The sequence below is a fragment of the Bifidobacterium italicum genome (assembly GCF_002286915.1).
Lineage (GTDB): Bacteria > Actinomycetota > Actinomycetes > Actinomycetales > Bifidobacteriaceae > Bifidobacterium > Bifidobacterium italicum.
Genome location: NZ_MVOG01000023.1, coordinates 1 through 42,749 on the forward strand (window position 1 = coordinate 1; position 42,749 = coordinate 42,749).

Annotated in this window: 32 protein-coding genes, 2 tRNA genes and 1 pseudogene; 28 read left to right on the forward strand and 7 right to left on the reverse strand. The window is 64.0% G+C overall.

The annotated features are described in order from the left end of the window. Positions 1-151: 151 nt before the first annotated feature. The 5 genes from B1400_RS05930 to B1400_RS05950 all read left to right on the forward strand — a co-directional run bounded on the left by B1400_RS05930 (position 152) and on the right by B1400_RS05950 (position 5,236). Positions 152-790, forward strand: coding sequence for a Pr6Pr family membrane protein (locus B1400_RS05930; RefSeq protein ID WP_095613512.1), 639 nt, complete (start codon positions 152-154; stop codon positions 788-790). Positions 791-895: 105 nt separating this feature from the next. Next, positions 896-1,669, forward strand: a complete 774-nt coding sequence (gene rph / locus B1400_RS05935; protein WP_095613513.1) for a ribonuclease PH — start codon at positions 896-898, stop codon at positions 1,667-1,669. 107 nt (positions 1,670-1,776) lie between these two features. Further along, on the forward strand, positions 1,777-2,451 hold the full coding sequence (locus B1400_RS05940) for a non-canonical purine NTP pyrophosphatase (RefSeq protein ID WP_095613514.1): 675 nt from the start codon (positions 1,777-1,779) through the stop codon (positions 2,449-2,451). Between the two features lie 178 nt (positions 2,452-2,629). Next, positions 2,630-3,895 carry an aminoacyltransferase gene (locus B1400_RS05945; RefSeq protein WP_095613515.1) on the forward strand — a complete coding sequence of 422 codons (1,266 nt, stop codon included), beginning with the start codon at positions 2,630-2,632 and terminating at the stop codon, positions 3,893-3,895. Between the two features lie 42 nt (positions 3,896-3,937). Next, on the forward strand, positions 3,938-5,236 hold the full coding sequence (locus B1400_RS05950; protein ID WP_095613516.1) for a peptidoglycan bridge formation glycyltransferase FemA/FemB family protein: 1,299 nt from the start codon (positions 3,938-3,940) through the stop codon (positions 5,234-5,236). A gap of 292 nt (positions 5,237-5,528) precedes the next feature. Here B1400_RS05950 and B1400_RS05955 read toward each other — a convergent pair whose 3' ends face one another. The 3 genes from B1400_RS05955 to B1400_RS05965 all read right to left on the reverse strand — a co-directional run bounded on the left by B1400_RS05955 (position 5,529) and on the right by B1400_RS05965 (position 6,842). Then, entirely contained in the window at positions 5,529-6,539 is a 1,011-nt protein-coding gene (locus B1400_RS05955) for an AEC family transporter (RefSeq protein WP_095613517.1), read from the reverse strand. Positions 6,540-6,598: 59 nt separating this feature from the next. Beyond that, positions 6,599-6,679 (reverse strand) — tRNA-Leu (locus B1400_RS05960). An 87-nt stretch (positions 6,680-6,766) separates the two neighbouring features. After that, a tRNA-Thr gene (locus B1400_RS05965) sits at positions 6,767-6,842 on the reverse strand. A 182-nt stretch (positions 6,843-7,024) separates the two neighbouring features. Between B1400_RS05965 and B1400_RS05970 the strand changes: the two genes are divergently transcribed. The 7 genes from B1400_RS05970 to B1400_RS06000 all read left to right on the forward strand — a co-directional run bounded on the left by B1400_RS05970 (position 7,025) and on the right by B1400_RS06000 (position 16,227). Continuing rightward, positions 7,025-8,236, forward strand: coding sequence for a mannose-1-phosphate guanylyltransferase (locus tag B1400_RS05970; protein WP_095613518.1), 1,212 nt, complete (start codon positions 7,025-7,027; stop codon positions 8,234-8,236). A 276-nt stretch (positions 8,237-8,512) separates the two neighbouring features. After that, positions 8,513-10,210, forward strand: coding sequence for a glucose-6-phosphate isomerase (gene pgi, locus B1400_RS05975; protein ID WP_095613519.1), 1,698 nt, complete (start codon positions 8,513-8,515; stop codon positions 10,208-10,210). 639 nt (positions 10,211-10,849) lie between these two features. Next, entirely contained in the window at positions 10,850-11,215 is a 366-nt protein-coding gene (gene rplS, locus B1400_RS05980) for a 50S ribosomal protein L19 (RefSeq protein ID WP_026644690.1), read from the forward strand. Between the two features lie 271 nt (positions 11,216-11,486). Further along, a complete protein-coding gene (gene lepB, locus B1400_RS05985) occupies positions 11,487-12,194 on the forward strand; it encodes a signal peptidase I (protein WP_095613535.1) in 708 nt (235 codons plus the stop codon). 307 nt (positions 12,195-12,501) lie between these two features. After that, entirely contained in the window at positions 12,502-13,203 is a 702-nt protein-coding gene (locus tag B1400_RS05990; protein WP_095613520.1) for a ribonuclease HII, read from the forward strand. A gap of 400 nt (positions 13,204-13,603) precedes the next feature. Then, complete coding sequence (locus B1400_RS05995) at positions 13,604-14,491, forward strand: ABC transporter ATP-binding protein (protein WP_095613521.1); 888 nt, start codon at positions 13,604-13,606, stop codon at positions 14,489-14,491. Between the two features lie 77 nt (positions 14,492-14,568). Further along, positions 14,569-16,227: an FtsX-like permease family protein gene (locus tag B1400_RS06000; RefSeq protein ID WP_235607354.1), complete on the forward strand. Its 1,659-nt coding sequence runs from the start codon at positions 14,569-14,571 to the stop codon at positions 16,225-16,227. Positions 16,228-16,706: 479 nt separating this feature from the next. Here the strand turns inward: B1400_RS06000 and B1400_RS06005 are convergent, their stop codons facing one another. Next, the gene (locus tag B1400_RS06005; protein ID WP_095613522.1) at positions 16,707-17,651 is read right to left on the reverse strand and encodes an AEC family transporter; all 945 of its coding nucleotides are present in this window, start codon (positions 17,649-17,651) and stop codon (positions 16,707-16,709) included. Positions 17,652-18,358: 707 nt separating this feature from the next. After that, complete coding sequence (locus tag B1400_RS09950; RefSeq protein ID WP_235607355.1) at positions 18,359-18,562, reverse strand: hypothetical protein; 204 nt, start codon at positions 18,560-18,562, stop codon at positions 18,359-18,361. A gap of 7 nt (positions 18,563-18,569) precedes the next feature. Between B1400_RS09950 and dapE the strand changes: the two genes are divergently transcribed. Continuing rightward, positions 18,570-19,703, forward strand: a complete 1,134-nt coding sequence (dapE, locus tag B1400_RS06010) for a succinyl-diaminopimelate desuccinylase (protein ID WP_235607356.1) — start codon at positions 18,570-18,572, stop codon at positions 19,701-19,703. A 439-nt stretch (positions 19,704-20,142) separates the two neighbouring features. On the opposite strand, the gene B1400_RS09700 is transcribed toward dapE, so the two are convergent. Continuing rightward, the gene (locus tag B1400_RS09700) at positions 20,143-20,310 is read right to left on the reverse strand and encodes a hypothetical protein (RefSeq protein ID WP_157909648.1); all 168 of its coding nucleotides are present in this window, start codon (positions 20,308-20,310) and stop codon (positions 20,143-20,145) included. Positions 20,311-20,806: 496 nt separating this feature from the next. Here B1400_RS09700 and B1400_RS06015 point away from each other — a divergent pair, with 496 nt between their 5' ends. Both B1400_RS06015 and B1400_RS06020 read left to right on the forward strand, forming a co-directional pair. Continuing rightward, the gene (locus B1400_RS06015) at positions 20,807-23,338 is read left to right on the forward strand and encodes an Rne/Rng family ribonuclease (protein WP_407641076.1); all 2,532 of its coding nucleotides are present in this window, start codon (positions 20,807-20,809) and stop codon (positions 23,336-23,338) included. 586 nt (positions 23,339-23,924) lie between these two features. Continuing rightward, positions 23,925-24,872: a myosin/kinesin family protein gene (locus B1400_RS06020; RefSeq protein ID WP_095613525.1), complete on the forward strand. Its 948-nt coding sequence runs from the start codon at positions 23,925-23,927 to the stop codon at positions 24,870-24,872. Between the two features lie 268 nt (positions 24,873-25,140). Here the strand turns inward: B1400_RS06020 and B1400_RS06025 are convergent, their stop codons facing one another. Then, on the reverse strand, positions 25,141-25,344 hold the full coding sequence (locus B1400_RS06025; RefSeq protein WP_095613526.1) for a hypothetical protein: 204 nt from the start codon (positions 25,342-25,344) through the stop codon (positions 25,141-25,143). Between the two features lie 123 nt (positions 25,345-25,467). Here B1400_RS06025 and B1400_RS10160 point away from each other — a divergent pair, with 123 nt between their 5' ends. From B1400_RS10160 to B1400_RS06090, 13 genes and pseudogenes are all read left to right on the forward strand, one after another. Then, on the forward strand, positions 25,468-25,581 hold the full coding sequence (locus B1400_RS10160) for a type II toxin-antitoxin system RelE/ParE family toxin (protein WP_095613527.1): 114 nt from the start codon (positions 25,468-25,470) through the stop codon (positions 25,579-25,581). 5 nt (positions 25,582-25,586) lie between these two features. After that, complete coding sequence (locus B1400_RS06035) at positions 25,587-25,868, forward strand: helix-turn-helix transcriptional regulator (RefSeq protein ID WP_235607357.1); 282 nt, start codon at positions 25,587-25,589, stop codon at positions 25,866-25,868. A gap of 1,210 nt (positions 25,869-27,078) precedes the next feature. Continuing rightward, entirely contained in the window at positions 27,079-31,407 is a 4,329-nt protein-coding gene (locus B1400_RS06040; RefSeq protein WP_095613528.1) for a SpaA isopeptide-forming pilin-related protein, read from the forward strand. Between the two features lie 169 nt (positions 31,408-31,576). Continuing rightward, the gene (locus B1400_RS06045; RefSeq protein WP_095613529.1) at positions 31,577-33,262 is read left to right on the forward strand and encodes an isopeptide-forming domain-containing fimbrial protein; all 1,686 of its coding nucleotides are present in this window, start codon (positions 31,577-31,579) and stop codon (positions 33,260-33,262) included. Positions 33,263-33,398: 136 nt separating this feature from the next. After that, positions 33,399-34,328, forward strand: coding sequence for a class C sortase (locus B1400_RS06050; protein WP_235607358.1), 930 nt, complete (start codon positions 33,399-33,401; stop codon positions 34,326-34,328). A 74-nt stretch (positions 34,329-34,402) separates the two neighbouring features. Beyond that, complete coding sequence (locus B1400_RS06055) at positions 34,403-35,449, forward strand: Cna B-type domain-containing protein (RefSeq protein ID WP_157909649.1); 1,047 nt, start codon at positions 34,403-34,405, stop codon at positions 35,447-35,449. A gap of 300 nt (positions 35,450-35,749) precedes the next feature. Next, positions 35,750-36,016 carry a type II toxin-antitoxin system TacA family antitoxin gene (locus tag B1400_RS06060; protein WP_095613531.1) on the forward strand — a complete coding sequence of 89 codons (267 nt, stop codon included), beginning with the start codon at positions 35,750-35,752 and terminating at the stop codon, positions 36,014-36,016. Further along, positions 36,013-36,531 (forward strand): GNAT family N-acetyltransferase, encoded by a 519-nt coding sequence (locus B1400_RS06065; protein WP_095613532.1) that lies wholly within the window; start codon positions 36,013-36,015, stop codon positions 36,529-36,531. Before B1400_RS06060 ends, B1400_RS06065 begins: the two co-directional genes overlap by 4 nt. A gap of 666 nt (positions 36,532-37,197) precedes the next feature. Then, positions 37,198-37,506, forward strand: a complete 309-nt coding sequence (rplU, locus tag B1400_RS06070; RefSeq protein WP_024541052.1) for a 50S ribosomal protein L21 — start codon at positions 37,198-37,200, stop codon at positions 37,504-37,506. A 58-nt stretch (positions 37,507-37,564) separates the two neighbouring features. Beyond that, a complete protein-coding gene (gene rpmA / locus B1400_RS06075) occupies positions 37,565-37,816 on the forward strand; it encodes a 50S ribosomal protein L27 (protein WP_024541051.1) in 252 nt (83 codons plus the stop codon). 359 nt (positions 37,817-38,175) lie between these two features. Next, positions 38,176-39,906, forward strand: a complete 1,731-nt coding sequence (gene obgE, locus B1400_RS06080; RefSeq protein ID WP_095613533.1) for a GTPase ObgE — start codon at positions 38,176-38,178, stop codon at positions 39,904-39,906. Between the two features lie 185 nt (positions 39,907-40,091). Then, the gene (proB, locus tag B1400_RS06085; RefSeq protein ID WP_095613538.1) at positions 40,092-41,225 is read left to right on the forward strand and encodes a glutamate 5-kinase; all 1,134 of its coding nucleotides are present in this window, start codon (positions 40,092-40,094) and stop codon (positions 41,223-41,225) included. A gap of 307 nt (positions 41,226-41,532) precedes the next feature. Further along, positions 41,533-42,666 (forward strand): annotated as a pseudogene (locus tag B1400_RS06090) (pyridoxal phosphate-dependent aminotransferase); the annotation flags it as partial. Between the last annotated feature and the right edge of the window lie 83 nt (positions 42,667-42,749).

Consider the following 42,749-nt stretch of genomic DNA (forward strand, 5'->3'; position numbering starts at 1 on the left):
GCGCCGCGCGGGCGTCCGCTCGTGCCAACCCATGGCGCCTCATGCGGCGCCCGGCGCGCCGCGACCGGCGTCGTGGACGGCGCCCGAGGCGATGCATCCCCGTCGCGCGTCCGCGCGGCGTCGACCCCGCCGCAGCCGGTATGCTGGGGACATGCGTTTCATTGCGGGAATCTGGCGGCTGGCGATCGCCGCGCTGTGCATCATGGGCACGTCCGAGGCGTGGACGGTGCCGAACCGTTGGGTGTACTTCACGTTCCAGACCGGCGCGCTCATCGCCTTCGTCATGCTGTGGGCGGGCGCCGCGTCACTCGTGCACGGCGAGCAGCCGCCGGCGTGGCTCAAGGGGATGGCGACGACCTACGCCGTCGTCGTCGCGCTCGTCGCGTTCTTCATGCTGCCTCCCGACGACCCGCGCTATGTGCCGCAGATCTTCGGCATCATGACGAACACGATGCTGCACCGCATCGTGCCGATCATGGTCGTCGTCGATTTCCTCGTCTTCGACGTCCACCGCCGCTACAAGCCGACCTATCCGCTGCTGTGGCTCATCTACCCGCCGCTCTATCTGGTCTTCGTGCTCGCGCGCGCATGGTGGTGGCCGCAGGGCGTCGGCCCCGGCGCCGGCGGCAGCCCGTACCCGTACGAATTCCTCGACCTGCCGGCGATCGGCTGGGCGAACTTCGGCGTCGCATGCCTCAAGGTCGTCGCCGCGTTCCTCGTCGTCGGCGCGCTCGTGTGCATCATCGACCGCGCGATGCCGGCGCGGGCGCTCGCCGGCGGCGGAGCGTGATCGGCGGGAGCATCTGCGGCTATCATCGGTAGCGAAGCAACAGCAGACACGTCGCCGCGCGCCGCGCGCCGATGGCGGCATCGGCAATCCGAAGGAAGCCACAGCATGGAAATCAAGGACATGATCAGTTCGACAACCGTCATCCGTCCCGACGGGCGGCAGAGCGACGAGCTGCGGCCGGTGCGGATCACGCGCGCGTTCACCGACGTCCCGGAGGGCTCGGTGCTCATCGAATGCGGCAACACGCGCGTCATGTGCACGGCCACGTTCACGCAGGGCGTGCCGCGCTGGCGCAAGGACAGCGGTCTGGGCTGGGTGACGGCCGAATACTCGATGCTGCCGCGCGCGACCGCCGAACGCACCGACCGCGAGTCGGTGCGCGGCAAGGTCGGCGGCCGCACGCATGAGATCAGCCGCCTCATCGGCCGCTGCCTGCGCGGCGTCGTCGACATGAAGGCGCTCGGCGAGAACCAGATCCAGCTCGACTGCGATGTGCTGCAGGCCGACGGCGGCACGCGCACCGCGTCGATCACCGGCGCGTACGTGGCGATGGTCGACGCGTTGCGCTGGGCGCAGAGGAACCGCCGCATCCGCAGCGCAAAGCGCGTGATCAAGGACAGCGTCTCCGCCGTGTCGGTCGGCGTCATCGACGGCCGTCCGATGCTCGACCTGCCGTATCTCGAGGACAGCCGCGCGATGACCGACATGAACGTCGCGATGACCGGCTCGGGCGAGTTCATCGAGATCCAGGGCACGGCCGAGCACCGTCCGTTCTCCCGCGACGAGCTCGACGTGCTGCTCGACTTGGCGACGAAGGGCAACCGCGAGCTGCAGGCCGCGCAGCGCGCCGCGCTCGAGGAACTCGGCGCCGCCGAGTGAGCGCCGGCCGACGCGGCCGCGGAAACACGCGGACACCGTAGGACATCGGGACATCGGGACATCGGGACATCGTAAGACATCGTAAGACATCGTAGGAAAGGAGCGCCATGAAGATCGTCGTGGCGACGCATAACGAAGGCAAACTCGTGGAGATCCGCGCCATCCTCGCCGAACGGCTCGGCGGCCGCGCAGACGGCATCGAACTCGTGTCCGCAGGCTCGCTGGGGCTGCCCGATCCGGTGGAGACCGGCGTCACCTTCGAGGCGAACGCGCTGCTCAAGGCGCGCTTCGTGGCGTTGCGCACCGGCCTGCCGGCGATCGCCGACGATTCGGGGCTGATCGTCGACGTCATGGGCAACGCGCCGGGCATCCTCTCGGCGCGCTGGAGCGGCGAGCACGGCAACGACGAGGCCAACAACCGGCTGCTGCTCGCGCAGATCGAGGACATCCCGGACGACGACCGCACCGCCCGCTTCCGCTGCGCGGCCGCGCTCGTCGCGCCGGTGGCCGATTCCGACGCCGCCGGCGACGGCGACGGCCTCGTGGACGCGCGCGAGACCGTCGTGCTCGGCGAGATGGCGGGCACAATCGTGCGCGCGCCGCATGGCGCGAACGGCTTCGGCTACGACCCGATCTTCATGCCCGACGACCAGCCGGCCGACGCGGTCGCGAGCGGCGAGCTGCTCACGAGCGCGCAGATGACGCCGGAGCAGAAGAACGCGATCTCGCACCGCGGCAAGGCGCTGCGCGCGCTCGTGCCGGCGATCGAGGCGCTGCTCTGAGCGTCGCATGGGACATGCGTGGTCCGCGCGCATGCCCCGCCGGGCAGGTATGGCCGTCGGACCGTCCGGCGCCCCCCGTCCATTCGATCCGTTTTTCTTTGTTCTTGTTGTTCGTTCGTGGATGCGGCGCGTGCCGCGTCCCGGCGCCCGGATGCGCCGATGAGTGGAGGTTTTTGTGATGCGGCAGTTCGTGTTCGCCGATCTGACCCGTGACGAGTTCGCCGGTTTCGCGGCGCACGCCCGGCACGGCAATTTCCAGCAGACCGTGATGATGGCCGATCTGCGGGTCGCCCAGGGCCAGACGGTCGACTACGTCGGCGTGCGCGAGGACGGCACGCTCGTCGCGGCCGCGCTCGTCGTCACGCACGGATCGGCCCCCACCGCCTTCAGCACGATCGCCGACGGCCCGTTGTGCGACCTCGACGACCGCGAACTCACGGTCTTCTTCCTCGATCGCATCGCCGCGATGGCGAAACGCCGCCGCCACGCCGTGCACCTCGACATCACGCCCGAACAGCCGTACCGACTGCGCGACGCGCAGGGCGAACCGCTGCCCGGGCCCCAGGGTGCGCCCGACGCGGCGATGATGGAGAACCTCGAGGCCGCCGGCATGACGCACGGCGGATTCACACGCGGCTACACGGCGGTGCCGCGCTGGCGCTTCCTCAAGGACCTCGACGGCGTCGACGACGGCGCGGCGCTGCTCAAGACCTTCAGCAAACGCACGCAGTGGAGCGTCAAACGCGCGCAGTCGATGGGCGTCGAAGTGCGCCACGTCGGCCCCGACGAACTCGGCGTCTTCGCGGCGATCGAACAGCAGACGGCGGAACGCCGTCATTTCGAGTACCGCGGCGAACAGTACTTCCGCCGTTTCGCCGAGGCCTTCGGCGACGACGTGCACTTCCTCGTCGCTCGGATCGACACGCAGGCCTACCATGACGCGATGCGGCGCAAACGCGACGACTTGCAGCGGCTCGTCGACGACCTCGACGCCAAACTCGCCCAGCGCGAAACGACGAAGCTGCGCCGACGGCACAACGAGGAGTCGAACAACCTCGCCGCGGCGACGAAACGCTACGAGGAGGCGGCCACATTGCTCGAACGCGGCGCGTTCATCCCGGTCGCCGCGTCGATGTTCGTGACGATGCCGCAGGAGACCGTCTACCTGTTCTCCGGCAGCGTCGAGGAATACAAGCCGTTCTACGCGAGCGCATTGATCCAGTACGAGGCGATGCTGCACCTGTGCGTCGAACGCGGCGTGACGCGCTACAACTTCTACGGCATCGACGGCGTCTTCGACGATCCGGACGGCGAAGGCCGCGGCGTGCTCGAGTTCAAGCAGGGCTTCGAAGGCTACGTCGAGGAGCTGCCCGGCGAATTCATGCGCGTATTGCGGCCGAATATGTACAAACTCGAGCAGTTTGTCCATAAACTGCGCGGTTGAGCCGCCGTTCGCGCCATACGGGGCCGATACACTGATGGCCTTATGACTGCGAACGATACCGATGGCACCGCCGGCGCGGCCGCGCGGAGCCGATGGAAGGCGGTGCGGCTGACCGCCGAACAACTCGATGAACTCAGCGCCCGCGACCCGCTCGGCAACTTCCAGCAGAGCTCGCGGATGGCGGCGCTCGCGGCCCGGCACGGCTCCGTCTGCTCGAACGTGGGGCTCAGGGACGCCGACGGCCATGTGGTCGCCGGGGCGATGATCGCCTACACGCCGAGCCGTTTCGGCATGTCCGGATCGATCTGGCTCGGTCCGATCTGCGACCCCGATGACACGCCGATGCTGTCCGCCCTGAGCAATGCGATCCGCGCGGACGCGAAAAGGAACCATGCGATCGAGGTGGCGGCGTGGCCGAATCTGGTCTACCGGCTGCACGCGTCGGACGGCACGCCGACCGAGGCGCCCCGCGACGGGTATCTGCGCGCCTTCGAGGACCTCGGCTGGAGTCATCGGCCGCTTACCCGCGGCTATGACAGCGTCATCAACCGCTGGGTGTACGTCAAGGACCTCGCGCCCTACGACACGGCCGACGCGCTGCTCAAGTCGTATGCGAAACGCACGCAGTGGAGCATCGAACGCGCGCGGTCGATGGGCGTCGTCGTCCATGAGGCCGGCGCGGACGAACTGCGCGTCTTCGCCAATATCGAACGGCAGACGGCGCAGCGGCGCCACTTCGCCTACCGCGGCGAACAGTATTTCCGTGATTTCGCGGCCGCGTTCGGCGACCGGGCGCATTTCCTCATCGCCTCCATCGACACGGCCGCATACGAGGAATCGATGCGGCGCAAGGCGCAGCGGCTTGAGGAGCTCGTCGCCGGCCTCGAGGAGAAGCTCGCGCAGCGCGAGACGACGAAGCTGCGCCGCCGCCACAACGAGGAATCAAGCAATCTCAAGGCGGCACGCAAGCGCCTCGACGCCGCCCGCGCGCTCAGGGCGCGCGGCGCGATGCTGCCGGCCGCGTGCTCGCTGTTCGTGACGCATCCGAACGAGACCGTCTACCTGTACTCGGGCAGCGTCGAGGAATACAAGCCGTTCTACGCGAGCGCGCTGATCCAGCACGAGGCGATGGTCAAACTGTGCCTCGACAAGGGCATCACGCGCTACAACTTCTACGGCATCGACGGCGTCTTCGACGATCCGGACAGCGAAGGGCACGGCGTGCTCGAGTTCAAGCAGGGCTTCAACGGCCATGTGGAGGAGCTCGTCGGCGAGTTCACGATGCCGGTGGGCCGCGCGCGCCTTGCGCTCAGGAACGCGCTGAAGAAGGTCCTTGGCTGACGGGCCTGAGTCGGGGCAGAGTCGCTGCTGAGTCGCTTCCGGGGTGGCGGGAAGCCGTCGTCGGGCCTGTTCACGCCCGTCTGCGGCCCTATCTGCGTTGAGGGAGAGCAACTTTTGCCAAAACGGCAAGTATGGCCTCCAACAACCGCGGATTCCCAGCGCCGCAAACCACCGATACCCGCCCATATCGGAGAAGTTGCTCTCCCTCAACGCAGATAGTGTCGCGTGGAGCGTGACGGACGACGAGGAAGCCGCCATATGCGCACAAAGCGGCGCATATCCGCGCATGATCTCACAGTGCCCCGGCGGCGATGAGCATATGCGCGCCGGTCATCAGCAGGATGCTGAGGGCGGCGGTCACGGCGAGCGAGAATCCGGCGAGCTTCGCGTTGCCGAGCACCTCGTCGGTGAACAATGTCGAGAAGACGGCGATCGGCGCCAGGCAGCACATCATCGTCGCCTCGCGGACCATCGGGCCGAAGGGCAGCAGGAACCATGCCGCGAGCGCGAACAGGATCCCGAAGGGCAGTCGCCAGGCGATGACGCGCAGCACGGCGAGGACGTCGCGGCGGCCGGAGGGCACGTCCATCAGCATGCCGACCATCAGCATCGCGACGAAGGCGTTTGCGTTCGCCAGCGGCGCGAACAGGTCGGCGAACCAGACGGGCAGCGTCACGCCGGTCGCCGTCAGCGCGATCATGACGACGTAGACGTCGAAGGGCACCGATCCGAAGAAGCCCTTGAGGACCGTGCGGCGCAGCGCGCGGCGCGCGAGCCGCTTCGCGTCGGGGTCGGTCGGCTTCTCATACGGCAGCGTCGGCGCGCCGCCGGCGCCCTGCTCGGCGAGCGTGCGCCCGGGGCGGATGTGCAGCAGCGTCTGCGTCATCACGTTCGTGCCGGCGGCCACCATGATGCAGTTGCCGATGTCGAACATCGCGGCCGGCACGACGGCGCCCGAGCCAAGGAAGGCCTGCACGACCGGGAAGCAGAAGCAGCCGATGTTCAGTCCGGACGCGTTGAGCATCAGGAACGCTCGGGACGCGATCGGGCGGCGCGACGTCGCCAGGTAGATGACGACGACCGGGACCAGTGCGACGACGAAGCCGTAGGCGGACAACCACAGCAGCGACAGGTCGTGCGGGTTCTTCGCGAACGAGTGGATGATCGCGCCGGGAAGGACGAGGTCGAACAATACGACCTGGATGATGCGGTAGTCGCGCTGGCCGAACAGGCCGGCGCGCTTGAACAGATAGCCGACGACGATGATGCCCAGCAAGGCGATGGGCTGGAGCAGCGTGAGCATGGTGGCCTCGGTCGCGGATAGGCGGATGGGTACGCGAAAGGGACGATGGGTGGTTCGCGTGCGCGAGACGGGACTCGAACCCGCACGTCGAGGACACAGGAACCTAAATCCTGCGCGGCTACCAATTACGCCACTCGCGCGTCACTGCACCGTTTCGCTTCCCGGTGCCGCACGGCGCATGCCGGCGGCCGGAAAACAAAAACCCTAGGCTTGTGGGCCTAGGGCAGTGGAGCCACTTGACAGAATCGAACTGTCGACCTGCTCATTACGAGTGAGCCGCTCTACCGACTGAGCTAAAGTGGCGTGCTTAGTGCACAAGATGGTGAGTGTAGTCGATGTCCTACGATTGCGCAATTCGCGTGTGTCGGGCGTGTCGCGCCGCCGCGGACGCCGGCGCCCGCGGCCGGCCGAACGGCTCGCGAAGGGCGCGCGAGGCGAGGCGGCGCAAGGGGAGAGGCGCCGCGCGCTTGTGTAAGATGAACGGCATGAGTAACGGATTCGACGATTTCTACGCCATCATCCCCGCGGGCGGCACCGGCACGAGGCTGTGGCCGCTGAGCCGTGAAGGCAGGCCGAAGTTCCTCTTTGACATGCTCGGCCAGGGGCGCACGCTCATCCAGACGACCTTCGACCGGCTCGCCGCGATCTGCGGCATCGACCATGTGTGCGTGAGCACCGGCGAACGCCATGTCGCCGCCGTGCGCGAACAGCTGCCGGAACTCAGCGCCGAGCATATCTTCGCCGAGCCGTCGCCGCGCGACTCGACGGCTGCGATCGCGCTCGCGACGGCCGTGCTGATGCGTCGCCACGGCGACGACATCATCGTCGGATCCTTCGCCGCCGACCATGTCATCCGCGGCAAGCTCGCGTTCATAGAGGCGGTGCGCCAGGCCGTGCAGACCGCGCGCGCCGGCTACGTCACGACGATCGGCATCGCCGCGTCCCGCCCGTCGACGGCCTTCGGCTACATCCACGAAGGCGGTTCGCTCGCCGCGCAGATCCCGGACGCGCCGGACGCGACGCTCGTCGAACGCTTCGTCGAGAAGCCGAACGCCGTCACCGCGCAGGCGTACCTGTCGACTGGCGAATACCGTTGGAACGCCGGCATGTTCGTCATGCGCGCGAGCGTGTTGATGGACCATCTGCACAAGGAGAAGCCGCGGCTCGCGCGCGCGATCGACGCGATCGCCGATGCGATCGTCGACGACGACCACGCCTACGCGGCGGCCGTCGAGACGGCGCGCGCGCAGGGCGAGAACCCGCGCGAGAGCGTGCACCGCGAGGACTTCCACGCGCACCGCGACGCGGCGATGGCGAAGCACTGGCCGTCGCTGGAGAAGATCGCCTTCGACTACGCCGTCGCCGAGCCGCTCTCCGTCGAGGGCGGCGTCGCGATGATCCCGGGCGACTTCGGATGGGACGACGTCGGCGACTTCAACTCGGTCGCCGCGCTGCTGCCGAGCGTCGACGAACGCAACAACAAGGTGCTCGGTTCGCTCGACGACGTCGCGACGCTCGACTCGGCCGGCGACGTCATCGTCGCCGGGGGCGAGCGCACGGTCGCGCTGCTCGGCGTCAACGACATGGTCGTCGTCGACACCCCCGACGCGCTGCTCGTCGCGCCGCGCGCCCGCAGTCAGGAGGTCAAGGCGATGGTCAAGCATCTGGCGGAGTCGGGCGCCGACGAGCTGCTGTAGCCGCCGGCGCATGCGTCGGGTCGGCCGCATCGCGCGCCGACGTGGCTGTGCCATGCGTCAGCGGCGGCGTGGTGCCGTTTTCGGTTAACGTCGTTAAGCAATGAGCGCCTCGCGCATCGCGTCGGCCGGGCCGGCATATCGGCGTGCGGCACTGTCTTCTTTCGTGAGTAGTGTGTGTGTTCTGTGAAGCGTTGCAAACGTATGCCGACTGACGGCGGCGCGGACGGCGCCAACGCAGCACGCGCTTTGCAGAAGATGATGATGAAAGGACCAACAATGGCAATCAATCCTCCAGTCGACGCCACCCAGACCGAGGCGTGGGCCAAGCTGCAGCGTCACTACGACGACATGCAGACCGAAGGGGTCGACCTCAAGAAGTGGTTCGCCGAGGACGAGAACCGTGTGGATGCGCTGTCCTTCGACGCGGGCACGCTGCATTTCGATCTTTCCAAGAACCTGATCAAGCCGGAGACGCTCAAGCTGTTCGCCGAGCTCGCCGATGAGGTCAAGCTCGCCGAGCGCACCGAGCAGATGTACACCGGCGTGCACATCAACAACACCGAGGACCGCGCCGTGCTGCACACCGCGCTGCGCCGCCCGGCCGAGGACGAGGGCAAGTACGTCGTCGACGGCCAGGACACCGTCAAGGACGTCCGTGAGACCCTCGACCGCATGTACGCGTTCGCCGACAAGGTCCGCAGCGGCGAATGGAAGGGCGTCACCGGCAAGGAGATCGACACCGTCGTCAACATCGGCATCGGCGGCTCCGACCTGGGCCCCGTCATGGCGTACGAGGCGCTCAAGCCGTTCGCGGACGCCGGCATCAAGGCGCGCTACGTCTCCAACATCGACCCGAACGACATCGCCGAGAAGACGCGCGACCTCGACCCGGAGACGACGCTCTTCGTCGTCGTCTCGAAGACCTTCGGCACGCTCGAGACGCTGACGAACGCGCGTGAGGCGCGCGCATGGCTCCTCGAGGAGCTGCAGGCCTCCGGCGCGATCGACGGCACCGGCGAGCAGAAGGCCGAGGCCGTGGAGAAGCACTTCGTCGCCGTCTCGACGAACCTCGAGCGCGTCAAGGAATTCGGCATCGACCCGAAGAACGCCTTCGGCTTCTGGGATTGGGTCGGCGGCCGCTACTCCGTCGATTCCGCCGTCGGCCTGACGCTGGCGATCGTCTTCGGACCGGCCCGCTTCGAGGAGTTCCTCAACGGCTTCCACCAGATCGACGAGTACTTCAAGAACACGCCGTTCGAGAAGAACGTCGTCGTGCTCATGGGCATGCTCAACGTCTGGTACCGCAACTTCTACAAGGTCGCCTCGCACGCTGTGCTCCCGTACGACCAGTACCTGCACCGCTTCCCGGCGTACCTGCAGCAGCTGACGATGGAATCCAACGGCAAGTCCGTGCGCTGGGACGGCACGCCGGTGACGACCGAGACCGGCGAGATCTTCTGGGGCGAGCCGGGCACGAACGGCCAGCACGCGTTCTTCCAGCTGATCCATCAGGGCACGCAGCTCATCCCGGCCGACTTCATCGCCTTCGCGAACACGCCGAACCCGCTCAAGGACGGCGATCAGGACATGCACGAGCTGCTGCTCGGCAACTACTTCGCGCAGACGAAGGCGCTCGCCTTCGGCAAGACCGCCGACGAGGTGCGCGCCGAGGGCACGCCTGAGGACATCGTCCCGGCCCGCGTGTTCACCGGCAACCGTCCGACGACGTCGATCATGGGCGTCCGTCTCGATCCGTTCGCGCTCGGCGAGCTGATCGCGCTCTACGAGCACATCACCTTCGTCGAGGGCACCGTCTGGGGCCTCGACTCCTACGATCAGTGGGGCGTCGAGCTCGGCAAGCAGCTCGCGAAGGAGATCACGCCGGCGATCTCGCAGAACGACGAGGCGCTCGCCGCCCAGGACGCGTCCACGCGCAGCCTGATCAACTTCTACCGCAAGGTCCGCGAGTTCTGATCCGCATCCCGCGCCGCGATGGCGGCTGCTGCGGCTGCGGCTGACCTGCGGTTGTGGCGGCTGCTGCGACGGCTGAGAGGCGGCTGAGCTGCGGCTGCTGCGGCAGCAATGCCCGCCGACTGATGCATAAGGTGCATGGCCCAGTATGGGCTGTGCACCTTTTTGCGTTCTCCGCCTGCTTCGATTGGCCGATGACAGCTGCCAATGGCCGTCTGTGAGTAGCTTCACCTACAGGATGTCGTCGCAGCAACGATGAATGGCCGTCTGTGAGTGATGCCACCTACAGAATGCTGTTGGGGCCAGTGGAGGATGGCTGTTTGTGAGTGATGCCACCTATAGGATGTCGCCACAGTAGCGGCACAGCGTCACCGTAGCGGCGCAGCGGCGCCCCGGCGTCTCCGCAGCGGTTGCGGATGCCCGGCCGACGTCGTAGAAGCTGTTCAGGGCCGTGTGTACAATGCTGAACGTTGTGCCGATGCGCGGGGTGCCGCATAACCCCCTGCATCTTCAGGTCCAGCCGAACATGACTTTCGGCGGATTGGCAGCGTGGGCCGCAGCGGTCCACGGAATCCAGGCGGCGTCGATGTGACCGCCGCCCCAACCACTGCGCTGATATGCGGCAGCGAGCGAGGAACAACCATGGTTAACGCTATTGAGGCATTCGACGCCAAGCACATGAAGCCGGCCGACGAGATCCCGGCGTTCCGTCCGGGTGACACCGTCGACGTGAACGTGAAGATCAAGGAAGGCAACAACTCCCGTATCCAGACCTTCACCGGCGTGGTGATCGCCCGTCAGGGCGCGGGCGTCCGTGAGACCTTCGTCGTGCGCAAGATCAGCTTCGGCACCGGCGTCGAGCGTCGCTTCCCGCTGCACTCCCCGTCGATCGACTCGATCAAGGTCGTCCGTCGTGGCCGCGTGCGTCGCGCGAAGCTCTACTACCTGCGCAACCTGCGCGGTAAGGCCGCCCGCATCGTCGAGCGTCGCGACAACTCCGCCAAGTGAGTGCGGCCGCGCGCGTCGAACTTCAACGTCGGTGCCGCGCGTGCATAGTCATGGAGGATCCGCATTTGCGGGTCCTCTTTTTCGTTGTCGACGTCGATGATGCCGTCCGTGACGGGATGTGATGGGCTTGTGCGTGGGGGCGTCCGTTATGCCATCGATGTCATACAATGGCGTACAGCGCAGCCGCGCCTTCGGGATGCGGATGCGGGGAGCACGGCAGCCAACAGTCAGGAGATCCATGCGCAACGATTCGTCAGCCGAGGGCACCCATATGGGCGGCGAAGGCGCATCCATGCAGCCGCAGGGCGGCGCCGGCCGCGACGACGCGTACAACGCGCGGCATGCCAATCAACCCAAGCCGGACGCGAAGTTCACGGTGCGCGATTTCCTGCTGTGGTGCGCGTTGCCGATCGTCATCGTCGTGCTGCTGCGCGTGTTCCTGTTCGGCATGTACGTCATCCCGTCGAAGTCGATGGAGAACACGATCGCCCCCGGCGACCGCGTCGTGACGACGAAGCTCACGCCGCGCGTCACCAAGCTCAAGCGGGGCGATATCGTCGTCTTCAAGGACCCCGCGAATTGGCTCGCCGACGAACAGACGACGTTCTCGAGCGATTATCTGATCAAACGGCTCATCGGCCTGCCGGGCGACATCGTCGAATGCGACGGCAACGGCGCGCCGGTCGTCATCAACGGCGTCGCCATCGACGAGACATCGTACATCAAGCCGGGCACGCAGCCGAGCGCCTTCCCGTTCAAGGTGACCGTCAAGCCGGGGCATGTGTTCGTGATGGGCGACAACCGTTCGAATTCCGCGGATTCCAGATACCATCAGAACGATGGCGACAACGGGCTCGTGCCGATCAGCGACATCGTCGGCGTCGCGTTCGCGCGGTACTGGCCGCTCAACCGCATCGGTTGGCTGAGCTCGCATCATGATGTCTTCGCCGACGTGCCGCACCGCGAGGCGAGTGAGTGACGTTTCACGTGAATCATGACGAATGATGACTGCTGCGGCGAATGGTTGCACGTGGCGGTTGTGACGGCATGGTCGTGGCGACGATTGCGTGGAGTGGCCGCGCGCGGCGATGATGCAGGGCGGTTGCACACGGTGATGACACGGTGATGACACGGTGATGACACGGTGATGACGCGGAGCGACTGTGCGGCGGCGGTCGCGCGGCGCGGCGGTCGCACAGAGTGGGAATAATGCGCGCGCAGCGGCCGTGACAGGTGGTCGTGCAGTGTGGCGGCCGGAACGTCAGACAATCAGAAACGAGGATGGGATGAGCATTTCCGCAGTACCGACGTTTGAGCTCGAGCGGGGGCTCGCGGCGGATGGATACGATGTCATCGTCGGATTCGACGAAGTGGGGCGCGGATCGCTCGCCGGGCCGGTCATGGTCGGAGCGGCGGCGTTCCGCGCCGTCGATCTCGACAGCGCGCAGCGGACGGTGCCGCAGTATCTGGCGGATTCGAAGATGCTGACCGAGCATCGGCGCGAGGCGCTGTACGAGCTGCTGCGGACGTGGGTGGATGCGTACGCGGTCGGCGCGGCGACGAATCAGGAGATCGACGAATGGGGGATCTCGCATGCGCTCGGCGTAGCCGCGCTGCGTGCGCTCGATGAGGTCGAACATGCGCTCGGCGTCGTCGAAGGCGGTGATATGCGCGTCGGCGCGATCCTCGACGGGCCGAACGATTACATCACGAAGGCGCTCGGATCGTTCGAGGCGCCGTTCGTGCCAGTGTCCGCGCACGTCGTCACCCGGGTCAAAGGCGACCAGCGGTGCTGCTCGGTCGCCGCCGCGGCCGTGCTCGCGAAGGTGACGCGTGACCGGCTCATGGTCGCGCTCACGGAGGAGAACCCCGACTATGCGCGCTACGGATGGGCGCACAACAAAGGCTACGGTTCGAAGGCGCATCGCGCGGCGATCGCCGAATACGGCCCGAGCGACCTGCACCGTGTCAGCTGGAAGCTGACGTGAACGCCGTGGGTGGCGTGCGCGGTATGCGCAGTGCGAACGCTGCGCGCGCCGTGGGCGCCGTGGGTGGAGGAAAGCATCGATGGTCCACATATTGTGGATGTGCATGTGGGGAAAGCGCGGCGATAATCCACATGCGGTGTGGAAAGGTGCTGATAATCCACAAAAAGCGTTGATATTCCACGAAAGGTGTCGATGGTCCACGAAAGGTGTCGATAGTCCACATTGGTGGGCGTACGTCGCGGGGCGTGCTGTCGTCATGGGCTGGCACCTGTGGATGGCACTCGCGGGCCGGGTGCAATCGTATGCGTCATCCTTAAGGCTGAGATATGCGCGGGTCGCGCGGCGAAGTCATTCCGATGCATGATGGTCGCGCCGTCGTCCCGGCCATACTGTGGCAAACATGAACGTACAGAACCCGTCACAGCAATTCAGCGTCAACGATGCGCCGTCGGCGAAGCAGCCGCGCGCCGTGCACACGCAGCCGGGGGCGCCGACGCCGGTGCTCCACGGCATCGACCTCGTCATGGACTACAACGCGACATCCCGCAGCACGATCCAGCCGGGGCAGCCGCCGGCGCTCAACCATGCCAATTTCCTCGTCGGCGAAGGCGAGCGCGTGGCGATCATGGGACCGTCGGGATCGGGCAAGTCGACGCTGCTGCATGTGCTCGCCGGCATCACGAAGCCGACGACCGGCCGCGTGATGTTCCGCGGCGCCGACATCGATCGCATCAGCGAGGCCGAACGCACACGATTGCGCCGTCAGGCCTTCGGATTCGTCTTCCAGTCAGGGCAGCTGCTGCCGGAACTGCCGGCCGTCGAGAACGTCGCGCTGCCGCTCATGCTCTCCGGCATGCCGTACCGCGAAGCGACCGATCGCGCGCTTTCCTGGCTGGACCGCATCGGCCTGCGCCATCTGATGTTCAGCCGACCCGGCGAGATGAGCGGCGGCCAGATGCAGCGCGTCGCGATCGCGCGTGCGCTGTGCGTGAACCCGGCGATCATCTTCGCCGACGAGCCGACCGGCGCGCTCGACCAGAACACCGGCCGCGACGTCATGCAGCTGCTGATGGCGGCGGCGGCCGCGAACAACGCCGCAGTCGTGCTCGTCACGCACGATCCGAACATCGCCGCCTTCTGCGGACGCACCGTCCATATGCGCGACGGCATCGTGCTCGACGCGGCGAACCAGCGGATGGGCGGCGCGATGCCGGCGGCCGTCGGCGCCGTCCCCGTCGGTCCGGGCTCCTCATTCCCTCGCAATCCTTCGCAAGGAGTCGCGCGATGAACACGTTTGCCCTCTGGAGACTGTTCCACCGCGGTTCGTTCGGCATGTCACGATCGCTGCGCACTGTGCGGCGGGACATGCGATCGGACGCACAGCCGACGGCGAATGCGGCCGTGCCGGATATGGCGACGGCGAATATGCAGCCGGCGACCACGGTGTCGGAGCAACCGTCGCCAACATCGGCGGACGGCGCCGCGGGCACGGCCGCGACGGCCGCGTCATCGACGGCGGATACGGCGACGGCGCGCGCCTCGGACATGACGCGCGCGCCGCAATCGATCGCGAGCGGGGATACAGCTGTCGATTGCGCGGCCATTGATGCCGCGGCCGTCGAACCAACGTCCACGGCGGACGCGCAGCCCGTGCGTGCGCGTCGTCGCGGCGACGGCGACTTCACCGGGATGCTCGCCGTCATCGCCTTCGCCGCCGCGACGGCGATCTTCCTCACCGTCCTCGGCGGTCTGCACGGCTTCATCTGGCGTGCGTCGCCCGACCATACGGTGGGCTGCATGTTCGATGCGGCGCGCTGCACATCGCACGCGAACGTGAGCGCTGACGGCGAGTTCTATGTGACGCTCGCGATCTTCGCGTGCGTGCTGCTCATCGTCCCGTTCACGACGCTCGCCGGATCGGCGGCCAGATTGGCGGCGACCCGGCGCGACGAACGTCTCGCGACGCTCAGGCTCGTCGGCGCGACGACGTCGCAGGTCACCCGTCTGACGGCGTTCGAGGCGGTCAGCCAGGCGGTGCTCGGCGCGCTCATCGGCATCGGCGGATACTTCGCGATCATGCCGCTCATCATGATGCTCACATTCGAGAACCGCCGCTTCACGTTCGAACAGCTGTGGGTCGGCCCCGTCGCGCTCGTCGGCACCGTGGCCGGCGTCGCATTGCTCGCGCTCGTCTCCGCGCTGCTCACGCTGCGCCGCGTCGCGATCACGCCGCTCGGCGTCACCGCGCGTCAGGGCTCGACGCTGCCGAGCGGATGGCGCGCCGTCATCTTCGTCGTCGTGCTCATCGGCGGATTCATCATGCTCAACAGCCTGCAACTGTTCGCGCAGGTCGGCAGGATCGTCGTCTACGCGATCGCCTTTGGCATCATCGGCGGCTGCTTCATGCTGCTCAACCTCATCGGTTCGTGGATCGTGACGGCCGTCGCGAAAACACGCGTCCGCCGCCCGAAGAACGCGGCCGTCATGATCGCGATGCGCAGGATCCTCGACAATCCGAAACGCGCGTGGCGCAACGTCTCCGGCATCGCGCTCGCCGTGTTCATCGCCGGCATCACGTCGGTGTGCGGCATCCTCGCCGCCGGTGACAACGCGGACGCCCGAGCCGTGACGCTGATGCACGACATCGCGCTCGGAGGCACGCTGACGCTCGTGTTCGCGGCCGTGCTCGCTGCGGTCAGCTCGGGCATCATGCAGTCGGCGAACGTGTACGACCAGGCGGCGGAATACCACATGCTCATCCTCGAAGGCACCGACGCGCGCACATTGCGCCGGGCGCGGTTCAGCGAAGTGCTCACGCCGCTCAACACGGTCATCATCGTGGCAGCCGGATGCTCGATGTTCCTGATGCTGCCGCTGCTGGGCTCCGCGCTCACCGCGCCGGCGGTGCTGCTGCGGCTCGTGTTCGGCATCGCGCTGTGCTATGCGCTCGTCAGCGTCGGCGCCCTGTGCGCGAACCGGACGGCGGCGCGCCTCGACACAGTCAGCCGTCGCCGCGACGACTGAGCATGCGGCATCGTGCGCCGCATGCCGTTCGTGAATGGTGTGACGGCTTGGTTTCCGGTAGCTCCCCGCCGGCGAACGGTTGCGTATCCGAGACGGAGGATGGCGCATATGGGTTCCCATTGGGACGAGCATGAAGCCATGACGGGGCGATGAAGGTGTGCCGTCGGGGATTGAAGGTGTTAGTTTCGGCGCCGGCGAGGCTATCTGCGTTGAGGGAGTGCCTCTTCTCCGGAAACCGCGAGTATCGGGTTATGGAAACGTTCAAATAACGCCATTGGCAGCATCATGTACTCGGCTGGATTCGAGAAGAGGCACTCCCTCAACGCAGATAGCTCTGCCGGGGGGGGGCGGATGCTGGCCGATATCGGCCTCGATAATCCGGCTACCAGGGTCGGAGGTGCCGCGTTGGGCTGCGTTGGTCTACGGGGAGCAGGCCTTCACATGTCCGGCGCCGGCTGTGCCCGGCCCGCTTCGGGGCATCAGCTCAGGATTGCCGCGATGATCGCGATGAAGATCGGGCTCGTCACCGTCGAGACGAGGATGCCGTCGCGTGCGAAGGTGAGGCCCACATTGTAACGCGCCGCGTAATTGTAGACGTTCTGGCCGGTCGGCAGCGCGGCGAGCACGACGCACGCGTACAGCACCGGGCCGCGGAAGCCCATCACGAAGTAGGCGAGCAGGAACGCGATGATCGGCATCATGACGTTCTTCAGCACGGCGACGGTGACGATTGCCGGACGGTTGCTCTTGTTCTGCATCGGTTTCGTACCGTGCAGCGACATTCCGAAGGCCATCAGGATCATCGGAACCGCGGACGCGCCGATCATGCTGATCGGGTTGCGGATGTAGTCGGGCACGACCGCGAAACCGAACTGCGCGTTGAGCACGGAGACGAGGATGCCGAGCACCGTGCCGATGAGCAGCGGTTGGTGCAACGGCTGCTTGAGGATCGTCTTCGCCGAGACCTGGCCTTTCGTCGTCGCATCGAGCACCGTCAGGCCAATCGGCGTGAACACCGCCTGCTGCATGACGAGGATCGGCGCGACGAGCGCGGGGTTGCCGAGGATGTAGGTGGCGATCGGCAGGCCGATGTTGTTCGAGTTCAGATACAGGGAGTTGAGGACGCCGATCGTCGCGTCGGGCGCCTTCAGATGGAAGAAGCACGCGTTGAGGATCAGGAAGACGACGCCCACGGCCACGGCCGAGAAGAACGCGACGAAGATCGACGGGTGGAAGATCTCGCCCATTTTCTCATCGGCGAGGATATCGAACATCAGGCAGGGGCTTGCGACGAAGAAGCTCAAGCGGTTGAGCACGTACTGCGCCTGTGGGCCGCCGATCTGCATGCGCGCGGCGACGTAGCCGACCGCGATCACGATGCCGATGACGCAGAATCCTTCCATCGCGCTGATCAAGCCCGTCATGACGCTCCTTTACTCGTGTGCTTCGCTGTGCTTCCGTTCATGTGCTCGTGTGCCCAACTCAGTGTGTCACCTCCCGCCCACATTGTGCGCCATTCGTTTCAAAACGGGCGCGCGCTCGCGTCCCGTTCCGTCGCATGCGCCGACGTTTCGGGACGTGGGGCCTGATTGTGTCCCGTTCCGTCGGTGCCGTCGATGAGCCGGGACGCTGAGAGGCCGGTTCGTGGGTGTTTTCGTCGACCGTGGCGGTGCTTCGGCACGCGCAGCGTCCCGTTCCGTCGCGCGTGCCGAGGTCCCATCCCGAAAAGGGACCTGTTTCCGTCCTGTTCCGTCGATTCCGTCGATGAATCGGGACGCAAAGGAGCCGTTCCGTGGGTGGCTCCATCGGCCCTGTCGATGGTCCGTCCCGTAGCGTCCCGTTTCATCGTGCACGTCGGCGTTCCGAGACGCGGAGAGGCTTGGTTTCGTTCCGATTCGTCGCGCGCGTCGATGGATTGGGATGCTAGGGAGTCTGTTTCCGTCCCGGTTCGTCGCGCGCTTTGATGGATCGGGATGCTAACAGAGCTGTTTCCGTCCCGTTCCGTCGATGTCACCGACAATCGCGGACGCCAGAAGGCGTGGCGCGCGGTGCTGGCGCCCCTATGCCCGCACTGCGGGCGCGACGGCTGTAGAGTTGGCTCAGCTGTTACGATATGTGCGAACAAAACCTACTACGAATCCTTCTTGTATCTGGAGATTTCGATGACTTCCAACTCCGCATCCGCCACTTCCGCATCCAATGGACCGGCCTCCACTGCCGCGACCATATCGGCGCCGGCCTCTGCGGCCCCCGCCGCATCCTCCACCGCGACTCCAATCCCGCCTGCGTCGGCGATTTCGATCGATCCGGCCGCGAGCGACCAGCGGAACCTCAACGATCTGATGGAGCAGGTGATGGGCGTGTACTCGGTGAGCGACGACGAGGGGCCGCTCACGGACATGGTCGAGGCGTTCCTGCGCGCGCAGCCGCATCTGACGGTGCGCCGCCACGGCGACACGCTCGTCGCGTCGACGGATTTCGGCAAGGCGCATCGCGTCGTGCTCGCCGGACACTTGGACACGGTGCCGGTCATCGACAACTTCCCGCCGCTGTGGCTCGAACCCGGCGACCCGCTGATCCGCGAGGACGTCGCCGCCGACCATCCGTCCGAGCGCGTAATCTGGGGGCGCGGCGCGACCGACATGAAGGGTTCGGATGCGGTGCTGCTGTTCCTCTCCGCCACATTGACCGACCCGAAGTACGACCTGACCTTCGTCTTCTACGACCATGAGGAGGTCGCCGCCGAGAAGAACGGCTTGCGCAAGGTCGTCGAGGCGCATCCCGATTGGATCGTCGGTGATTTCGCGATCATCGGCGAACCCACCGATTGCGGCATCGAGGGCGGTTGCAACGGCACGATGCGTTTCGACGTCGTCGCGCACGGCGTGGCCGCGCATTCGGCGCGCGCGTGGATGGGCGACAACGCGATCCACAAGGCCGCCGAGATCCTCAACCGACTCAACGCCCGTGAGAACAAGGCGATCGACGTGGACGGCCTGACCTACCAGGAAGGGCTCAACGCGACGTTGATCTGCGGCGGCAACGGTACGAACGTCATCCCCGACGAGTGCCGCGTCCATGTGAACTACCGTTTCGCCCCGGACAAGACGCTGACGGAGGCGAAGGCGCTGATGATGGGTGCCGATTGCGGCGCCGAGCTCGGCAACGGCGAGCATGTCGCGACCGGCGGCGTGTTCGAGGGCTTCGGCATCGAGATGAAGGACGAGTCGCCGTCCGCGCGTCCCGGCATGGACGATCCGCTCGTGCAGTCGCTTGTCGAGCTCGTGCGCGAACGCACCGGCCGTGAGCCGTTGGCGAAGCTCGGCTGGACCGATGTGGCGCGTTTCTCGCAGCTCGGCATCCCCGCCGTCAACCTGGGCGCCGGCAGCCCGCTGCTGGCGCACAAACACGACGAACAGCTGCCCGAAACCGACCTGACGCTCATGGCCGGCATCCTCACCGACTGGCTGAGCTGAACCGCGCGTCCCGTTTCGTCGACCCCGTCGACGTTCCGGGACGCAAAGCCGACTGTTTTCCGAACCGTTCCGTCGTCCCCGTCGACGGATTGGGTCGCGGAGAAGTCAGATTGCGGGTGATTTCGTCGCCCGCGTCGATGTGATGGCCCGCTGAGGAGCTGGTCTGCGGGTGGTTTCGCCGGTCGCGTCGACGGCTCGACCCGCTGCGGGTGGGGTTGTCGGCTGGCTTGATGGATCGCCCCGCAGCAGAGCCGGTTCGCGGGTTGGTTCGCCGGCCGTGCCGATGGTTCGCCCCGGAACGTCCTGGTTCGGAGCCCGGTTCGATGGGTTGTCCCGCGAGGAGGCTGGTTTGCGGGTGAGGTCGCCGTCCGCGCCGAGGATCTGTCCCGTGGACGTCCCGCAGCCGTCCACGCCGTCGCCCGTTGGACCATGAGTTGTGTCATACTGAGACATGGCGGTTTTCTGCAAAAATCGCCCAGCAACCGTTGGCGTTGATCCCCTCGCGTTGAACCCGGAAGAACGGGATCGCAAACCGCGAGCGCAGGTGTCCGCCATCGCTTGAATTGACTTTTGGATTGCCACCAGCGTGCGCGACCCGCGCGGCCATAGTGAGAGTATGGCGTGAGAACGCATGGGGCCAGGACGTCTGCGCCGTGATTGCAGCATGGCGCGCCGCTAGGAGCATTGTGCCCGATTTGACTGATGATTTCGTCGCGAACGAAACCTCCGCATCGGCGGAGAAGACCACTGAACATACCGTCGCGCAGCCGGCGCCGCGCCGTCGCGGCCGCCGCGTCGTGCGTGACGCCGGCGCCGCGAACGCCTCCGTCGAGCTCAAGGTGGAGGAGCACGCGCCGCTGTTCCGCGAGCCGAGCGTGCCCGCGCTGCCCGCGTCGAAGCCTGCGCCGTCGATCACCTCGTCGCAGGACGACAAGGATTCCGCTGACGGCGAACCGAAGCAGCGTCGCCGCCGCACACGCGCGACCTCGACGTCGTCGCGCGGCCGTTCCTCGACCGCAGCCGTCGATGCGCTCGACGACTTCATCGATGACACCGCCGACCATGAATCCGCCCGCGCGTCGCACCGCCGCGCGTCGAGGCCGATGACGTCGCTGCTGTTCCAGGAGCCCGTCATCCCGCAGCCGGGCGACGACGAGTCCGACCGCCCGTCCCGCCGCTATGCGGCCGATGATGACGAGGACGAACCGGCGCCGCGCCGTCGTTCCCGCCGTGCATCCGCGGCCGAGGACGACGAGCCGTCGTCGCGCCGCCGTCCGCGTCGTGCATCGTCCGCCGATGAGGACGATGACGACGAACCGTCGACGTCGTCGCGCCGCTCGCGCAGGGCGAAGTCGCAGGACGATGGCGAGGAATCGCCGTCGCCGCGCAGCCGCCGTCGTTCGCGCCGCACGACCGACACGCGCGACGACGACGCGGCCGAGACCACCGAGGCCACCGAAGCGGGCGAGGAGACAAGCGTTCGCGACTATCCCGACGGTGACGAGGAGATGACGTCGTCGCGCCGCCGTTCGCGCAGGTCGAACCGCCGCCTCAACGCGCAGGAGCGTCGTGCCGCGGCCGAGGTCGAGCAGATCGAGGAGGACCTCGTGCTCGACGACATCACGTACGCGCCGATCGACGATGCGATCGCGCGCAACGCGAAGAAGAAGGCCGACGACGAGGACGACGAGGACGAGGAGACGCCGATGCGCACGCGTCGCCGTCGCCGCTCGCGCCGCTCGCAGGACGCCGACGCCGAGACGACCAAGTCGAACGACAAGAACGACGACGGGGAAAGCGGAAGCCACGACGAGGACGACGAGGAGGCGACGGTCACGCGTCGCCGCCGTCGCCGCCGCGGCGGCAAGAACGCCGAAGAGGAGACGACGACGCACCGCTCGCGCAAGCAGCAGTACATCGACGAGATCACCGACGTCGAAGGCTCCACGCGTCTTGAGGCGAAGAAGCAGCGCCGCCGTGACAACCGCCGCGAACGCAGCCGCCAGAACCAGCTGCTCGAACAGGACTTCCTCGCGCGCCGCGAAAACGTCGACCGACTGATGGTCGTGCGCCAGCGCGACCGCCACACGCAGATCTCGGTGCTCGAGGACAACGTGCTCGTCGAGCATTACGTCTCCGACATCCAAGAGGTCGCGACGGTCGGCAACATCTACCTCGGCCGCGTGCAGAACGTGTTGCCGAGCATGGAGGCGGCCTTCGTCGACATCGGCCAGGCGCGCAACGGCGTGCTCTACGCGGGCGAGGTCAACTGGGACACGACGCGTCTCGAGGGACAGCCGCGCCGCATCGAACTCGCGTTCCGTTCCGGCGACCCGGTGCTCGTGCAGGTGACGAAGGATCCGATCGGCCACAAGGGCGCGCGTCTGACGAGTCAGGTGACGCTTGCGGGTCGTTTCCTTGTGCTCGTGCCGTCGGGCGGCATGACCGGCGTCAGCCGCAAGCTGAGCAGCCGTGAGCGCAGCCGGCTGAAGTCGATCGTCTCGAAGGTCGCGCCGAAGGACATGGGCGTCATCATCCGCACGGCCGCCGAGGGAGCGTCCGAGGAGGCGATTGTCAAGGACATGGAGCAGCTCGCGCACCAGTGGGAGCAGATCCAGAAGAAGTTCGAGGAGTTCCGCCACGGCAAGCGGCCGAAGCTGCTGCAGGGCGAGCCGGATATGGCGATCCGCGTCGTGCGCGACATCTTCAACGACGACTTCCGCAAGATGATCGTCGAAGGCGACGGCGTCTACGAGCGCATCGAGCAGTATCTCGACACGATGGCGCCCGACCTGAGCTCGAAGCTGGAGAAGTGGGATCCTGCCGAGCATGAAGGCAAGGACGTGTTCGACAAGTGGCAGATCGACTCGCAGCTGCGCAAGGGCATGGAACGTCAGGTGTACCTGCCGTCCGGCGGCTCGATCGTCATCGACCGCACCGAGGCGATGACGACGATCGACGTGAACACCGGCCGCTTCATCGGCCGCGGCAAGTCGCTTGAGGAGACGGTGACGCGCTGCAATCTCGAAGCGAGCGAGGAGATCGCGCGTCAGCTGCGACTCCGCGACATCGGCGGCATGGTCATGATCGATTACGTCGATATGGTGATGCCGGCGAACCGCGACCTCGTGCTGCGGCGGCTCGTGGAGTGCCTCGCGCGAGACCGTACGAAGCACCAGGTCGCCGAAGTCACGTCGCTCGGCCTTGTGCAGATGACACGCAAGCGCATTGGACAGGGTCTCGTCGAAGCGTTCTCCGAGGAATGCCCGACGTGCAAGGGGCGCGGATTCATCGTGCATGACGAGCCGACGATCTCCAGCGACTACGACGACCCGTACGCGCTCAAGGGCGGCGACCCGTTCGTCAAGACGAACAAGCACGGCCACGGCAGCGAAGCGCACGGCGGCTCCGGCTCGCATGGTGCGCATGGTGCGCATGGTGCAGGGCGCGGGACGTCGTCCGCGCGTGGCGCGTCGGTGCCGCAGGGGTCGTCCGACGCCGTCAAGCAGAAGCTCGCGCAGATCGCGGCGGCGGCCGTGGCGGCGACGAACGCCGAAGAGGAGATCCACGACGCGCTCAACGACGCAGAAACCCTCGAGGTGCAGATCGAACACATCGAGGAGAACGAGGACTAGTCCTCCGCGGGCGGCTGGTTGTCCGCGCGTGTATATGTAGTCTGAACGGCCGTGGGTGGAGGCTGACGCTTCCGCCCACGGCCGTTCTGTGTTTTCGGTGGGCCGTTTTGTGGTTTGGACGCGGTCTTCGGTCGCTCCGCTTCGTGTGTTTCTGTGCGCGGATGGCGGCTATGGCCGCGTTGCGATTATCCGGGGTGCGGTGTGCGGCGCGGATGTTCGCTGGGTTGTGCGGTTGCGAACAGGTTGGGTGCGGGATGTGCCGAGGTGGTTCGCTAATGGGCGCGGTTACGATCGTCCGGGGTGCGGCGTACGGCGCGGGTGTTCGCTGGGTTGTGCGGTTGCGATCATCAGCGGTGCGATATGTGGCGGGGATGTTCGCTGAGGTATGCTGTTGCGATCAGATTGGGTGCGCCGCTCGGCGGAACGGTTCGCCGGGGAGGGAATGTGGACAACGGGGGCGTCCGTACACAGGTGCCGGCGCAGGTGGCGGCGTGGTGTGGTGAGCGGCTAGCGTATGGGCTCACATCCCGTCGATGGAGTGCGGGGGAATGCGAGGAAAGGAGCCATCATGCGCAGACATGCGGCAATGGAGCAGCAGCTGGATGAGGCGGAGGCGGCCCGCAGATGCCTGCACGCCACCGATAACGGGGTGCGGCAGGCGTTGATGCGTCGGCGCAGGGCGGGTGAGATCGTGTCGCCGATGCCCGGATTGTTCATACGGCGCACGACCTGGGAGGCGTTGACGCCGATCGAGCAGATGTGCCACCTGGTTCGCGGTCTCGCGCAGATTCATCCCGATTGGGTCTTCGGCGGCGTCGCCGCAGCATGCATACTCGGCTTGTGGATCGACTACCACACGGTAAAGGAGGCGCTGCGAAGTGGCAAGGTCGACGTGATGTGCACGATGCGCAATGGGAAAGGAGACAGCCGCCACATGCACCGCATCCGCTCGGGTGCCGGATCGTGCATCCGCGTAGATGGCGTGAAGGTGACGACGCCGGAGCGGACGGCGGCCGATTGCGCGCGGATGCTGCCGTTCGACGCCGCGATGCAGGTCGTGTGCTGCGTGCTGCACAACGGTGTGGAACTGACGTCGATCATCGGATGCGCGGCGCATAACGGCGAGATAGGCAAGGCGCCGCGGGCCGTGTTCCAATATGCGACACCGCTTGTCGAGAATGGCGGCGAGGCGAAGGCGCTGGCCCGATTCGTCCAATGCGGGTTCGCGGTGCCGCAGATGCAGGTGGTTTTCGTCGATCCGCAGACCGGGCGCACCTACCGCGTGGATTTTCTGTGGCTCTGCACCGATGGCGCGATCATCGTCGTCGAGCTCGATGGGCTCGTCAAGTACACCGATCCGCAGATGACGAAGGGGCGCTCGCTCGGCGGCATCATCGACGACGAACGCGAGCGGGTCGAGGGCCTGAAGCGTGCCGGCGTCCATACCGTGGTGCGCATCCGGATGGAGGACCTGAACAATACGGCGATGCTGCAACGGAAACTGCGCGAAGCCGGGGTTCCCGTACGTCGGTAACGGGTTCTGCGGGTCGATTTGGCGATCATGCCGGTGCGGTCTCGCAGCCGACATGATCGCAACCGTCGGCGCTTGCGATCATCGTAGGGGAGGTCTGCGTGCGAGATGTTCGCTAGACCAGTCCGCCGCGATTACGGCGGGTGCAGATTGATGCAGAGACGTTCGCTGAGAGACCTGTCTGCGATCGTCCCGGGTGCAGCCTGCGCCGTATGCGTTCACTGGGGCGGTCCGTTGTGAACGAGATGGGTGCGGATTGATGCGGAGACGTTCACTGGGACGGTTCGTGGCGATCACGACGGGTGCAGATTGACGCCCATGCATTCGGCCGGTTGGCCTGTGTCGGACCGCTTGCCTTGCGGGCTGCATGTAGTTCGTACAGGCGTATGTTCCGCCGCAGCTGGGCGACGGCTTGTGCGTTTTCCTCCGGCGTGATGTCGTGGTCACGCGCGAAGTCCCCGATCGTATAGCTCATTGCTGTTCCTTTCCTCGCTGTTACAACCATGTGATGTAGTTGGCTTCCCCTTGAAGCCGGAGAGCATGTTAGCCCTATGACTGCTGGATTGGAAAGGCGCCTTGAAGTCGGGTTGGACCACCTGTGCTTGGATGCTATGTCATCACACACGGCTTCACCAAGAAAACGCAGAAGACGCCGCCAAGTGAAATAAGGAAAGCGGAAGCAATCTACGAACTTTACAGGAAGAAAGGATGAAACTCATGCCTCTGACCAGTTTCGATGACCTGCTGCGTGAGCAGCTTGAAGAAGACCCGCAGGTGGCACGACTGTATGAGCAGGAATGCCGCAGCCTCGACGCGGCGGTCGCGGTGTCCCAAGCAAGACGGCAGGCGCATTTGACACAAGACCAGCTCGCGGAACGAAGCGGACTGAGCCACAACACGATTATCCGCATCGAACGTGGCCGCACCAGCCCATCCATGAAGACACTGGATCGAATCGCCCGCTCTATGGGCAAAAAGGTGCATCTCAGCATCAGCTAACCCAATACCTGTGCTGCGCGTAAGGTGCGGCACAGATATACGGAAACACATATAAGCGGTATGATGCCGCACTGTAGATGCGCCAGATCCGCGAAAAACGATGCGGGGAACCAGCCTCCAATGGGAGGTGTTCCCCGCATCTCGAATCCTCCGGTGTCCAAGTCCCGTTACGGCCGGTGGTGTACGGCGTGGTTGGCGTTGTAGCCGCCGGCGCAGGGCGAGCAGGATCGTGTTGCGCGTTCCATGGGCATACCAATACAAGAGGAACGAAGAAGATGGAATGTGGGTGGCGCCTCAGCTCCACCCACTGGTAGGACCCGAACTTTTAGAGTCCAATCCTTTATCCGTAAGTATGCTTGATAGGACGGACTAGTCCCCGAGTGGACTGCGCATGGCGCGACGGGGATGGCGATCATGCTGGCGTGGCCTTACATTCGCATAATCGCGAGCATCAACGTTTGCGATCATTGTGGATGAGCATTGTGTACGGGATGTTTGCTAGATCCGTTCGTCGCGATTGCGGTGGGTGCGGATTGGGACGGAGACGTTCACTGAGAGAGCTGTTTGCGATCGTTCCGGGTGCGGATTGGGGCGGATACGTTCACTGGGGCGGTTTGGGGGAGAGGGGAGCTGGGATGGGCAATGGGTGGCGAATTGATTGGAGAATGCGTACGTTGTCAGGAGTGGGGACGGGATGGGCCGGTGACGGTCTTATACGGGGATAACCCGCAGGCACAGGCTCCCAATGGATGATGCGGGTTGCTGCAAACGGGTCGAAACTCGCGCGGAGACGCCCCGGCGCACTCGCATCGTGGAACAGGTGGGTGAGATGGATTGTGAAAAGTGTGTGGGGAAGGCGCCGAATCGATTGTCGTAGAAGGGCTTTCGTGATTCAATTGATCGTCCACAGACAACGGCTGCTGCCGATGCCCGACTCATTCCCACGGCGAAACGCCGATGCAAACGTTTGAGGAGTGCATCTTAAGCGGTTCAGTTTTGTTGGATGTACGCATTACCTTTCAGCTTCGGGTAAAATGCAGTACATATGTGAAACGAAGGCGTTGCCACCGGTAAGAGGAGGGATGCGACTGCGAAGGATTGCAGACGGATTCACCGCAGCATCCAGCTGGTCGGCAACACCAGAAAGCACTTGGAGGAAACGTCCCGGTCCGCCTCGGATCGGGGGGAAAGAGCAAAAGGGGAAGAACCTATGAGGATGAAGCACGGGAGCGGCCGCGGGCCGGCCACATCGGCCAAGCCCCGCCTGCTCGCTGCATTCACGGCGGTAGCGATGATGTTCGCCACCGCCGTTCCCGCGTTGATGCCGAAGGCGGCGAATGCCGATGACGGATTGGCCAATGGTAGCATCTGCGTGCCTGAGGACAAGCCTCTCGGTGACGACACCAGCAATGCCGAACAGGACAATGGCATCGCCACATGGGTTGGCAAGGATATGTATATCGGTTACCCCTCAGCCGGTGTGAAGGCGAATTACGGGAACGGCGGCAACACCCCGGGGCAGTCCTATGCCGTGGAAGCCGAAGGTGCCACGCTGGTCGGTGGTCGCTTGGCCATCCACAGTGTCAAGAACTCTTGGGGCGCAAACTATGGTCCCAACGGCGTAAACTACAGTGGCCGCGGTTTCCGCTTCGGCATTGTCGGCTTCGGTGGTCAGTTCCGTCCCACCGAGGGTGACGCACTGGTGATTGCCGGCAGCAACTCTCAGATGAGCGGCATGAAGGACGCGCGAAATATCGACACCAACGCTCTCGGTTGGAATGACAACCAGAACATTCCTGGTCGCGGCCGTGGATGGTTGGGGTCCAACAGCGCCAGCGAGCCTAACTACACTGCGAAGATCGCCGGTGGAGCAAGCGAAGCGATGGGTCTGCACGGTCTTACGCCCGGTACCAATTATCCTGGTCCGGATTGGAGCTGGACGTCCGTGTACAACAACAATGTTGAAAGCAATGTTCAGTGGGGCCAAACAAATCCTCTGAAGAGCGTTAACATTAGTGGCGAGACGAAAGACCGTAGTGGTTTCGGCACAACGATTGCCACGCAGTCGGATCAGTTGGCTGGCTTGCCTGAGACCGGCACATATACCACTACAACCAGCAGCCAGAGCAATTACAAGCGCACCAAGTACAATTCGGGTGGGGTATCCATCTACGATAGCAATCGGGATATTAAAACACGAACCATCATCGAGGCCACCTTCAATGTGGATGAACGAGTCATCAAGTTCACAGGCGACGGTACGAGCAAGCTGCAGGTGTTCAACCTTCCCGCTACAGAACTGCGCAACAATGGCAAGGGCGGTGTGTCTTTCGCATTCGAAAAGATTCCCACCGGCGCATCCATCGTCATCAACGTCACTGGCGAAGAGAACATCGAATTCAATAACGGTTGGCGGTTCTGGTGGGCTGGCGACAAGGAAATCGGTAACAACTGGGACCAGTATGAAATCGGCAATGGCTATTCGCTGTATGATAATACGAGCGATGCCAAGCAGAAGGCGTATGTCGCCGCCATGAGCGCCATCATGTGGAACTTCAACAAGACTGCATCGTTGACCATCAAGGGTGGGCAGGCGTCGAACGCCAGCATCACGGCAAAGAAGGAATACAAGTGGCCGACTGGTACATGGTATGACGGCGCTAACGACAAGTTCCCAACAGGTAACTACAGCGGTACAGCAAGCGTATCCGACGATCCCGCGGCCGCCATGCTCGGCTCCATCATGATGCCCAACACCAATGGCGCCTTTGATGACCATGTGACCACAAACGGCCGTGTATGGGTCAATGGCAACTTCTATATGAACAACCCCACCAAGGCGTACACCTTCGGTGACAATGTTGGTGAGGGCGATTCCGCCTCCATCATTGACATGGATCAGGAACGCCACAATAAGGGATGGAACGCCACTGTCAAGACCGACTGCCCGACCATCAGCTGGGAGAAGGTGGATGGCGACGGTAACGTCATCTCCGGTCTGCCAGATGGCTCCACTTTGGCTTCCTTCCAGGTCTTCGGTTCCAAGGACGATGCGGTCAACAACCGCAACGTCTTGGTGACTGTCACCGATAATCAGCCCCTTGTGGATCAGGATCAGGCACAGGGCAAGTTCCAGATTCAGAACCTCGGGAAGAATGCGACCTATTACATCAAGGAGATCACAGCACCGACCGGATATGTGCCGAGTGCGAACATCTACCAGATTGTTACAGGCAATAGCGATTCCGAGAACTACAGCAAAATCAGCAACGTGTATACCGCTCAGGGTATTAAAATCACCAATGCAGCCGACAAGGACCTCTCCGGTACGTCCGGCATTGTGAACAAGTCGGGAGGCGCTGACGTCGAGTGGGGCAAGTATGCGGATGGTGATGCATCCTACGCTGGTCTCTCGGGCTCGGAATGGACTCTCACACGTACTGACTCCGAACCCAAGCAGGAGTGGACTATCCGTGATTACACGGCACAGGTTACCGGTGTGGAGATTTTGCATGACGGCACAGTGACGCAGTCGCTGGAGCTCACAACCGGTTCTCACGCACAACTGTCTGCCAACGTTCTGCCGGTTGGTGAAGCCATCCAGGATGTGAGATGGTCTTCCAGCAATCCTGGTTTGGTCTCGGTGAGCCCCACTGGCGAGATCGTTGTATTGCGCAACACTGCCGATAATGAAGATCCGAACGTGACTATTACTGCACAATCCGTTTCGGATCCTACCAAGCAGGCGCAGATCACCATCGTATGTAAGCGGGTCGCCGTGCAATCTGTGACCATTCAGATGAATGGTTCGGATGTTGAACAGGTTTCCCTGCAGGAGGGGGAGACGAAGCAGCTCACTGCCAAGACCGATCCCGCCGGTGTGGGTGTGGAATGGAGTTCCAGCGACTCTAGTGTCGTTGAAGTGGATGCGAATGGCCAGCTGACTGCAAAGAAGGCAGGTTCCGCTACCATCATGGCGAATGCGGGCGATAAGAACGATACCGTTACCGTCACGGTTAAGGCGAAGCCCGTACGTACCTCCACGGACGTGTATGTGAAGTGGACTGATCGTAGCCAGGCCAAACTGTACTATTGGAACGACACCACGGACAACAAGCCGTTCCCCGGTACAGCAATGCAGAAGGTCCAGTGCGGATCCGATTCGTGGTGGAAGCTCTCCGTGCCGCTCACTGGCACCTTTGAGGTGATCGTCACCGGCAACAACAATGATGATAAATACCCGGCTAACGGTAAACCCGGTACGACGGATATTCCAATTCCCGGCACGGCTGCCAGCTATTACATCGACGGCTGGTATGCCCCTGTGACTGAAGGAACGCCGCCTTCTGGTTGCTCTGTTCGCTCTGCGGCTCCGGCTCGTGCGCAGGCGGTCCCTTCCGTGGAACCGGTGATGGATGTTTCCAACGATGCGGCTCCGCAGGCCGAAGAAGCGACCGATCCGAGTGCTCCGCATGATGTCGATCCGCGTGTAGGCCGCTTTAAGATCGAGAACCTGCCGAACGGCACATACACGTTGAAGGAGTTCAAGGCTCCTACCGGGTACTGGCTCAATACGACGGAGTACGGCTTCACCGTCAAGAACGGTGAGTTGACGTGGACTGCAGGCAAAGAGCCGGATGTCCATGACAATGAGCATTGGATCTCCGATAAGCCGACGCAGGTTGCTTGGGAAAAGCAGGATGACACGACCAAGGAGCTTCTTGGCGGTTCCGGATGGACCCTTGAGCAGCAGGTTCAGAATGCCGACGGCAGCACGAACTGGAAGACGCTCAATGAGGTCCTGGATTGCACGGAGTCGCCGTGCAATGCCTCGGTTACCTATAAGGATGTGAATCCTGATAAGGGTAAGTTCCTGATTAAGGAGCTGCCGGTAGGCAAGTATCGCATCACCGAAACGACGATTCCTACAGGCTATGAGTCGATGGGCGGCCCATACGAATTCGAGATCAAGGCCGATGGTAAAGATGTTGTGACGGTTACTGGAAGTCCTATTGGCAACAAGCGTCTGCTTGGTACAGTTGACTGGACCAAGGTGAGCTCTGAGGCGTTGGATACGCCTCTTGCGGGCGCCGAATGGAAGATCAAGTTCAAGGCAGAAGGAGCGACGAGCTTCAGTGAGGAATACATTGTTACGGACTGCGCAAGCGGTACTTGCGCTGTTCCGGAAAAACCCTCTCAGCCTGCATGGACCTATGATCGCGATGCCACGCCGGGTGTGTTCAAGCTCAGCGATCTCGCTTGGGGCGAATACCAGTTCACCGAATCGAAGGCGCCTGACGGGTATTATCCGTCCGACAAGACCTACACATTCACGGTCTCCAAGGACAACCTTTCGGGCATCACGATCTCCGTTGACGGCGCTACGGCACTTGCTTCCGGCAACAAAATTCCGAACACGCCTGGCTTCGAGCTGCCGTCGACCGGTGGCGAAGGCAACACGCTGATTGTGCTGTTCGGGTTTGCGCTCACAGCGATATCGATGGTAGGCTGTGCGATAGCGATGAGGAAACGCATCTAAACAATCACAGTCAACGATGAACAATTAAAGATTTGGTGCCGTCTGCATCGGTTATCGCGAGACGGCACCTCCCTTGCTCGAATCATTCGATTCAATGCCGGGGGGAAGTAAAAAGAGTTTTATGAATCGCAAGGTTTATAAAATTTGACAATCAATCGAAGGAGATAACATGAAGAAGGTTTGGAAGGGCTTCGCCGCTGCGGTCTCCGCCGCTGCGATCGCCGCCACCGGTTTCATTGGTGCCACCTCTGCTAGTGCAGATCCGGTTGGTACCGGTAACATTACGCTGAACGGCACCGTTGCGGACGATCAGTATGAGGGCTATCGCCTGCTCAACGTCACCGGCATCAGCGGCACTTCGGTCGCTTACGAGGTCAATGACAAGTATGCGGCAGTGCTGAAGACCGCGCTTGGTCTGACCGGTGATGTTACTGATAAGCAGATTGTCGATGGCATCAAGGCTCTGAGCACTAACGACACCACGACCAACAGCGATTCCCATAATGTTCGCGCCTTCGCGGCCGAAGTCATGACTGCCATCAATGCCGTGAATAATGACGCCGATGATACGAATAACATTGGGCCGGATCTCACGGAGACGGCCCGTGGAACCTCGCTTGCCTTCACCGATATTCCGCGTGGCTACTACCTGTTCAACCAGACGGTGAACGGTGACCCGGATGCGAACACCGATTCCTCGTTCATTGTGGACACCGCGCTTGATACGGACACGAACATCGCCGTCAAGAACGGCACCGTGACCCTCGTCAAGAAGGTCCAGGACAATGACACCTCCAACGGCCAGACCGCCAATCAGTGGATCGATGGCGCCGACTACAACATCGGCGATGACGTCCCGTTCCAGCTGACCGGTACGCTGCCGAAGAACCTGACGTCCTTCGACACTTTCAACTATGTGTTCCACGACTCGCTGTCGGCTGGTCTGACGCGCAATAACGACCTCAAGGTTTATGCGGTTAACGTGAATGAAACCACGACGACTAAGCAGGATATCACCGGCTCCTTCGACGTCAAGACTACGACTGCACAGGATCTGACTTCTGATCCGAAGGTCGGCGAAACCTTCACGGTTTCCGTCAAGAACACCGGAACTGAGGCAGACCCTGTTTACAATCTGATGGCCATCACAACCGATGCTGATGGTGCTGCAGTCTCGATTACCAAGGACACGAAGATTGTTGTCGAATACACTGCGAAGCTGAACACTTCTGCCGTCATCGGCTCCACCGGCAACCCGAACACCGCCAAGCTTGAGTTCTCGAACAACAGCAACCACGACGGCACCGGCGACACCGAGTTCACCCCGGACGACAAGGTCACCGTCTTCACCTACAAGGTCGACGTTGAGAAGACCTTCGACGTTGGCGCTCCGGCCGATAACGACCTGCCGAAGTTCACGCTGTACAAGAAGAACGCCTCCGGTACCTACGTTGAGTACACCAACGACAAGGAACCGAACGCCGAGAAGACCGTTGTCAAGGGTGCAGACGGCAAGTACACCATCGGTTGGGAAGGCATCGACGCCGGTGAATACAAGCTCGTCGAAACGCACATTCCTGCAGGCTACAACCAGGCTGCTGATGTCGTGTTTACTGTCACCGCTGACCACGACATCGACTCCGAGGATCCGAAGCTGAACAGCCTCGGTGGCGGTGATGCGTTCACCGGTACTGTGAGCACGGGTTCCGTTGCGACCACGATCGAGAACAAGTCGGGCAACGAGCTCCCGTCGACCGGTGGCATGGGTACGACGGTGCTGTACGTCGCTGGCGCTGCGATCGTCCTGATCGCCGGCATCGGCCTCGCGGTTGCGCTCCGTCGCCGTCAGGCCTGAGTGACACCCCACAAGGAAAGGTGATATGAGGAATCGGCACTCGGCCAATCTGGAATCCCAGACTGACGGTAGTATCGATTCCTCATCCCTTACGCCGCCCGCCGGCTCCGCACAGGAATCGACGGGCGGCAGCCTTATGGAGGAACAGACCATCAACGCCACAAGCAATCAACCCACAACAAAGACAAAAAAGAAGAGCAACATCGGCATCAACGTCATGATCGCGCTCTTCGCGCTCGTGCTGCTTGCCGGCATCGGGCTCCTCGTCTATCCGACCTTCGCCAACTGGTGGAACACGATGCACGCGTCGCGCGCCGTCGCCGGATACGTCGAAACCGTCAAAGACATGAGCGCGGACAAGAAGAAAGAACTCCTCGCCCAAGCCCACGCCTACAACGAACAACTCAACACGCTGCCGGACCGTTGGCACCTCACCGACGAACAGATGGACCAGTACAACAAGACGCTCGACGTCACAGGCACCGGAATCATGGGATACATCACGATTCCGAAACTCGAAGTGCGACTGCCCATCTACCACGGCACCGAAGACACCGTGCTGCAGATCGCCGGCGGACACCTCGCCGGATCGTCACTGCCCGTCGGCGGCAAAGACACGCACACGGCGATCTCCGGACACACGGGACTGCCGTCGGCGAAGCTCTTCACCGGACTCGACAGTCTCAAAGAAGGCGACACCTTCGCATTCCACGTCCTCGACGACACGTACACGTATCAGATCGACCAGATACGCACCGTATTGCCGAACGAAATGCGCGACCTCGACTTCGACCCGGATCAGGACTACGCGACCCTGATCACCTGCACCCCATACGGAGTCAACTCGCACCGACTCCTCGTACGCGGCCACCGGATCCCCACGCCGGCGAACGCGGACGAAACCCCATACGACAAGGCAGACAACCAGCGGACGCTCATCATCGCGGGCATCGCACTCGCCATCGTGTTGTTCATCCTCTGGATCATCTGGCTCATCGTGCACCGCGGTCGCAAACGCGGACGCGACGCCGTGTCAGGCACCCCGGCCAAACATGCGGGACGCTGACACGGAGCGCCGCCACAACGCTTATAATGAACCAAGAGAAGAAAGAACACCTCACCAACCCAAGGGGGGACAATATGGAACGGCTTACCATCGGCAAGCGCATCGCCACAGCGACGCTGTGCGCGGGCGCGTTGATCGCAAGCTTCGCCATCGGACTGCCGAACGTCTACGCGGACGACACGGCCACGGACACAGAGGTCAAGGACTCCATCACGACGACCGAGGATCGCACCGACCTCGCATCCACCGTCGTCGCAGGAGACGGTGAGGGCACCATCAACGTCCACTACGCGCACGACGAAGCCGGACTCGAAGGCGTCGTGTTCCACGTCTACAACGTCGCGAAGTGGGCGAACGAAGGCGGATACGAGCCGGTTGGCGACTTCGCCAACGCCGAGAAGTACCCGGTGAACTGGGACGTGCTCAACGCCGATCCGCAGACCTTCCGCGACATGGCGAACACGCTCGCCGGATACATCGACGTCAACGGCACTGAGCCGGCCGCCAGCGCGATGACCGACGCGGACGGCAACGTCACGTTCGAGAACGTCGGCGACGGCATGTTCCTCGTCACCGCGGACCGCCTCGTCGAGAAGACGCTCGAATGCGCGAGCTCGTCGATGCTCGTCGCGCTGCCGAACGTGCACGTCGAGGACGGCGCGAACCAGCGCGTCGTCAACATCGAGCCGAAGAGCGACTGCGTCGTGCCGGAAATCAAGACCGAGACGCTCAACGTCAAGAAGGTGTGGAAGGACGCCGGCAACAACGACCGGCCGAAGTCCATCACTGTCGAACTGCTCAAGAACGGCGAAAGCCAGGAGACCGTCGAACTGTCCGACGCGAACAACTGGCAGCACACGTGGGCGGAGCTCGAATCCGGCAACGACTGGAAGGTCGTGGAGAAGGACGTGCCGGCCGGATACACGACGATCTCCGACTACGACATGACGGCGGAGGACGAGGCCAGCGTGACGATCACCAACACGAAGCCGGCGCCGCCGGTGACGCCGAAGCCGCCGGCGCAGACCGGTGCCGACATCGCGCTCGTCGTGGTCGTGGCGGGTGCGGCGCTCGTGCTTGGCGTGCTGCTCATCGTGAAGAGCCGCAAGAAGGAAGCGTGAGCCGCGCGAAGTGATCGCAGCGGCTGACGCCGATCGGTAGGGAAGGCCATTCGGGAGGGTGGCCTTCCCTCTTTTTGGTATTTAGGGTGTTGGTCGGGGAGTGCTCTGCGGCCGGTGGTTGGACGTGTTCGGTGGCTGATGTGGCCCGCTGTGGCATGATTCGGGCGGATTGGTGGCCCGTTGAGGCGTTCTCAGCCCAGGTAGCCGGGATATGGGGGAGGAGGAGGAAATCTGGGGCTGCTGTGGATCCTGAGGTGGACTTGCATTGCATTGTACGGAGAATCTCCGTACAATTCTGGCATGACGACAGATAGGCGAACCGCCCGCATCGATATGCGGCTCACTGAACACGAGAAACAGCTCATCGAACAGGCGAGTGCCGCCACCGGCTCTCGGCTCACCACATGGTGCGTCGAGAACCTCATCAAGGATGCCAAACGTGACTTGTACATCACCGACATCATTCGGCTGTCCGACGAGGCCTTCAATCAGTTCGTCGAGCATCTGGACGAGCCGCTGACCGAGAAGCAGAAGCAGTTCCTTGCCTATCAGCCGGAGTGGGCATGACGGCGATGGTGTTCACGCGGCCGGAACGCGCCAGGAGTCATGTGGATTTCGACGGGTTCGACTGCGGGGAGCCGGTGATCAACGGCTGGCTGAATCGTCACGGCAATGCGTCCAACAAGAATGGCAGTGCCGCGCTGTATCTGTCGTATCACAAGGACACGGGCGAGCTTGCGGGAGCATATACGCTCAGTTCCACGGCGGTGGTGCGCAGCGAGACCAATGCGCCATGGATGCGGCGCAATGCTCCGATGTTGGTTCCTGCCGTGCTGCTTGGGCAGCTTGCGGTCGCCCGGCAGTATCAGCATCAGGGCCTTGCGAAGGCGCTTGTCCGCGACGCAGCGGACAGGACGCTGCAGCTTGGTCTGCACGTGGGCATCCGTGCGCTCGTCGTGGATCCGTTGAACGACGCCTTGACGGAGTTCTACGGGGCGCTCGGCTTTGAAGGATTTGCGGGAGAGATGCGGATGTATTTCCGCATGCCGAACTATCCGCAGGGATGCTCGCAGGAGGGGTGAAACCGGGTTGACGCATCCGGCTCGGCGATCCGTGATGGGCGGGATGCGGAGAGTGTGTGAAAATGGGACGACGCCGCACATTGACGGATGAATACGAGTATGATAGAGCACGTGTTTCATGAATGATACACGGGGTTTACTTCCAGTGCCTATCATGAAACTGATTCTTCCCCCCAACGGGACGCACCGCGACGGTGCGTCCCGTTTTTACGTTTTCGGCCGGGAAGCGGGTGGGAGGGCGTCTGAATCTACGGTGGGAATAGTGGAGGTCAGAAGGGGCCGAATAGTCGGTGAAATCGTTATCCCCCCTGTTATGTGAGTGACAACCACATTATTTTACCCCCCCGTAAGATGTGGGTGGCAATCACATAATCAGGGGGTAACGGGAAATCGGCGGGAACGGCGGTGTATTTGGAGCGGGAGTGAATGCGCGGCGCGTGTGCGGCGGCTATACGCTGGTCAGCTGGCGGGAGTAGGTTGGGGAGATGCAGACGTCGGGCAGCGCGGCAGCGTCGGACGTCGGTGCGTGGCATCGGCGAGTATCATCGGCGTGTCGCGGATGGTCAACGGATGTTCATGGGACTGTGTATATTAGATTGCTGGTGTCTGGCCGCGAGGCTCGCACGCGCCGGACAGTAAGCTTCCCAAGTGAATAAAGGAACGAATATGTACGCGATTGTGAAGGCCGGCGGCCATCAGGAAAAGGTCGAGGTCGGCGATACGATCCTCGTGAATCGTCTTGCAGCCAAGAACGGCGAAACCGTGGAATTCCCGGTTGCGCTCGTCGTGGACGGCTCCAAGGTCACCGTTGCGGCGGCGGATCTCGCGAAGATCACCGTCAAGGCGGAGGTTGTGGACGACGAGGCCAAGGGCCCGAAGATCCGCATCCAGAAGTTCAAGAACAAGACCGGCGTTGCTCGTCGCAAGGGCCATCGCCAGAAGCTGACCGCCGTCAAGATCACCGAGATCGCCTGAGTTCGCTCGGACGAATCGGCATCGGAAGACTGCAGTCAGACACTGAAAGGAACTAGAAATGGCACATAAGAAGGGCGCGTCCAGCTCGCGTAACGGTCGCGATTCAAATCCTCAGTACCTCGGCGTGAAGCGTTTCGGCGGTGAAGCCGTCGTCGCCGGCAACATCCTCGTTCGCCAGCGTGGCACCAAGTTCCACCCGGGCAAGAACGTCGGCGTCGGCAAGGACCACACGCTGTTCGCTCTGACCGATGGTCAGGTGCGCTTCGGCGTTCGCCGTGACCGCAAGGTCGTCGACGTCGTCGCTGAGTGATTGCACTGATCGCGTAAGCACAGTACATACTTTTCGGAAGGCCCCGCCGCTTGGCGGGGCCTTCCTGCGTTTGCTGCGGGTGGTCGAGCGGCGGTCGGTTGTTGGCGGTGGTGTGGGCGGTCGTTTGTGCGTGTGGTCACCCACGGAATGCCGTCGGTGGCGGTGTGGATGGTCGTCTGTGGGTGAGGTCACCCACGGAATGCTGTTTGGGGTGCTGTGGATGGCAGTATTTGGGTGCGGTCACCTTGATACTGCCGTCGGGGGCTGTTGGGGTGGCAGTTTGAAGATGTGGGGACGCATGGACTGCTGTTGGTGGGAGAAGCGGAAGGGATAGAGGCGGTTGGATAGAATGGTCGGCTATGAGTGACTTTGTAGATCGAGTGACAGTGCATGTGAAGGGCGGAGACGGCGGCAACGGGTCGGCGGGCATCCGCAGGGAGAAGTACAAGCCGCTGGCCGGGCCGAACGGCGGCAACGGCGGACGCGGCGGATCGGTCATCTTCGTGGCCGACCCGAACGCGAATTCGCTGCTGGACTATCGGTTCATGCCGCATCGCAACGCCGAGAGCGGAACGATGGGTCTCGGCGACACGAAGGACGGTTCGCAGGGGGCTGATCTGCGGCTTCCGGTGCCGGTCGGCACCGTCGTGTTCACCGCACGCGGAGCGGAAGGCCAGCCGAAGCGCCCGGGCGAAGTGCTCGCGGACCTGCGTCACGCCGGCGACGAGTTCGTCGCGGCGGCCGGCGGCGCGGGCGGCCTCGGCAACGCGGCGCTCGCCAACAAGACGCGTCGCGCGCCGGGATTCGCATTGCTCGGCGAGCCCGGCGAGGAACGCGACGTCATCCTCGAGCTCAAATCGATCGCCGACGTGGCGCTCGTCGGCTTCCCTTCGGCAGGCAAGTCGTCGCTCATCGCGGCGATGTCGGCGGCGAAACCGAAGATCGCCGACTATCCGTTCACGACGCTCGTGCCGAACCTCGGCGTCGTGCAGGCCGGCGACATGCGGTACACGATCGCCGACGTGCCGGGACTCATCCCGGGCGCGTCGCAAGGCAAGGGACTCGGACTGCAGTTCCTGAGGCACATCGAACGCACCGAGATCATCGCGCATGTCATCGATTGCGCGACGCTCGAGCCGAACCGCGACCCGGTCGCCGACTACCGCGCGCTCGAGAAGGAACTCGCCGAATACGCCGACGAACTCGAACTTCCGCTCGGAGCGATCCCGATCCCCGAACGACCGCGCGTCATCATCCTCAACAAGGTGGATATGCCGGAAGCGAAGGAACTCGCGGAATTCGTCAAGCCGGAGTTCGAAAAGATGGATCTGCCGGTGTACATCGTGTCGACGGCGTCGCACGAAGGCCTCAAAGAGCTCAACTTCGCGCTTGCGAACCTCGTCGCCGAAATGCGCAAGGACGTCGCCGAGCGCGAAGCGAGCGCCGAAGAAGAACGCGTCATCATCAAGCCGCTCGAGGAAGCGGGAACGCGTCGGCGCAACGGACGCAACGGCGACGTGCAGGAATTCACGATCGAACGCGAGCAGGACGGCAACGGCGACTACTGGTACACGGTCACCGGAACGAAGCCGGAACGGTGGGTCGTGCAGACGAACTTCGACAACGACGAAGCCGTCGGCTACCTCGCCGACCGCCTCGCGAAACTCGGCGTCGAGGATGCGCTCAGGAAGAACGGCGCTAAGCCGGGTGACGAAGTGCGCATCGGACGTGGCGCGCGCGCCGTCGCCTTCGATTGGGATCCAACAATCGCGGCCGGCGCGGAGATGCTCGACGGCGCGCAGCTCGGCACACGCGGCCACGACCTTCGCCTTGAAGAGGAGGACACGCGTGCGCGGCGCAGGACGAATTCGGAACGCCGCCGGCAGTACCACGAGATGATGGACGCGCGCGCCGCCGTGCGCGCGGCGATGCAGGCCGAACGCGAGGCCGGGCATTGGGCGGATCCGTCGATCGACGACGACCGGCACGACGAGACGTCGCTGTTCGGCCGCGGCGAACCGGAGGAGTACGAGGACGATGCGGATGACTCTGGGTCGAGTCGTTCAGGTTCGCAGGGAGACGAAGCGTGACGGGCGCCGACGGTCTGGTCGGTAAGGCCGGTCAGGCCGGTCAGCGTGGAGACGAAGGTCGGCTGCGGGAGGAATCGGCTGTGGGCGAGTCGGCGAAGTCGGCTGCAGGTGATTCGGCTGTCGGCGGGAAGTCGGCTGCGGATGTGACGGATGGGTCGGCGGCGGTCGTCGGCGTGCGATCCGGGATCGGCGCATGGACGGCGGAGGAGACGCGGCGCGCGATCGCGGCGGCGAAGACGATCGTCGTCAAGGTCGGATCGAGCTCGCTGACGCAGCCGTCCGGGCATCTCGACGTCGGCAAACTCGAGGCGTTGGCCGGCGCGTTGGCGAACGTGCGGCTCGCCGGAGCCAATGTCGTCCTCGTCTCGTCGGGCGCGATCGCGGCGGGCTTCGGACCGCTCGGATTCGCGTCGCGCCCGACCGACGTGGCGACGCAGCAGGCGTGCGCGTCGGTCGGCCAGGGATTGCTGATGGCGCAGTACGAGATGGCGTTCGGACGCTACGGCGTGCGCGTCGGACAGCTGCTCATCACCGCCGGCGACACGATGCAGCCGCAGCAGTACCGCAGCGCCCGGCGCACGATGGCGACGATGCTTGAACTCGGCGTCGTGCCGATCGTCAACGAGAACGACGCGCTCGCAAGCAACGAGATCCGCTTCGGCGACAACGATCGCCTGAGCGCGCTCATCGCGAACATGGTATGTGCCGACGCGCTCGTGCTGCTCACCGACGTCGACGCGCTCTACACGGCGCCGCCGAAGGAGCCGGAGTCGCGCAGGATCCCGTTCGTGCCGAACGTGACGGCGATGATCGACGAGATCCGCGTCGGCGGCACCGGGTCGGGCGTCGGCACCGGCGGCATGGTCACGAAACTCGAGGCGGCGCGCATGGCGGCGGTCTCCGGCATCCCGGCCGTCATGACCTGCGCGTCGAACGCCGGTCCGGCGCTGATGGGCGATGGCGTAGGCACCGCGTTCGCGCCGGTCAAACAGCGCGGTTCGGCGAAGCGGCTGTGGATCAAGTTCGCGTCGCATCCGCAGGGCACGCTTGTCGCGGATGCCGGCGCGGCTGCGGCCGTGCGCGCGGGACGGGCGAGTCTGCTCGCCGCGGGCGTTCTCGAAGCGCGCGGGGATTTCGCGGCCGGCGATGCCGTGTGGATCGACGACGAGGCGGGCAACCATCTGGCGCGCGGGCTCGTCGCCTACGATTCCGAGGAGGTGCCGGACATGCTTGGCCGCAACACGGCGCAGTTGCGTCGTCTGCTCGGAGACGAATACGCGCATCCGCTCGTGCACCGCGACAACCTCGTGCTCGTGTAGCGCGGGGCCCAGGATGGGGCGGATTGCGCTGGGACGCAGCAGTGGCGGCCATTGCGGTTTTCTCCCGCAACGGCCGTTTTGCGTCCTGCTTCGTCGGGGTGGTCGAGGGGTTGGGTCAGGAATCTGACTGTTCGCGGGTCGGTTCGTCGGTGGGGTCGATGGGTCGGGAGGGAATCGGAGGCTTGGCGGGCGAGAAGGTTGACGAGGGGGCGAAGCGGGATGGAAATCGGCGGGAATCGGGAAGGAAGTCCGGATGGTGAATCGGGAAGGCCGGCATATGGCTGTGATGACAATGTGAAGGGATAGCATGGAGGGCATGAGCAACTCCCTTTCTCTTTCCGAACGAATCAACCGCGTCGCGCCAAGCGCCACGCTCGCAGTGGACTCCAAAGCCAAGGCGATGAAGGCGCAGGGCGTCGACGTCATCGGCTTCGGCGCGGGAGAACCCAACTTCGCGACGCCGCAGGACATCGTGGCGGTCGCCGCAGAAGCCGTCGTCGATCCGAAGAACTACAAGTACACGCCGACGGCCGGTCTGCCGGAGCTGCGCGCGGCCATCGCCGACAAGACGCTGCGCGACAGCGGCTACGAGGTGAAGCCGGAACAGGTCGTCGTGACGAACGGCGGCAAGCAGGCCGTGTACGAAACGTTCCAGCTGCTGCTCGACGACGGCGACGAGGTCATCATCCCGACTCCGTACTGGACGAGCTACCCCGAAGCCGTCAAGCTCGCAGGCGGCAAGCCGGTCGAAGTGTTCGCGGGCGCGGACGTGAACTTCGAGCCGAACGTCGCGGACCTCGAGGCGGCGCGCACCGAACGCACGAAAGCGGTCATCATCACGTCGCCGAACAACCCGACCGGCGCCGTGTGGAGCGAGGAGACGATCCGCGGCATCGGCCAGTGGGCGGTCGAGCACGGCATCTGGGTCGTGAGCGACGAAATCTACGAACACCTCACCTACGACGGCGTGAAGACGACGTACGTCGGCGCGGTCGTGCCGGAAGTGCGCGACCAGCTGATCGTGCTCGACGGCGTGGCGAAGACGTATGCGATGCCCGGATGGCGCGTCGGCTGGATGGTCGCGCCGGAGCCGGTCGCGAAGGCCGCGGCGAAACTGCAGGGGCATATGACGTCGAACGTCAACAACATCGCGCAGCGCGCGGCGCTCGCCGCCGTCGCCGGGCCGCTTGACGCGGTCGCGCAGATGCGTGCGGCCTTCGACAAGCGCCGCGGCATCATCGTGTCCGCGCTCAACGACATCGAGGGCGTGTACTGCCCGACGCCGAAGGGCGCGTTCTACGCATTCGCCGACGTTCGCGGACTGCTGAACAGGCCGGTCGGGCCGAACGGGCTCGAGTTCGAGACCTCGTCGGACCTGGCTGCGGCGCTGCTCGACGAAGCCCATGTGGCGGCGGTGCCCGGCGAGGCCTTCGGCGCGCCGGNTCCTTCGGCGCGATGCCGAGCAGATAGCCCAGACGGCTCGGCACACCCTTGAAGAACCAGATGTGCGTGACCGGCGCGGCC

Excerpts from the sequence above, each read along its gene's own strand:
- lepB (WP_095613535.1), top strand. The coding sequence starts at position 11,487 with ATGGGCGGCGAAGGCGCATCCATGCAGCCGCAGGGCGGCGCCGGCCGC.
- rph (WP_095613513.1), top strand. The coding sequence starts at position 896 with ATGGAAATCAAGGACATGATCAGTTCGACAACCGTCATCCGTCCCGAC.
- B1400_RS06050 (WP_235607358.1), top strand. The coding sequence starts at position 33,399 with ATGGAGGAACAGACCATCAACGCCACAAGCAATCAACCCACAACAAAG.
- B1400_RS05945 (WP_095613515.1), top strand. The coding sequence starts at position 2,630 with ATGCGGCAGTTCGTGTTCGCCGATCTGACCCGTGACGAGTTCGCCGGT.
- B1400_RS05940 (WP_095613514.1), top strand. The coding sequence starts at position 1,777 with ATGAAGATCGTCGTGGCGACGCATAACGAAGGCAAACTCGTGGAGATC.
- pgi (WP_095613519.1), top strand. The coding sequence starts at position 8,513 with ATGGCAATCAATCCTCCAGTCGACGCCACCCAGACCGAGGCGTGGGCC.
- B1400_RS05970 (WP_095613518.1), top strand. The coding sequence starts at position 7,025 with ATGAGTAACGGATTCGACGATTTCTACGCCATCATCCCCGCGGGCGGC.
- B1400_RS06005 (WP_095613522.1), bottom strand. The coding sequence starts at position 17,651 with ATGACGGGCTTGATCAGCGCGATGGAAGGATTCTGCGTCATCGGCATC.
- B1400_RS06000 (WP_235607354.1), top strand. The coding sequence starts at position 14,569 with ATGCGATCGGACGCACAGCCGACGGCGAATGCGGCCGTGCCGGATATG.
- B1400_RS05990 (WP_095613520.1), top strand. The coding sequence starts at position 12,502 with ATGAGCATTTCCGCAGTACCGACGTTTGAGCTCGAGCGGGGGCTCGCG.
- B1400_RS06020 (WP_095613525.1), top strand. The coding sequence starts at position 23,925 with ATGGAGCAGCAGCTGGATGAGGCGGAGGCGGCCCGCAGATGCCTGCAC.
- B1400_RS09700 (WP_157909648.1), bottom strand. The coding sequence starts at position 20,310 with ATGGCCGCGCGGGTCGCGCACGCTGGTGGCAATCCAAAAGTCAATTCA.
- B1400_RS06060 (WP_095613531.1), top strand. The coding sequence starts at position 35,750 with ATGACGACAGATAGGCGAACCGCCCGCATCGATATGCGGCTCACTGAA.
- B1400_RS06035 (WP_235607357.1), top strand. The coding sequence starts at position 25,587 with ATGCCTCTGACCAGTTTCGATGACCTGCTGCGTGAGCAGCTTGAAGAA.
- B1400_RS06045 (WP_095613529.1), top strand. The coding sequence starts at position 31,577 with ATGAAGAAGGTTTGGAAGGGCTTCGCCGCTGCGGTCTCCGCCGCTGCG.
- B1400_RS06055 (WP_157909649.1), top strand. The coding sequence starts at position 34,403 with ATGGAACGGCTTACCATCGGCAAGCGCATCGCCACAGCGACGCTGTGC.
- B1400_RS06025 (WP_095613526.1), bottom strand. The coding sequence starts at position 25,344 with ATGAGCTATACGATCGGGGACTTCGCGCGTGACCACGACATCACGCCG.
- B1400_RS05955 (WP_095613517.1), bottom strand. The coding sequence starts at position 6,539 with ATGCTCACGCTGCTCCAGCCCATCGCCTTGCTGGGCATCATCGTCGTC.
- B1400_RS05950 (WP_095613516.1), top strand. The coding sequence starts at position 3,938 with ATGACTGCGAACGATACCGATGGCACCGCCGGCGCGGCCGCGCGGAGC.
- B1400_RS06015 (WP_407641076.1), top strand. The coding sequence starts at position 20,807 with ATGACGTCGCTGCTGTTCCAGGAGCCCGTCATCCCGCAGCCGGGCGAC.
- rplU (WP_024541052.1), top strand. The coding sequence starts at position 37,198 with ATGTACGCGATTGTGAAGGCCGGCGGCCATCAGGAAAAGGTCGAGGTC.
- rplS (WP_026644690.1), top strand. The coding sequence starts at position 10,850 with ATGGTTAACGCTATTGAGGCATTCGACGCCAAGCACATGAAGCCGGCC.
- B1400_RS05995 (WP_095613521.1), top strand. The coding sequence starts at position 13,604 with ATGAACGTACAGAACCCGTCACAGCAATTCAGCGTCAACGATGCGCCG.
- B1400_RS05930 (WP_095613512.1), top strand. The coding sequence starts at position 152 with ATGCGTTTCATTGCGGGAATCTGGCGGCTGGCGATCGCCGCGCTGTGC.
- obgE (WP_095613533.1), top strand. The coding sequence starts at position 38,176 with ATGAGTGACTTTGTAGATCGAGTGACAGTGCATGTGAAGGGCGGAGAC.
- rpmA (WP_024541051.1), top strand. The coding sequence starts at position 37,565 with ATGGCACATAAGAAGGGCGCGTCCAGCTCGCGTAACGGTCGCGATTCA.
- B1400_RS06040 (WP_095613528.1), top strand. The coding sequence starts at position 27,079 with ATGAGGATGAAGCACGGGAGCGGCCGCGGGCCGGCCACATCGGCCAAG.
- dapE (WP_235607356.1), top strand. The coding sequence starts at position 18,570 with ATGGAGCAGGTGATGGGCGTGTACTCGGTGAGCGACGACGAGGGGCCG.
- B1400_RS06065 (WP_095613532.1), top strand. The coding sequence starts at position 36,013 with ATGACGGCGATGGTGTTCACGCGGCCGGAACGCGCCAGGAGTCATGTG.